The sequence below is a fragment of the Pseudoalteromonas sp. CR1 genome (genome assembly GCF_019392235.1).
Taxonomy (GTDB): domain Bacteria; phylum Pseudomonadota; class Gammaproteobacteria; order Enterobacterales; family Alteromonadaceae; genus Pseudoalteromonas.
The window spans coordinates 1-57,671 of sequence record NZ_JAHXRM010000020.1; the positions used below are offsets into that span (position 1 = coordinate 1).

Genomic DNA, 57,671 nt, shown 5'->3' on the forward strand with positions numbered 1-57,671 from the left:
GTTTTACCGTGGTCAACGTGGCCGATTGTACCAACGTTTACGTGCGGTTTTACGCGTTCAAACTTTTCTTTTGCCATGACGGAACCTATCAGTTTTGTGTATCTAGATTACATATGAAAATAATCCACCGAAGGTAGATTAAGTTAATTTTTTCAAATAGTATTTTCTGACAGATAAAGGAAGTAATCAAGAAGATTCTTAAGACTGGTGCTGATAGGCAGAGTCGAACTGCCGACCTCACCCTTACCAAGGGTGCGCTCTACCAACTGAGCTATATCAGCAACACAAGAACTGGAGCGGGCAGCGGGAATCGAACCCGCATCATCAGCTTGGAAGGCTGAGGTAATAGCCATTATACGATGCCCGCGTTAGGAATCTGTTCTTAATCTACCTCTAACCGTCAAGAATAAAGTGGTGGAGGGAGCTGGATTCGAACCAGCGAAGGCTGAGCCGTCAGATTTACAGTCTGATCCCTTTGGCCGCTCGGGAACCCCTCCACGATAATTCTCTACTAATTCACTTTCGGTAAAAGGAAAGTGGTGCCGACTAACCGAGTCGAACGGTTGACCTACTGATTACAAGTCAGTTGCTCTACCAGCTGAGCTAAGTCGGCACTGCTTTAGTACGGGGCGAGATATTAGAGTAAGGTTTATTGGGATGCAACTATAAAATTAAAAAAAATGCGATTTTATTGCTTAAATGTTCAATATTCATGCAAAAGTTACTTATTTTTCTATTTTTAGCTCGTTTTGCTTAAATTTCGCCAAAAATTTAAACCTTTCATTACCAACAAAGAATCATAAATACTGCCTTCAAATTGCTGCTGTAATAACGCGCCATAACCACCAGCAAAAACAATTTGCATTGTTTGGGTGCTATTTTTTGCACCTAAATGTAATTTAGCTTGTTCAACTGCGCCTATGGTGGCCACTAACGCACCATTTTTTAAGCCGTTAGGGGTGTTTTTTCCTAACTGACTTACAAACGGAGTATTTTCGTCGTCAAATACACGCTGAGTATTTTGCGTCAGCGATGACGTCATTAAATCAAGCCCAGGTAAAATCCACCCGCCTAAGTGCTGTCCTTCACTGGTTAATACATCAATCGTTGTGGCCGTACCCGCATCAACCACTATGCACGCTTTATTTGGATGCAATGTAAACCCAGCAATGAGCGCAAGCCATCTATCAATACCTAAGTTGTTTACTTGCTCGTACGCGCAGGTAAGCCCTTGAAGTGTTTTAGTTACCGTTGCTTCATAACATGCAGTGTGATGCGTAGCAGCTTGAGCTAATATTTTATTGAGTAATTCACTTCGCCCTACACACGCGTATACAACGTCTGTTATTTGCGGCCAGGGTAAATTATTTAAATCGGCTTGTTGTGCCTGCTCGTTGTGCCAAAGCACGGCTTTTAAAGAGGTGTTACCTACATCGATGAGTAATCTCATAGCGATGCCTTTCTCAGTGATATTTCCCCGCCATAGTAGCTTTTTACATCTCCATCTTGACGAATACGAATCCCCCCTTGAGGGTCAATTCCTTCGCATATCCCCCGCCAACTTCTATGGCCTGTATTTAGCTCTACGCACTCACCAGCAAAAGCATTCAGTGAGTTCCATTGCTGATGCATTGTTTGTAACCCACTTTTACGATACTGTTCTAACCGATGCTCTAAGTGATAAGTGAGTGATGCCACCAGCTCATTTTTATCTAGCTTTTGGGTATGCTGGCTTAAATCAGTCCATGCTTGATCTATATTTTGGCTGAAATTTTCTGGCATTTGTAAATTAATACCAATTCCTAATACCAGCTGACACGGTCCTTGCGGTTGCCCATCTAGTTCAACAAGTACACCTGCAAGCTTTTGTTTGTTTAGGTAGATATCGTTTGGCCACTTAAGCTCTAAATCTATGTCATAAAGCGCTTTAATTGTATCGTATACCGCTAACCCCACCGCAATCGACACCCCCATAGCTGCCTGCAGACCATCATCTAAACGCCAAAAGTAACTGTAATAAAGGTTTGCACCAAACGGTGACTGCCACACACGTCCTCGACGCCCTCGCCCAGCTTGCTGCATTTCGGCCACTATAATAGTCCCCGACTCAAGCGCTGTTTTAGCTTGTATACGCCGCATAAGCTCGGAGTTGGTTGAGTCGATTATAGGATGAACTTCTACGTTCGCTGACTGCGACTTCAACTGACTATTTAATTGATTATAATGCTGTTGTATCTGCGATTGGTTTAAAAGCCCAGCGTAGTTGTTTAGGCTATAACCTTTGCCCGTTACTTTAAAAATATCTAAACCCATCTCTTGTAGGCTATTAATATGCTTACTCACAGCCGCACGGCTAATACCTAGCTGCTCTCCCAGCGCTTGCCCTGATACAAAGCCCGGTTTATTTAATGCATTTAATATTGCGAGTTTATTGCCATCAGGTGCTTTCACTGTGTAACGCCTCCTTGTACATAGCATTCGGCAGTTGTATTTATTAAGCGCACTTCATGCTCAAGCAGTATGCTATAACGCGAATACACAATATGTTGAATGTGCTTGATTATACTAATTAGATCTTCGCCGTGGCTATCGCCATGATTTACTAATACCAATGCTTGTTGCCTATGAACTTCAATGCCCGCAACCCGATAACCTTTGAGGTTTGCGTTATCTATTAACCACCCTGCAGCGACCTTATGCTTGCTTTGTCCGAATGCGTAGTGCGGTAATTCAGGGAATTGCTTTAATAGCGTTGCTAATTGTTGATTGGTAATTATTGGGTTTTTAAAAAAGCTGCCCGCATTGGGTAACGTGTATGGATCTGGCAGTTTACTGTTACGTGTTTGGATAACGTGCTCAAATACAGTACGCGGAGTCACATTTTTCAGCTGCTGCAACGGACCATAACTCAGCACAGGCTGCCATTGCTTTGGCAATACTAGCAATACACGTGTAATAACCGCTTTATTTTTCAATGCATGTTTAAATATAGAATCACGATAGCCAAACTTACATTGCTCGTTAGTCAAACAAACAAGTTCTCTGCTGTGTATGTCAAAGTATTCGACTGACTCTATAAATTTTGAAAGTTCAACCCCGTAGGCCCCAATATTTTGCACCGGTGACGCTCCAACAGTGCCGGGTATAAGTGCTAAGTTTTCAAGCCCTGGTAAGTTTTTATCCAATAAAAATTTGACTAATTGATGCCAATTTTCACCGGCTGCAACGCTTATTAAGGTATCGGTTTTACGGGGGGTAATATTAATCCCTTTAGTTGCCATTTTAATTACCGTACCATGGTAATCGTTTAAAAAAATGGTATTACTCCCCTCCCCCAACAAACAGAAAGGTGACGAAAAGCTTTGCTTATATAGCTGCTCAATGTCAGTAATTTCAACTAAATTTTGGCATTTGGTATGTAATGCAAAGGTGTGTAAAGGGTGTAATGCGTGCGTCACAAGGCTCTCAAGATAAACCGCCAACTAATCGCAATAGTTTACCTCATCGTCGCAAAATACGCATCAGATTGTAAAAATTGCTCAACCCACCTTGTCAATCGTGTTATAAAACCTGCTCTTTTTATTTGTGTTCAAGGTAATTATGAAAATTAAACCTCTCTTTTTAAGCCTCGCTATGGCGGGCATGTGTTCGCAAGCAATGGCGAATGCTGTTGATCAAAACTCATACGCCAATCTTGACGATGTTGTTACAACTCACTTAAGCCTTGATTTAGATGTCGATTTTAAAGACAAGCAATTAGAAGGCTTTGTTGAGCATACACTTCAGTGGAATAACAGCAAAAGCAAAAAGCTAGTGCTTGATACTCGCGACCTAGACATCGATAAAGTAATGTATCAAACGCAAGCAGGCAGCTGGCACAAAGCAAAATTCACTTTAGCAAACCGTGATGATGTTAAAGGTTCAAAGCTAACTATTGAGTTTAAAAACCAAGCCAAAGTAGTGCGTATTTACTATAACAGCCGTCCAGAGGCATCAGACTTACAATGGTTAACACCTGAACAAACAGCAAGTAAGACGCACCCGTTTATGTATAGCCAATCGCAAGCAATTCACGCTCGTAGCTGGTTACCTGTACAAGATACACCGGCAATGCGAGTAACCTATTCTGCGCGTATTACTACGCCTAAAGATATTCGTGCGGTTATGAGTGCCGATAATAAAGACGCACTTTATAAAGATGGCGATTATCACTTTGACATGCCGCAAGCTATTTCACCATACCTAATTGCTATTGGTGCAGGTAACTTAGAGTTTAAAGCGATGTCTCATCAAACAGGTATTTTTGCTGAGCCAGAAATTTTAGAAGCCTCGGTTGCTGAGTTTAACGACACGCAAGCCATGATCGACAAAACCAATGCCATGTACGGCGACTATGCATGGGGTCGTTACGACTTACTCATGCTTCCGCCAAGCTTTCCGTTTGGTGGCATGGAAAACCCGCGTTTATCGTTTATTACGCCTACTGTAGTGGCTGGTGATAAAAGTTTAGTTAATCTAATTGCGCACGAGCTTGCCCACTCTTGGTCTGGTAACTTAGTGACTAATGCAACGTGGGAAGATTTATGGTTAAACGAAGGTTTTACCTCATACGTTGAAAACCGCATTATGGAAGAAGTATTTGGTCGCGACCGTGCAGTAATGGAGCAAGCTCTTGATGCCGCAGGGTTACGTGCACAGCTTAAAACTATTGATGCGCCTGATACTCGTCTTAACTTAAAGCTTAATGGCCGCGATCCAGACGATGCCTTTAGCTCAGTGCCTTACACTAAAGGTCAGTTATTCTTAATTTACTTGGAAAACAAATTTGGTCGTGACAAGTTTGACCCTTTCGTAAAAACTTACTTTGACGAGTTTGCTTTTAAATCGTTAACGACTGCACAATTTGTTACCTATATTGAAGCCCATTTAATTAACAAGTACCCAGGTATTGTTAGTATGGATAAAGTGAACGAGTGGATTTTTGAACCTGGTTTACCAAGCGATGCGCCAAACCCAACCTCTGATGCGTTCGATAAGGTCGATACTGCAACCACAGCTTGGTTACAAGGCGCAACAACTGCAGCGCAGCTCCCAACAGCAAACTGGACAGTACATGAGTGGTTACACTTTTTAAATAACCTACCACGTGATTTAAGCATTGAAAAAATGACTGAATTAGACGGTGAGTTTAACTTAACGCAATCAACCAACGCAGAACGCGCATTTGCATGGTATATGCTTGCGGTGGGCAACGGTTACCAACCGATTTACCCTGCTCTTGATAAGCATTTATCAGGTATTGGTCGTCGTAAGCTAATTGTCCCTCTGTACAAATCACTGATTACTAACGGTAAAAAAGAGTGGGCACAAAAGGTGTACTTAAAAGCACGTCCGGGTTACCACCCACTAGCACAAGGCACTATTGACGCTTTATTTGAATAATAAACAGCGTAAAATAGGAACTAAAAAGGGCCAAATTTGGCCCTTTTTTAATGCTTATCTCAAACAGCTTATTTTGTTACTTTTGCTAAAAAAGCCTGTCGCTCAGCAATTGTTGCTTGTTGCCACCAAAAGTCGAGCATTTGCGTCGCACTTGGCATGCCTTTTCCTGTAATGGGTGCAATTGGTTTAATCGGTCTACTCGGCTTTTCTGGACTCGCAGGTGATTCTCGCATAGTCCTCACTGGCGCTTCGCTAGCAAGTTGGTTATTAGAGACAACACTCAATGGTGCAGCTAACGCACTGCCTTTAGCTTTTAAACTTACCATGGGCGATTGAGCAAATACTTTAGCCGCTACTGCATTTTCAGCACGATTAAATACCAAGGTGTAATCTGTGCCCGCCTCAATCGTAATATCAACCCAAAAAGGCTCTGACTCGACCACCTCATGCATATCGTAATCTTCATCGTATAAGTCGGTATACTTGAGCTTTAGCCGATACGAACCCGGCGCTAGCTCTAAATCGTCTACACGACTAAACAAAGAGCTTTCTATTATTCGCTCACCGACTTGTAACGGCACAAACTCTTCAGGAAAGTGAATATTTTCTGCCATACCCGATACACTAAATAGCAATGCAGCTACACTGCTCATTAACACTGATTTACGCATATTAACTCCTTTGGTTGATTTGAGTTTGACACTGCTTTGCAAATTTGTCATTAGTGAATCTAAATTTCATACCACTTGATAAGGAACACACAATGAGCCAAGAGACACTATTTACAAAAATAATTAATCGCGAAATCCCAGCAAGCATAATTTACGAGGACGAAAATACTCTCGCGTTTGAAGATATAAACCCTCAAGCTCCTTTTCATGTGTTAATTATCCCAAAAATTGCAATTCCTACCATAAATCATATAAATGATGATAACGCACACTTAGTAGGCAACTTATATGTGGTGGCCGCGAAGCTTGCAAAAGAACATAACTTTAGCGATGACGGCTACCGTGTTGTTATGAACTGCAACGATCATGGCGGTCAAACCGTCTATCATATCCATCTTCACATGCTTGCCGGTAAGCAAATGGGGTGGCCTCCTTATCAAGATAACAAAAAAGAAATCGTTTAATTAAGCTCGGTTACTGCATGCTATGTAAAAGCGTGTGTTCCTATAAATTAAAAAACAATTACTTATTTGCAACATTTTATGTTTAAATAATCATAAAATTGTACTTGTTTTTAAGTACGATAGCGGTTTTCTAATACTAAAGGTGTGGGAATCGTGATAAACTTAATCAGTCAGCTTTATAAAAGAGTATAAAAACATGAGCAGTTCTGCCTTTTTGTTATTAGATAAAGATCCAATTAATACTATTGGTATTAACGTATTAGAGCCATTGCTAAAAACGCAAGGACTAGACGTAACAACCGGTACTAATATATTGGATACACCTGAAGGGACTCGCTTACTTTTTATTGAAACGTCTAGCAATGACGCGTGGGGAAAATTAAAAGAACAACTAGTAAACCTACGTGTTAAGTGCGATATCATATTATTTAACTTAGATGAAAACCCAGAGCTTGCCAATCGAGCATTACTCAGCGGGATTCGTGGTGTATTTTATACGACCGACAATGCAGATGTGCTAATGAAAGGTATTCGACTCTTATTAGAAGATCAGCTTTGGTATCGTCGCGACATCATGTGTAATGCGTTAAATCGCATGTTGCAGTTTAATAAAGATGCACTTCACAAGCTTACAGAGGGCGATATTGAACCTGTCAAACTTACTAAGCGCGAGAAAGCAATTATTTCATTAATGAGTAACGGTTCTAAAAATAAAGAAATTGCTGAAGAACTTAGCATTAGCCCACACACAGTAAAAACTCATCTATACAGCGCATTTAGAAAGACTAAGTGTCGTAACCGTATTGAGCTATTATCTTGGGCACAGCAAAATATACCAGACGAAATTCGCTAAACGCGTAGTTCAAATTAAAAAACAGACACTTAGGTGTCTTTTTTGTATTTAGTCTAAGCACTTGTTAACTTAAAATATTTTAATTACTCTAACTTAAAATTTCTTTGCTGGAAGCCTGATGCTCGATTCCTACACTCTTTATTTTGCCAGCATAGCCGTTATTGTTGTTATGATATTTTTGAATATTTTAACATGGCGAACAAATAAGCAAATTCCGGGGACACTACTTTATATTTTTTACCCGGTATTAATGCTATGTGCAGTTATTGCATTTGCTTTTATGAGTAACACCCATAATTTAATTGTTATAAATGCAGCATGTAGCTTAATGTTTGCAGCCTCTATTGTGCACTGTTTTTCTATTAGCCAATTTTTGAATTATCGCGGGCCTGGGTTTAAGCTTCTTTGTTCAGTCACCGCATTTAGTGCAGTGGTATTTGGTTATTATAGTTTTTTTGATCCCTCTTTAGCTGGCCGTGTAATCGCATCCGATTTACAACATATTTCAGAGGCCTTGTTTTTACTGTTTATATTTATAAAGTACGCTCGTAAACCTTATCCCAACGGCAGTATTGTATACATTACAATTTTAACACTCGTGGTGTTAGCCTTTATTGCACGTTCAATTTTTATGAATGAAATTGAGCAAAAAGATCTCGTTTCAAGCAGCTGGTTTAGTACCGTACTATTTTTAAACGGAACTATTGCACCGATGTTTTATGCTGCAGGCATGGCGCTACTATGTAATGAACGCCGGGAACATCACCTCAATACGTTAGCCGCTAAAGCCCAAAAAGATTTAGAAATACGCGGACTATTTTTATCTACCATTAGCCATGAAATACGCACGCCACTTAATGGTATTTTAGGTAGCGCGCAACTGGTTATGAACCAAACAAGCGATACACACAGTAAGGCTTATTGCGAAGCAATTATTAACTCAGCAGAATCATTAAATTTACTAGTCGATAAAGTGCTTGAATATGCAAGTTTAGACCAAAGTGATGAAGCCCTTTATGAAGAAGACATTGAATTTAAAACCTGGCTAAATAATTTATGCCTGTTACTCAGCCCGTTAGCTGAACAAAAACAGCTTAAGTTTGAGCTTGTGTGTAATGTTCCCGAGCAAGCCTGTTACTACTGCGACCAACAAAAGCTACGACAAATAATTATTAACTTAGTCGGCAATGCAATAAAGTTCACCGACCGTGGTGTGGTAAAAATTCAGGTTGATTTGATTTTAGAAAAGCAGCTAGAACACACCATTAAAGTCAGTGTTAAGGATTCAGGCCCAGGTATTGAAAACGATGAAATTGCATACTTAACTGAGCCCTATGTACAAAGTAGTGCAGGTAAAGAAAAAGGTGGCACGGGTCTCGGGCTTGCAATTACAAGCCGCTTATTAGAAAAACTCGGTAGTCGCCTTGAGATTTCTAGCGAACTGGGTATTGGTAGTGTGTTTAGCTTTATAACGACCTTTACCTTAGGTGAGTTAAGCCTTGTAGAGCAACGCCATCAAACAAAAGACTACTTAACAGGGCTTGATGTTCTTTTGGTTGAAGATTTAGACCTAAACCAAAAAATAGCCATTGAGTTTATGGCAGACGACGAGCACAAAATTAAGCTCGCTAAAGACGGTAAAAGCGCCATTGAGCTAATGCAAGCATATCACTTTGACGTAGTCTTACTTGATATGAACCTACCTGATTTAACAGGACAAGAAGTTATTAAGCGCCTAAAGCGTGTTGAGCACAAAAACCAGCGAACACCTATACTTGCTTTTACTGCCAGTTTAAGTCCTGATGAAGTTAAAGAATATTTAGCGCTGGGCATTAAAGACATTGTTGGTAAGCCAATTAAACACCAAAAACTACGCCAAGCATTAAGCGACTCTCAATCAAATCAAACCACAAATATTGCAGTAGAACTTATTGATACCCTTTATGATAAAACGGCTATAGAAACACTCGCCAGCTCGTTTAGTGAGGATGAGGTATCGTCTATTTATAATGAGTTTGTACTTTCTGCTCGAAATAAGTTAATTCGCTGCCAAGGGTTAATAGACCAGCACCCCGAGCAATGCATTAAACTTTTGCATCGCCAAGCGAGCACTGCATTACAATTAGGGTTTAACCGCTATGGCATGGAGCTTAAAAAAATAGAACGCCGATTACTTGATAATAAGCCACATAACGATCTACTTAATGAAGCGCTCGAACTGTGGCAACGCAGCCTTGAAAAATACTTAAAGTTTGTCCGTGGACAACTTTCATAAAGTAAATTAAAAAGGCGTTAAAGCCCTTCTCTGCCATATAAGTCATCAAACCGTTGTATGTCGGATTCATCAAGTATGGCACCCGTTTGTACTTCAATAACAATTAATGGCACTTGTTGGTTATTCGCCAAGCTATGAACTTGCTTCGCGGCAATGTAGCACGATTGGTCTTGGGTGAGCGTTAGCAACTGCTCATCAATGCGAACATTGGCAATTCCCGATACCACCACCCAATGCTCTGCACGATGCTGATGTTGCTGTGTTGAAAGCTTAGCACCGCTATTAACGGTTATTTTTTTAACTTTAAAACCACTATCTTCAACCAAAGTGCGGTAGTTACCCCACGGACGATACACAACCTGATGGTGATTGAGTTTATCACTTTGGCCCTGTGCTAATTGTTTAAGTAATAAAGGTAAACCGTCGAGCTTATTCTTATCGGCAACCAGTGTGGCATCGTGGGTGTGAATAATGGCTAAATCACTTACCCCAAGCGTTGCGATACTATGGTCGTGTTCGCTAATAACAAAATTATTCGTACTGTTTTGTGCTATATGGTTTTGGTTTTCGTTATTACCGTGCGCATCTTGCTTAGTAAGGCTTGCAAGCGCACTAAAGCTACCTACATCACTCCATTTAAGCGCAACAGGCATAACCGCTACATTGTTGCTGCGCTCTAAAATAGCGTAATCAATAGAGTCACTTGGGCAGCTTTTAAGTGGCTCTATGTTTGGCCTTGTAAAGCCTAAGTCGTGTGAAAACTGAGAGGCAGCATGAACACTGTGTGCTATTTTTGGCGCAAAACGTTCAAGCTCATTTAAATAAGCTCGTGGCGTAAATAAAAACATGCCGCTATTCCAACTATAACCACCTTCCGCTAGGTATTTTTGTGCTGTTGCTAGGGTTGGCTTTTCTTTAAATTCAGCGACTTCAAAACAGTTTGAGCCTGAAATTTTACTGCCTTGCTTTATATACCCAAACCCTGTGTGCGCGTGTGTAGGTGTAATTGAAAAGGTAACTAGCATTCCTTGCTCAGCTAACTTAACAGCATCATTTAACTGAAGTGTTAGCTCATCAAAATTTTCAATATAATGATCGGCTGGCATCACTAACATTGGTCCATCAATCCCCTGCTGTAGTGCGTAACATGCGGCTAACGCAATGGCAGGCGCCGTATTTTTACCCTGAGGCTCTAGTAAAAGCGCTTGCGGGTTAATAATTGTACTTTGCTCGGCAGCAATAAAACGGTGTTGTTCGTTACAAACCAGTATTGGCTTTTCAAACTGATTACCTGACACTCGCGCTAAAGTGCTTTGTAATAACGAATAGTGGTTATCGAGTAGCGGTAAAAATTGTTTGGGCATGGCTTGGCGCGACAAAGGCCACAGTCTAGAGCCAATACCCCCAGCTAAAATAACAGGAGTGATTAAAGTATTCATAATGCTAATTAGCCGCCAATCAATGTAATAGCGTCTATTTTAACACTAAATATTTTTAGTGCTAAGTGAAGATAACTTAAGTTAGCGTAAACGGATCGGCATCTAAATAAGCGGGAAAAGACGTTTTAAACGCATCTAGAGGCTCTTTTTCAAGTGTAATTGTCAATAATTGTTTAATATTATCGCCCGCCTTGGCTAATGTCTCTCCTTTAAAGTTATAAACAGCCGTACCACCATTGTGAGCAACGCCATTACCATCATCGCCTACACGGTTAACCCCTACCACATAACATAAATTTTCTATCGCACGAGCTGCCAATAATGTATCCCAAGCGGGACGTCGTACCGCTGGCCAATTTGCTACATTAACCATTATGTCGTAGTCATTTTTATTGCGCTGAAAAACCGGAAAACGCAGGTCATAGCAAACTTGAGGCAGTACTTTAAAGCCATTAATTTCAAAAACTTTTCGCTCATTTCCTGCTATTACATGATCTCCCTCATTGCCTAAGCGAAATAAATGACGCTTATCGTAATGGGTCACTTCACCACATGGTTTTACCCAATAAAAACGGTTGGCTTTTTTATCATTTTGCGCCACCAGCACCGACCCAGCAATCACTGCATTATGTTTTTTTGCTTGTTGTTTTAACCAAGTAAGCACTAGGCCATTCTCTGGCTCCGCGCAATCATGGTTTATAGCAAAACCAGTGGCAAACGTTTCAGGTAATAAAATAAGGTCAGGCTTCTCTGTTAGCCCACCTAGTTGCTTATCAAACATCGCTAAATTAGCGCTTTTATCGAGCCAGTGAAGAGAGCTTTGTACTAATGTGAGCGTTAAAGTTGACATAAAATATGGGCTGCCTCTTTTAGGGTTTCATCATTTTTTGCAAAACATAAGCGAATAACCTTGTCACCCGGGGGCGTTTGATAAAAAACACTTAAGGGTATTGCCGCAACACCTGCTTGCTCAACTAACCAATGGCAAAATTCAATATCTTTTAAATCAGATACATCACTGTAATCTAACAATAAAAAATAGGTTCCTTGGCTTGGTAAAATTGTAAATCGACTTCCATGTAAATGACGTATAAGTAAATTACGCTTTTGTTGATAAAAATCACTAAGTCTATCTACATGATCGCCTTGTTGTTCTAACATATCGGCCAATGCATGCTGAGCAGGTGTAAAGCTAGAAAAGGTGACATATTGATGAATCTTTCTAAACTCACCTGACAAGTCATCAGGGGCAATGCAGTAACCCATCTTCCACCCTGTGCAATGAAATGTTTTACCAAAGCTCGAAATAACAAAACTTTTAGCTAATAACTCGTGATCGCGTAGTACACTTAAATGTAGTTGCTCATCAAAGGTAATGTGCTCATATACCTCATCGCTAATAACATAAAGGTTGTAAGTACCAACTAATCTTTTAAGCTTTAGAATATCGTGATGTGTAAATATTTTAGCGCTTGGGTTGTGGGGCGTATTTATAATAATAGCGCGTGTTTTTTTTGTGATTTTTTGCTCTACCTTATGCCAATCAATCGTAAAGTCTGGCGCATTTAAAGCAATATGTACTGACCTCCCACCAGCAAGCTCAATAGCTGGCTTATAGGAGTCGTAAGCAGGATCAAATACAATGACCTCATCGTTTGGTCGTACAGCTGCTTGAATGGCAACAAAAAGGGCTTCGGTTGCACCTGATGTGATAGTTATTTGCTTATCAGCATTAAGCTCTGTAGCGTATTTATTTTGTACCAAATTTGCAATTTGCTGCTGTAATTTAGGCACACCACTTGAAGGGGAGTATTGGTTAAAACCGTTTTGAACATAATGAGTGATCTGACTTTTTAAAAAGTTTGGAGTGTCAAATTCCGGAAAGCCCTGCGAAAGATTAAGTGCAGAGAACTGATTCGCCAACTCGCTCATTTGACTAAATATACTTACGCCAACGTCGGGTAATTTACTATTGAACACGCACTTTCCTTACTTCATTTTTGAAACAGCTCATAATAAACATGCGCCTATTGCGTCTGTTTATTTTTGACTTACTTATAATTTTCGTAAATTTTGTCTAATGGCTCCGAAAGGCCACTTTCTTGCACTATGCGTACATGCTCACGTTTAAGCTCTCGTGCACTTGTTACGCCGCATGAGTGAGCAATAAGCCCCGCGCCATAGTGAATATACTTATTGTAGTTAGCCACTCGCTGCGCTTTATCAGCAACGTTTAAACCGCGCTGCAAGCGTTCGTTATGAGTAGTAATACCGGTAGGGCAAGAATCTTTGTTACATTGCATTGCTTGAATACACCCTAATGCAAACATATGTCCGCGAGCCGATACAACAAAATCGGCCCCAAGCGCTAACGCCCAAGCAACTTTAGAAGGCACAATAAGCTTACCCGAAACAATGACTTTAACGCGATCACGCAGTCCGTGTTTTTCAAGCATATTAACTACTAGCGGTAAACTTTCACGAAGTGGTAATCCCACAGAGTCCATTAAGGGTTGAGGAGCAGCACCTGTTCCACCGTCGGCACTGTCAATAGTAATAAAGTCAGGAGCTGACTCTATACCACGTTGATTTATTTCAGCAAATAAGGTTTCTAACCAGCCATACGCACCAATAACGGCCTTAAAGCCAGTTGGTTTACCTGTAGTATTTCGTACCGTCGCAATCATATCGAGAATATCGCTGGGGTTTTTAATTTCAGGGTGCCCATTTGGACTAATAGAATCTTCCCCCTCAGGGATACCGCGTATTTTTGCTATTTCAGCATTCACTTTACGCCCAGGAAGCATACCTCCCTTACCGGGTTTAGCACCTTGGCTCATTTTAAGCTCAAACATTTTAACCTGCTCGTGTGCTGCAACCTGTTTGAGCTTTTCGATACTGAGCTGCCCATTTTCATCGCGCACACCGTACTTAGCAGTACCAATTTGAAAAACTAAATCGGCGCCCCCTTCAAGGTGATAAGGGCTCAAGCCACCTTCACCCGTGTTCATCCAACAGCCTGCGAGCTTGGCTCCTTTAGAAAGAGCACGGACAGCGGGTTTAGACAGCGCACCAAAGCTCATTCCCGATACATTAAATAACGAATTGGTTGAATAAGGTGTTTGGCAATAGGGCCCAAGCGTTACTTCACTTGGCGCAAGCGCTTCTTCATCAAGCGTAGGGAAGGCGCAGTTCATAAACATGACCGTACCTGTGGCCTCCAAGCTTTGTGTAGATCCAAATGCCGCAGTACGGTCTACGTTTTTTGCAGCACGGTAAACCCAACTACGTTCGGCCCGATTAAAAGGCATTTCTTCTCTATCAAGGGCAAAAAAGTATTGTCTGAAAAACTCACCTTGGCGTTCAAAAAAGTACCTAAAGCGCCCAATTACCGGGTAATTTCGTCTAATTGCATGCTTTGTTTGTGTAACATCGCGGATATAAAAAATAACGACAATTAAAACCAGCAAACCTAAAAAAACAATAAATAGACTCGCAAATACATCAATACTAAACATTATAAAATTATTCATTGTAGGGTTCGCTGCTGTAAAAATAAAAAAGTGCTATGCCCAACATGACATAACACTTTTATGCATTCAAGAATTAACCATCTGTAGGTTAACTCTTCTGTTTGGCTAGCTCTTCATTAATATACAAACGTACTTGCGCCTCTAAAACTGATAAAGGAACAGAGCCATGGCGTAATACCTGATGGTGAAACTCCCTAATATCGAAATTTTGCCCAAGTGCTTGCTCAGCTTCTTTACGTAAATGTTTAATTGTGAGCTCACCAATTTTGTACGACAGCGCTTGGCCAGGCCAAGTTATATAGCGATCGGTTTCGGTTTTCACATTGTGTAACGACAACGCCGTATTTTCGCTCATAAACTGCATAGCACGCTCTCTACTCCAGCCATACATATGCATACCAGTATCAACCACTAAGCGAGCCGCTCGCCACATTTCGTAAGTTAAACGGCCAAATCGGCTATATGGGCTTTGGTAAAAACCGGCTTCAATGCCTAAATACTCAGAGTAAAGCCCCCAGCCTTCACCAAATGCCGATAAATACGCATCTCGACGATAGCTTGGCAGGGTTTCTAGCTCTGCATTCAATGATATTTGTAGATGATGGCCAGGTACTGCCTCGTGTAAAGTCAACGCTTCTAATACATACAGTGGGCGCTTATCAAGTGCGTACGTGTTTACCCAATAATACCCTGCCTCATCATCCCTATTTGACCCAGAGTATCGACCCGTTGTGTATTTAGGTGCGATGCTCGCAGGTACAGGCGCAACACCATATGGTTTACGGGGTAGCGTATGAAACAGCTTTGGTAGTTGCGCGTCCATTTTTTTAGCTATGTATGCTGCTTCTTTAAGTAGTTGATCTGGTGTAGTTGCATAAAATTGTGGATCGGTTCGTAAAAAGTGGATGAACTCTGCAAATGTTCCCTCAAATTCTACTTCTTTTATAATTGCTTCCATTTCGCCGCGAATGCGGGCTACTTCCTGCAAACCAAGAGCATGTATCTCTTTAGGGATCATTTCGGTAGTGGTGTAATATTTTGCTCTATTTTTATAAAACGACTCGCCGTTTGACGTATTTGAAATCCCTATGGTAGTTCGCGCACCGGGGCGGTATTCCTGTGTAAAAAAAGCTAAATAATTTTTATACGATTTAATTACTTTATCTTTAATTACCAACTGAGCCTGTTGTTGAAGCGATTTAAATTCACTCTCTGACAAAGCTGCTCTATTTTTTAAAAAAGGTTTGTAAAACTCAGATGTTGTAACATCATCAACTATATAAGCCAATATTGACTCTTCGTACCCTTCAAGCACCGCTTTAGGTTGCGTAAGGCCTGTTTGAAGACCTTTTTTCATCCAATAAATGTTTTGTTCAAAAAAGCGAGGAACCTGAGCCAAACGCGCTAAATAAGTTTGATAATCTTGCAGTGTTTTGTATTGGCTACTGTTTACAATATACGATAAGCCAGAATGAAAACCGTACTCAGAAGTTAACGGCATGTAATGAGTATTAAATACATATTCGTCAACACTGTTTTGTACCTGCGCCCGAATAATGTTGAAGTTTATTTGGTTTTCAGCATTTAATTTATTTGTATTAATTGCATCTAACTCACCCAAAAATTGAATTTTTTTATTGTATTGTTGAGCTAAAAACTCGGGCGATAAATTAGCCAACAAATAACCATTAACGCCCTCAGTGTTAGCATAAGGACTCGTAGTTTGTCGGTAATCTACAATACTGTTAGCTATCGCTGTAAATTGACTATCGACGTTATGGTTTGTGGTTTGACAGGCACTTAAAGTACATAAAAACGTCATGCTGATGAGCGTATTGCGTATTGGCTTGAGTAATAAATGATTCGTCATAATAAAGTTTAGTCAGATAATGAATTTCACAAAACTATCGCAGACTCAGTAAATAGCAAGTAAATGAGATAAGCATCGTTGCTGAGAGTGCCTTTTAGGTTTAAAACTTACTTGATAAAAGAGCTCTTTAAACTCTAAACACTGCTTATAGTACGTATCTTATTTTTATACTAAAAACACAACTGTAAGGTGAGTGTCTAAATAAAAATCAGCCCTAAAAGTACCGTTTAAAATATTTATTAAACGATAAATCATATTAAATGAGTTAAAAACAAGCCTAATTGATGAGAAAAGCAGCTATTAAGCGACTAAAGTAAAATTTAAGTTCCCTTGGCCCTATTTTTGCTTTTTAATAGCAGTTATAACGATTACTGTAGTAAAAAAATAATAAAAAAGCTCGGACGCACAATCGACTCATGGAATGAAATTATAAATTAAGCATTGATGCGTACTTAGTTGGTATTAAATAATGATGTTCCATGATTCCATGGCTATTGCTCAAGAGAAAATGACTCAAGTGTGTTTGTTCTTAGAACGTTATGCATTGCCGCCAACGCCCCTGAATTTTCAAGTTGTATACACCTATGTTAGCCAAGCAAATCTAAAATTAAATAAAACATTAGATCGCGCTATTTCTACCGATGAAAACATTGATGGTGTATTAATAGAGCAGCTTTACTTTGAGTTTTTAAACGTCGGACACAATACGCAAGTGTCGATGATTCAAAACGTAGACGGTGTTATTACCTCATTATCTAACAATGCACAAAATACAGAAAAGCAAATCAGTCGCTTTGCTGATCAAGTGAGTGAATGTGTTCATTCGCTTGACGAAAATAATATAGAACAAAGCCGCCAAGCACTTAATAAACTTGATAAGCAAACTGCTGAGTTACTCGCCCAGCATAAAAAGTTTAAGCAAGAGCTAGCTAGAGCTAAAAAACTACATGAAAGAACACAAAAACAACTTTCCCAACTTCGAAAACAACACATTATAGACAGTCAAACCGGTTTATTTAAACGTCATTATTTGACCCAGCAAACTGAACTTTGGACAAACCAATCCAAGTCAATTTGTGCCATTGCCATTCAAATAGATAACTTAGCCCATTTTGTGGATAACTTTGGCGATGTTATTGGTGAAGTCATTTTAAATAAAGTGGCTAAACAAGTTCAAAAGTATGTGATGCAAAGTGGTTTACCAGGGCGTACTGCTAAAGATCAGTTCACTGTTTTACTAGCGGACATTGACCCTGAGACAGCAATTCTCATTGCTGAAAAAGTCCGTAAGGGCGTTGAAAAGCTGCGTTTTGTAAGTTCAAAAAGTGGTGCAAAACTGCCTAGTATTAATTTATCATTAGGTATTGCCCAGCATCAGCAAAAAGAAGACTTTAACCAACTGGCTAAAAAAGCGTCTCATGCGGCATTTAAAGCCCGATCACTTGGTCAAAGCAGTTTTACCGCCGGCCAATAAAACACCTGATAAATCATATTCAAATTGCACCTTCGGTGCACAATAAAGTACACTAGTACTTATTGCCACGATAGAGATTAATCATGAACGAAACCCCTGAAAAGACCACGCACTTTGGCTACAAAACCGTTGCTGAAAATGAAAAAGCATCAATGGTTGCAGACGTATTCCACTCTGTTGCGGCTAAGTACGATGTAATGAATGATTTAATGTCTTTTGGTGTACACCGTTTATGGAAACGTCAAACTATAGCCAGTTCTGGCGTTCGTAAAGGCCATCATGTACTCGATTTAGCAGGTGGTACAGGCGATTTAACGGCAAAATTTAGTCAACTAGTCGGTGAAACTGGCCAAGTGGTTTTGGGCGATATAAATTCATCTATGCTCAAAGTAGGGCGTGAAAAGCTTCATAACTTGGGCCTTGTAGGCAATATTGACTACGTGCAAATGAATGCTGAAATGCTGCCATTTCCAGATAATAGCTTTGATGTGATCACCATTGCCTTCGGTTTACGTAATGTAACCGACAAAGACAAAGCACTGCGCTCAATGTATCGCATACTAAAGCCAGGTGGTCGTTTATTAGTATTAGAATTTTCTAAGCCAAAACATGAAGCACTTAGCAAGGCATATGACTTTTACTCGTTCAATTTACTGCCAACAATGGGCAAGCTAGTTGCTAACGACAGTGAGTCTTATCAATATTTAGCAGAGTCGATTCGTATGCACCCAGACCAAGATACGCTTAAAGCAATGATGAATGAAGCTGGATTTGAACAAACAACGTATCAAAACTTAACAGGCGGAATTGTTGCCCTTCACCGTGGTTTTAAATATTAAGGCACAGAGTCATGGCGCTTGATCAAGCAACTGAAAAAACCAGTGATGATACAAATATATCATCCTTTTTGATGCTACCCAACTTTGTACTTTCGCTTGTTGAGCGCATTTTAAACCAAGCACTTAAACTCGACCCTAACGTTGCCCACAAGCTAACTACAGTAAAACAAAAGCGTTTACTTGTTAAAGTTAGAGACTGGCAACAAACCATACAACTTGTTTTTGCTGACGAAAAATTACACCTTTATACCGCAGACAACAGCGATTATAGCGATTGCATGATCAGCGCTGATATCGACACGCTTGTTGCACTTAAAAACCCGGCCATACTTACACAGTTAATTCGCCAAGATAAACTTGATTTACAAGGTGATTTGAATATAGCTCAAGCATATAGCGGTGCATTTTCGGAAATAGACATAGATTGGCCTGAGCAACTATCAGCGTATATCGGCGATGCTCCAGCTCAACAACTTTACATGCATTTAATGTCGCTAAAGCATCAAGGAAGTAAAGTAACAGCAAAACTAAGCTCTACACTTACAAGCTTATTTCAAGACGAATTAGCAGTCACTATTCACCCTTTAGAACTTGCACAATTTAAACAACAAAATAGAGAACTAAAAGGCCAAGTTGCCGCTATAGAGCAGCGTATAAACACTTTATTAAACGCTATAACACGCTAAGGACTTTTTGTGTCTTCTTCACGATTGTATTACATCACTAAAACATTACTTAGCTATGGTTTAGACGAATTAGTACCTAAAAATAAAGCGCCTTGGTTTGCAAAAATTGCCAGAGGGTGCTTATTTTGGTTACGAAATCAGCATAAAGAAAAACCTGCCGGGCTGCGCTTACGTTTAGCATTACAAGAACTGGGCCCTGTATGGATTAAATTTGGTCAAATGTTGTCAACACGTCGCGATCTACTTCCTCACGATATCGCGCAAGAGCTTGCCTTTTTACAAGACCAAGTTCAGCCTTTTGAAGGCGAACTAGCACAAAAAATTATAGAAAATGCACTTGAGATTAATGATATTAGCGAGCTATTTAGTGAATTTTCACAAACGCCATTAGCATCCGCCTCAATCGCACAAGTGCATACTGCAACGCTTATTGACGACAATAATATTGAACAAGATGTAGTTATTAAAGTAATTCGCCCAAACATCCATGAACAAATAAATGCCGACTTAGCATTAATGGAAAAGCTCGCTCAAGTACTTGCCAATGTACATAACGAATCAAAACGTTTGCGCCCCGTAGAAGTAGTAAAAGAGTATAAAAAAACACTGCTTGATGAATTAGACCTAATGCGTGAAGGCGCCAATGGCATTCAATTAAAACGTAATTTTGATGATTCTGATGCGCTTTACATCCCCACTGTTTATAGCGATTACAGCCGAAGCAACGTGTTAGTCATGGAGCGCATTTACGGTATACCCGTGTCAGACACCGAGTCGTTAATAGCGCAAAATACAAACATGAAATTGCTTGCAGAACGCGGTGTAGAAGTTTTTTTTACGCAAGTATTCAGAGATAGTTTTTTTCATGCTGACATGCACCCAGGTAATATTTTCGTATCTCGCGAGCACCCCGAGAACCCTAAATATATTGGTATAGATTGCGGCATTGTTGGCACCCTAAGTAAAGAAGATAAACGCTATTTAGCAGAAAACTTTATCGCCTTTTTTAATCGCGATTATCGTCAAGTTGCACAACTGCATGTTGATTCTGGTTGGGTCCCTGAAGATACCAGTATAGAAGAATTTGAGTTTGCTATTAGAACGGTGTGTGAGCCTATTTTTAATAAGCCCCTTGCTGAAATATCATTTGGTCATGTGCTGGTAAATTTATTTAACACTGCGCGTCGCTTTAATATGCAGGTGCAACCACAGTTGGTATTACTACAAAAAACTTTACTGTATGTAGAAGGGCTGGGAAGGCAACTTTATCCTCAGCTTGATCTATGGAAAACTGCTAAACCCTTTTTAGAACAGTGGGTAAAGGAACAAGTAGGTCCACTGTCTGTGTTGAAACAAATGTATGCAAACTTACCGTTTTGGGCAGAAAAAATGCCTGAGCTTCCGGATTTGATTTATCAAAACCTAAAGCGCCCCGCACGAAAACAAGTGCCTACACAACCAATATCTCATAAACCTTTAGTGCTTAGTTTGTTGGGGAGTGCTACTTTGGTGGTGTCAGCATTGTGTTATTTACAGCATGATTTCATTGCTGTAGCTCTTACAATAACCTGTTCTATCGCATGTTTTATTGCTGCTTGGCGACACACATAAACAAAGTGCTATTTGCAGTTTAGAGCGTATAATTAGTATTTAAAATATACATTTAATCTTTTTATTAATTGGAGAAAACCATGGGATTGGGCGGCATTAGTATTTGGCAATTATTGATTGTTTTGGCAATCATTGTACTTCTTTTTGGTACTAAAAAATTACGCGGCATGGGTGGTGACTTAGGCGGAGCTGTAAAAGGGTTTAAAAAAGCAATGTCGGATGAAAAACCAACTGAAACAGAGACACCTGAACAAATTCAAAAATCGCAAAATACCGCAGCCACAGACACAGAAAAAACCAAAGATAGTGATAAGGTTTAATTAACATGGGCATGTGGGAGCTAGTTGTTGTTTTTATTGTAGGCTTAGTTGTACTAGGGCCTGAGCGTTTACCCGTAGCAATAAGAACAGTTAGTCGCTGGATCAAAACGGTAAAATCTCTGGCTAACTCTGTTAAAGCTGAGGTCAGTGAAGAGCTGCGCGTACACGAACTCCACGAAAATCTAAAAAAAGCTGAACAGCAGAACCTGCAAGATTTAAGCCCTGAGTTGCAGAGCTCTTTAAGTGAGCTAAAGCAAGCTGCAGAATCGGTAACCCACAGCTATAAAAAACAGCCAAAAGAATCAAAACCTGAACAAATTATTGATGAAAAAAAGTGAATTTAATTTACCTTTATGTGGTCCACTTATTAAATGGTATGAAGAATAATGGCTGAAGAAGTAAAATCGGGATTTGTAGCTCATTTAATAGAGCTACGAGACAGACTTATAAAGTCACTGTTGAGTATATTAGTTATTTTTATTGCAATTGTGTATTTTGCAAATGATATCTATACGTTTGTTGCGCAGCCGTTAGTGTCTCATTTACCAAGCACTGCAACCATGATTGCAACCGATGTAACTGCTCCCTTTTTCGCCCCATTTAAACTGACATTATTTGTCGCTTTATTTGCCTCTATACCCTGGATATTGCATCAAATTTGGGGGTTTATAGCTCCGGGGTTATACCAACACGAAAAGAAAATGCTGATGCCAATTCTTGCTTCAAGCATTTTACTATTTTATGGCGGTATCGCATTTTGCTATTTTGTAGTGCTACCCATTATTTTAGGCTTTTTTACCAATACAGGTCCTGAAATGTTGACTCTCGCGCCAGATATAAGTAGTTACTTAGGATTTGTATTAAAACTATTTTTTGCGTTTGGTGTGGCATTTGAAATCCCGGTTGCGATTATGCTGTTATGCTGGAGTGGGGCAACCACAACTACGAGTTTAAAAGAAAAGCGCCCCTACATTGTGGTGGGCGTTTTTGTAGTGGCGATGTTTTTAACACCGCCCGACGTTTTATCACAAACACTTTTAGCCTTCCCTATGCTACTTTTGTTTGAATTAGGTTTAATTTTAGCGAAATTTTACACCGCTAAACCACAAGAAGAAGTTGAGGAATAAAATGAAAAAACAAATACTCTCACTACTGGTTATATTAAGCGCACCTGCATTTTCTGCGCAGTCAGACATTAATACACAAGCACTGAAAGCATGTAGCTTTATCGAAAATGATTTTAACCGTCTATTATGTTACGACAATACAATGGCAGGAAAACCACTTACAAAACCAACAGTGACTCAAAAGCTTACTGCCCCAAGCACTTCAACAAGTACTCCTGCTGTAGCGGTGGTTGATGCGCCAAAAGATGACTTTGGCCTAGAACATAAACAAGATAAAAAAAATAAAGAAAGTGAAATTAAAGCAACGATAACATCAGTTGAAAAAGCCCTTTATGGTGAACTCATTATTACATTAAATAATAACCAAAAATGGCGTCAAATTGGTTCTGATAGCATACGCTTAAAAGCGTCTGATGCTGTAACCATTACCCGCGGGGTATTTAATTCATTTTTACTTAGTAAAGATGGTCAAAACCGTTCTATTCGCGTTAAACGAACCAAGTAATGTCTTACAGACTGGTTGATGCTGGCGTTAACTTAACAAACCACCAGTTTGATGATGAGCATCTGGATGTCATCACCCGCGCTAAAAGCGCGGGTGTTGAAAAAATGCTGCTTATTGGTTGCGACCTTTCATCGAGTGAACAATCTTCAGCGTTAGCTAAAACCTATCAACTTTTTTCGACCGCTGGTATTCATCCACACGATGCCAAAACAGCAACTCACTCACTAGAGAGCCAGTTAACATTGCTTGCCAATCAGCCTCAGGTCATTGCGATTGGTGAATGCGGGCTTGATTATAATCGTGATTTTTCCCCTCGAGATATTCAACGCAGCGTATTTAGGCGCCAACTTGCGCTAGCCGAACAGTTAAATTTACCGGTTTATTTGCATGAACGTGATGCGAGTCATGACATGATCAATATTCTTAGCGAGTTTAATGTACGTGGCATACTCCACTGCTTTACAGGGGATGAAAACGCATTAAAGCGCTATTTAGCATTAGGCTTATACATTGGTATCACTGGGTGGGTTTGTGATGAAAGGCGCGGACAAGCACTGCAATCTTTAATCCCAAGTATTCCCTTAAATCGCCTACTTATTGAAACTGACGCGCCTTTTTTAATTCCACGAACAGTTAAACCTAAACCGAAGTCTCGCAAAAACGAGCCTTCATTGCTGCCCTATATTTGCCAAACAATTGCTGAACTTTACCAACTTGAGCCTCATGTTATTGCTAAGCAAACAACAGATAACTTTTATACTGTTTTTGGTTTAGAAGCTCGTTAATGAACAGTTTAAAGGCTGCTATTTACCTGTTTATACTGTTTTATACTTTTTCAGGTGTTGCTTCTACGGTAACAATAAACTCTGATTTTTCGTCCTACTCTGTTAAAAATATCACGTATTCTTTTGAGCCTTCATCAGTAGAGGCGGCTTTAAAACTTGAGCCTAAAAAATGGCATTCGGTTAATCAAAAACTTTTAAACTTTGGCCTAGAAAGTCGCCCTGTTTGGATCTCATTTGAAATAAATAACACGTTAAATAGTCGCTTTAGTCCATTAGTTTTAATAGACAATCCATTTTTAAATGAAGTTCAGCTTTTTCACTTAAATAATGCACAGATATTGTCAGAAATTAGGCTGGGTGATTCATTCTCACTTAATGAACGTCCCATAAAAAGTGAGTTTTTGTTAGCTAAACTGACGCTTCCAGCAAGCTCCACAACTCGGGTTATTCTTAAGGTGAGCAATCCATCAGGTTTACGTATTCCGATTAGTTTATGGCAACAAGATATTTATTTAACTAAAAAAGAAGGCTTCAACTTAGTTTATGGATTAATGGTCGGCTTTTTGGCAGCACTAGCATTAAGCTGTTTATTTTTGTATGGATTTTCTCGTAAGCGTTATTTTGCACTAGCGGGAGCGATTACTTTTACGCTAGGCCTTTTTTTAGCGTATTTAGGCGGGTTTGGCTTTCGTTATTTACACCCGAGTATTCCTGCAATTCAACAAGTAATAATGCCAATATTACTTATTTTAATCGCGTTGTTGTTTTTCCCTTTACAGCTACAAATGTGCAAGCTAAACACTTGCAAAATAGCACGTGTGCAAAAGTTAATAACAAAATTGCTCGCGGTATCTCTATTATTTATTTGGCTACTTCCTGACTGGTTAATCACTGCATATTGCCTAATAATAACCCCTATTGTTTTGAGTTTGTATCTTTTAACAACCTACTTATCTACTCGCGCCCACCCTTCAAAATCTAAAAATGCCTTATTACTAGCTTTGGGCTTTTTTAATGCAGTAGCGGTTTATTTTGTTATAACCGTAATGGGGTGGTACACCTTCGAAACAATGGGTTTGATCATTATATCTGTATTCTTTTTTGGTTGTACCTTTTGCTTATGTTACGCGGTTATGAAGCAATTCATAACTGAACGAGATGAGCAGATAATCGAACAACAAACCTTGATAGCAGAGAATACGGCGCAAGATACACTCTTAAAAGAGCGGCTCGCATTGCAAGAAGAAGCGCAATACGAGCTTGAATCGCAAGTAGACGAACGCACATTTGAACTACAAGTAACACTTAGAGAGCTTGAAGAAAAAAACAGAGAACTTGAACAACTGAATACAGAAGATGCGTTAACAGGCGCTAAAAACCGTCGATTTTTTGATAAGAAGTTAGTAATGGAGCTTCGTCGTTCACGCAGAGAGCAAACACCGCTAAGTATTATTATGATTGATATTGATCACTTTAAAGCAATCAACGATACCTACGGACACTTAAGTGGCGATAACGTGATTAAAGCGACTGCTGGCATTATTAAACACTTTTTAAAACGCCCACTGGATGAAGTCGCTCGCTATGGCGGCGAGGAGTTTGTAATTTTACTACCAAACACCGCAAACCAAGGCGCCTTTGATATAGCAGAGCAAATACGATTAGATATTTATCAAAACCCAGTTATTGTTGCGGGTGCTGAAATTAAATTTACCATTAGTGCTGGTGTTTATACCTTTATTGCTGATGATATAAACACCCCTGAATTATTTACTGAACGCGCAGATAAAGCACTTTATAGCGCTAAACAACATGGCCGTAATAAAGTTGTCAATTTTGAAAACCTACAATAGGAGCATAGCAATATGGCCCAATCTGGACTAGATCTTTTCCCCTACACACGTATGCGCAGAATGCGTCGCGATGATTTTTCTCGTCGTCTAATGGCCGAAAATCAACTTACTGTTAACGACCTCATTTTTCCTGTTTTTGTGCTGGAAGGTAAAAACCGCCGTGAATCCATTGAATCAATGCCCGGTATTGAGCGCTTATCTATTGATCAGCTTTTATTAGAAGCGCAAGAACTTACCGATTTGGGCGTTCCGGCCATTGCTATTTTTCCGGTAACACCTGCAGATAAAAAATCACTCCATGCCGAAGAAGCCTATAATGACGATGGTTTAGTACAGCGGACTGTTCGCGCTTTAAAAGAAGCCTTCCCAGAGCTGGGGGTTATTACTGATGGTGCATTAGACCCTTTCACTACACATGGGCAAGACGGTATTATTGACGATACAGGCTATGTAATAAACGATGTAACTACTGAAATATTAGTTAAACAAGCCCTGTCACATGCAAACGCTGGGGCTGATGTTATTGCCCCCTCAGACATGATGGATGGCCGAATAGCGGCTATTCGTGAAGCACTCGAAGCAGACGGGTTTATACACACTCGCATTTTAGCGTACTCGGCTAAATATGCATCTAGCTATTACGGCCCTTTCAGAGACGCAATTGGCTCAGCAGGTAACTTAAAAGGTGCCGATAAGAAAAACTACCAAATGGATCCTGCTAACTCTGATGAGGCAATTAGAGAAGTCGCACTTGATTTGCAAGAAGGTGCCGACATGGTGATGGTTAAACCCGGCATGCCCTACCTGGATATAGTACGTCGCGTAAAAGATGAATTTGGTGTACCTACTTTCGCATATCAGGTCAGCGGAGAATATGCAATGCACAAAGCCGCCATTGATAACGGTTGGCTAAGTGAAGAGGCCACAATTATGGAGTCTTTACTTGCTTTTAAGCGCGCAGGAGCTGACGGAATATTAACCTACTTTGCCAAACAAGCCGCGCAATACCTCACTAAAAAGTAAGTAATTGATAAAAAGGCGGTTAAACCGCCTTTTTGTTTACATTCATTAACATAATTGTATTATTTTTGTCATTTAGATTCTCTAAACTGGTGTCCCATTTTGGGATTTAAATACACGGGAATAATAAAAAATGTTAAAAACAAAAATAACGCCACTGGCGCTTGTACTAGCAGGTCTTAGTGCACCAGCGTCCGCCAACTTAATCATATCTGAGTATGTTGAAGGCAGCGGCTATAATAAAGCGATAGAGCTATATAACACATCATCATCAGACATCTCTCTAGGTGATTATACATTACAGCGCTACTCTAATGGTTCTAGCACTGTTTCTACTGAATTAACGTTAAGTGGTACTCTCGCTGCTAATAGCACTTATGTTATTGTTAATGCTGACTCAAGAGCTGATGCAGGCCTTATTTCAAAAGCAGATTTATCTGACTCAGTTGTAAACTTTAATGGTGATGATGCTCTAGTTTTAATGCAAGGCACAACTGTTGTTGACAGCTTCGGCCAGCGAGGTGTAGATCCTGGCTCATCTTGGTCAGAGGGTGGTGTAGAAACCGCAAACAAAACGTTAAGACGTAAAGATGGAATAGTAACTGGTCGTGTCACTCCAGATGCAAGCTTTAACCCTAGCGAAGAATGGACCCAGTTCGATCAGAATGAATTTACTGGCCTAGGTTCTCACGCGGGTAATGGTGGCGGAACAGATCCTGAACCTGATCCAATTGAGCCAATCGTATGTGCTGCTGATAAAACGCTAATTAGCGCTATTCAAGGCGAAGGTAACGAAAGCCCGCTAGTAGATACATTAGTAGAATTAGAAGGTATCGTTACTGCCGACTTCCAAGGCGATGATGAACTTAAAGGCTTCTTTGTAACTTCACTTGCCGCTGATGAGGATACAAATCCACTAACTTCTGAGGGTGTATTTGTTTACTTTGCAGATACCGATGTAAACGTTGGCGATCACGTACGTGTTCAGGGTACAGTTGATGAGTACTTCGATTCAACGCAAATTTCTGATGTTGTTCAAGTTGCTGTATGTGCAACGGGTCAATCAGTAAGCGCTACTAAAATTTCTTTACCTTTAGCAAGCCAAGATGATTTAGAGGCCTTTGAAGGCATGCTAGTTACCTTAGACCAAGAGTTAGTTGTGACAAATAACTTTGGTTTAGGCCGTTACGGTGAAGTTGAGCTGGCAACTGAACGTTTATACCAAGGCACCCAAATTGCTATGCCTGGCGATGCAGCTAACGCTGTTGAAGTAGAAAACTTAACTAAAAAAATCTTAGTTGATGACGGTTCAACAACTCAAAACTCAGATCCTACTGCTTACCCGACTCCTGGTTTATCAGCAGAAAATACATTACGTACGGGCGATAGTGTAAACAGCGTAACAGGTGCATTAGCGTACAGCTTTAGCACATACCGTATTCACCCAACAGTTGCACCGCAGTTTATCGCAACTAACCCACGTGAGAACGCACCTGAATTACACCCTGATGCAGACCTGCGTGTTGCAAGCTTTAACGTTCTAAATTACTTCAATGGTGACGGCCAAGGCGCTGGCTTCCCAACTAGCCGTGGTGCTGACTCACTTGAAGAGTTGGTTCGCCAAGAAGCTAAGTTAGTAAGTGCAATTAGCGCAATGCAGGCTGACGTTGTTGGTTTAATGGAAATTGAAAACGATGGCTTTGGTGAGTTTAGTGCTATTGCAAGTTTAGTAAACGCATTGAATGATGCTGACAGTGCAAACGAATATGCTTTTGTAGACTTTAATGTTAACCAAGTAGGTACTGACGCAATTACAACTGCACTTATTTACCGCGCAAATAAAGTTGAAGAAGTAGGTACTGCTGCTATTACAACTGCAGCACCATTTGATTTCAGCAACCGCACACCTATCGCACAAAGCTTTAAATCGTTAGAGTCGCAAGAAGTATTTACTGTTGCAGTCGCCCATTTAAAATCAAAAGGCGGTTGTGGTAGTGCAAGTGGCGCTAATGAAGATCAAAACGATGGGCAAGCATGTTGGAATGAAATCCGTACAGAAGGTGCAAGCGCATTTGCTGATTGGTTAGATAGTAAACCAACAGGTGTAGACGACGAAGATATTATCTTAGTGGGTGATATGAACGCCTACGCGATGGAAGATCCAATTCGCAAATTTGACGAAAAAGGTTACAAAAATGTTGTGGCTGAGCTTGATGGTAACACACTAGCTTACTCTTACAGCTTCTCTGGCCGTGCTGGTAGTCTTGACCACGCTGTAGCTACAGAGTCTTTACTTAGCAAAGTCGTGGCAGCTAAAGATTGGCACATCAATGCCGACGAGCCTATCGTACTTGATTACAATGTAGAGTTTAAGAGCGAAGGTCACCAGTCAACGCTTTACTCAGAAAGTGCATACCGCGCGTCTGATCATGATCCAGTGATTGTTGATATCAAATCTGAAATTGTACTTACACCAGAAGAGCAAACCCCTGTTGTTGCTCCAGATCAAGTTTTCTCTATTGATGAAAACAGTGCTGTAGGTACCGTAATTGGTATGCTTGATTACGCAGATCCGAATCCTGAAGATTCACCTGTTGTTAAATTCATCATATCTGAGAACGATAGTGTCTCAATCAATGATCAAGGTCAGCTAATTGTTGCTGGTGAAATTGATTATGAATTTGAAAACCGAATCACGTTTACTGTACAAGTAGAAGATAGTGTTGGTAACGTATCAAAAGCTGAAAAAGCTGCTGTAAAAGTAAACAACTTACGTTCAGATGATGATAACGATGCAGGCTCTTTACTTTGGTTGTCTCTTCTTTTAGCACCACTTTCTATTGTGCGTCGCTTTAAAAAGAAATAAGTAACATAAAGTAATTAACAAAAAGCCGCTCTTGCGGCTTTTTTTATTCCTCTGTAAAAATAATTCAGACAAGCTTCAGCTATCCTCCCTTAATATCTTTTGTGTTAGGTAAACATATTTAATTTTTTATTGAATACAACTTTGCGACCCCCTCAAAGTCAGTACTTAACATCAAATTTAAATATTAATTTAGGCTTACCCATTAAGTAAAAAAATCACTTTTAAATGTGACCTAGCCGTTTTCATAAAGGAAGGAAAAATGAAGCAACTTACCCAACTAACAACACGATGGCAGTCTCATACTAAATCGATTTTGGGTTTATTTATTGCACTTTCAACATGTGCAGTTAGTAACCAAGTATTAGCAAGCACAACCAAAGCCTCTATTTCACAAAGTAGTTTATTTGATGTGATCAGTGCACGTGCAAAAAAATTAGCCAGTGAAGACTACAAGGCCCCTAACAATATTGAACTTGATTCACTAAATAACATTAATTATCAAGATTACCGCTCCATTCGTTTTAAGCAAAATCAAGCTGTTTGGAAAGATGATGGTTTGTATGAATTACAGTTATTTCATCCTGGTTTTTTGTACAAAACACCGGTGACAATCAATACTGTTGATAGCGACTCAACACACAGCAGGCTTCCTTTTAATACTGACTTTTATAATTACGATGGGACAAGCGCACCACTAAAGGATGAGTTAACTAAAAGCATGACCAACACACAACTTGGCCATGCAGGGTTTAGACTTCACTACCCTTTAAATACTGATAAATATAAAGATGAAATTATGGTGTTTCAAGGAGCGTCTTATTTTCGTGTTGTCGGCCCAAACCAAGTTTATGGCCTTTCAGCTCGCGGTTTAGCAATTGATACAGCGCTCGCGTCTGGCGAAGAGTTCCCAATGTTTAAAGAGTTTTGGCTAGTAAAACCTAAAGCAGAGCAAACTAATATTGTACTTTTTGCATTGCTTGATAGCCCATCAGTATCTGGTGCTTATAAATTTAATATTGACCCCACTACCAACACAACCGTTAAAATAGACATGCAAATATTTGCCCGTAAAGACGTGAAAAAGTTAGGCATAGCACCGCTAACCAGCATGTTCTACCACGGTGAAAACAGTACTAAGTTTTTTGATGATTACCGCCCTGAGGTACATGATTCTGATGGTTTGTTAACTCAATCACAGGATGATAAATGGGTATGGCGCCCACTAAATAACCCATCGCAACTAAGTGTTACGTCATTTGCATATGAAAACCCTAAAGGCTTTGGGCTTGCACAACGCGACCGTGACTTTAATAACTACTTTGACATAGAGGCGCATTACCATGATCGCCCAAGTTTGTGGATTGAACCTCTGGGTGAATGGGGTAATGGCCGTGTTGAGCTAGTCGAAATTCCAACTAATACTGAAACAAACGACAATATTGTTAGCTACTGGGTACCAGAAAAACCCTTTAAAGCAGGTGATTCATTACAGCTGAGCTACACAATGAGTACGTTTAATAGCAGTTTAAACAAACATGAAAAAGCACATGTAGTTCGTACTCGTATCGGCAGTGCAGCCTTGCCGGGTGAAGAAAACCCGCCACCACAAAGTCATCGTCAATTCACTGTTGATTTTTCAGGCCCTGCTCTAGATGCTCTCTCGGAGCAACTTAAGTTAGATGCCGATATTCAACTTACCACAGGTGAAGTAAGCGATGTATCCGTTCAAAAGTTACCTGAAGGGTACGGCTGGCGTGTTGCTTTTAAAATTGAACCACAAGATGACAGTCCGGTTGATATGCGCTTATCGTTAAAACTACGTAATAAAGAAATTAGTGAGGTATGGAGCTATGTTTGGTATCCAAATGACATCAAGTAAGCAAAACAAAGGAACACCTATGCCGTTTAAAACAGCTCGCATATGGCTTTTTGCAATTGCCGCTATATTCATATCAGGCTATGGCATATCAATCATGTTCGACATACTTAACTCTAACGGCATGACCCCACTTGAGTATGCACTACTTGTTTTATTCTCAATTACATTTGCATGGATAGTGACGGCCTTTTGTAGCGGTACAATAGGGTTTGTATTACAGCTATTTCGTATCGATCCACTTACCTTAAAGCGCATAAAACCAATCGCGATTCACGCCCAAGCTATTGCTAAGCAAAAAACAGCGGTTGTAATGCCTATTTACAATGAAGACACACACCGTGTAATTGCTGGTTTTGAAGTAAGCCTAGCGTCACTTCAAGAAACGGGACAACTTGAACACTTTGATTTTTATTTGCTAAGCGATACACAAGACCCACAAATAGCCAACAATGAACTCAGTGCATGGCATGCACTGTGTGAACGCTTAGGTGATACCGCTAAACATATTTTTTACCGTCGCCGTGAAGACAATAAACATCGAAAAGTAGGCAACTTAACAGATTTTTGTGAGCGTTGGGGCAGTAAATACGATCATATGATTGTACTTGATGCAGACAGTATAATGACTGGCAAGTGTATGCTTGAGCTCACAACTAGCATGCTCAATAACCCGCAAGCGGGCCTTATTCAAACTATCCCTATTCCTGTTCGTCAAGATACCTTTTTTGGCCGTTTTTTACAGTTTGCATCAGTGCTTTACAGCCCAATGCTTGCTACCGGCTCTGCTTTTTGGCAAACCGATCAAGCTAATTACTGGGGACATAACGCAATAATTAGAATCGATGCCTTTATAAAATGTTGTGGCTTACCTACGTTAAAAGGAAATGCACCTTTTGGTGGTGAAATTCTCAGCCACGACTTTGTTGAAGCTTCTTTACTTCACTCAGCAGAGTGGGATGTACTGCTGTTATCTGAAATTGAAGGTAGCTATGAAGAGGTTCCAAGCAATATATTAGACTACGCAATTCGTGATAGACGATGGGTACAAGGCAATATTCAACACCTTGGTTTATTGTCATCAAATAAATTAAAGCTTATGAGTAAGTTTCATTTTTTACTGGGTGCCACAGCATATATATCGTCGCTTATTTGGCTGTCAATGCTCGCATTAAGTACTATCGATGCCGTTACCCGCGCACTTAATAGTGATGTGTACTTTAACCGTGCTTATCAATTATTTCCTACTTGGCAGATTGCAAAAACAGATTTAATTGATTCATTACTTTACCTAACCATTGTTATTTTATTACTGCCTAAGTTAATGGGTTTAATTGTCACCTTAATACATAGAAACAAGCGTTTTGGTGGGTCAATTAAACTCATAGCTGGTTCAGTCATTGAAACTATATTTGCCGTTGTAGTGGCCCCACTAATGATGGTTTTTCATGCTTACTTTGTTATATGCGTATTTTTAGGTAAAAAAGTAACGTGGGATGCTCAACCGCGAGAAGGCCGCATGGTGTCGTGGAAAGAAGCGTTTGGTTATACACTGTTTTCAACTGTCGTTGCAGTTGTTTGGGGCGGGATTGCTTATTACTTTACCCCTGTATTTTTCTGGTGGTTATCCCCTATTTTATTAGGGTTGCTACTTGCAGCACCTATTGTTCGTTACTCTAGCAGTATTGAGTTTGGCATCGCACTCAGAAAACTAGGTATATTTATATGTCCGAGTGAAGTCGATAACGATAAAACGCTAGCTGCACTTAAGGGGCACCTGAAAAGCATATTAGTACCAAGTAAAGGACAATACCCTGAAACTTTACCAATACTACCCGCAGAGCAATTAACAACAATGCCAGAACAGCGCTTTCATCGTGTTCGTAAGCTTAAAATCAAAACCCTTAAAGCAAGGCTAATTAGAAAGTTTACTTAATCATTCTATAACACTAAAAAGGAGCACTCAGAGCTCCTTTTTTTCTGCTTAAAATAAACGCTAGCTATATATTAAAAAAGTCACTTGAAATAATTTTCAACCAATAAAAAACCCGCAACATGTGCGGGTTTTTTTAGAGTTTAAAAGACTAATTACTTAGCCGCTTTTTTCTCTTTTTCTGCAGCGATTACCGTTTCAGATACGTTAGCTGGACATGGTGCGTAGTGTGAGAACTCCATAGAGAACTGACCACGGCCTGATGTCATAGTACGTAGTGAACCGATGTAACCAAACATTTCTGATAATGGTACGTCAGCTTTAATACGAACACCTGTTAAACCAGCTTCTTGGTCACTTAGCATACCACGACGACGGTTAAGGTCACCGATTACGTCACCAACGTGATCCTCTGGCGTGAACACGTCAACTTTCATGATTGGCTCAAGAAGCTGTGCGCCCGCTTTAGGGATTGATTGACGGAAAGCGCCTTTAGCAGCGATTTCGAATGCAATTGCAGATGAATCCACGGCGTGGAAGCCACCGTCGAAAAGTTCTACTTCAACGTCAAGTACTGGGAAGCCAGCTAGCACACCCTCTTGCATCATTGATTTAAAGCCTTTCTCAACTGCAGGCCAGAATTCTTTAGGTACGTTACCACCAACAACTGATGATGTGAACGTGAAGCCTGAACCCACTTCGCCTGGCTTGATGCGGTAATCAATTTTACCGAACTGACCAGAACCACCAGATTGTTTCTTGTGCGTGTAGCTATCTTCGATTTCACGAGTGATAGTTTCACGGTAAGCAACCTGTGGTTGACCAACGATAAGATCTACACCGTAAGTACGCTTAAGGATATCTACTTTGATATCTAAGTGAAGCTCACCCATACCTTTAAGGATAGTTTCGCCTGAATCTTCATCAGTCTCAACTTGGAAAGATGGATCTTCTGCAACCATTTTACCGATAGCAACACCCATTTTCTCATTACCGCCTTTATCTTTAGGCTGTACAGCAATCGAGATTACTGGCGTTGGGAATACCATTGGCTCAAGTGTTACTGGGTGCTTAGGATCACAAAGAGTGTGACCAGTTTGCACGTTCTTCATACCAACGATAGCGATGATATCGCCCGCTTGTGCTGAAGTAAGCTCTTTACGCTCGTCCGCTTGCATCTCAACCATACGGCCAACACGCTCTGTTTTACCAGTAAACGCATTAAGGATAGTGTCACCCTTGTTAAGCTTACCAGAGTATATACGTACGAATGTTAATGCACCAAAACGGTCATCCATGATTTTGAATGCTAGCGCTTTGAAAGGTTCGTCTGCAGATACAATTGCGAACTCGCCGTTTTCGTTACCTTCTTCGTCCATAAGAGGTTGAGGATCAACTTCAGTTGGAGCCGGTAAGTAATCAACAACAGCGTCAAGTACTAATTGAACACCTTTGTTTTTGAACGCTGAACCACAGAACGTAGGGAAGAATGCAAGGTCACGAGTACCTTTACGGATACAACGTTTGATATCTTCAACAGAAGGTACTTCACCTTCCATGTACGCTTCCATTAGGTCATCGTCTTGCTCAACAGCAGTTTCGATAAGCATTTCATGGTATTCTTCAACTTTGTCAACCATGTCAGCTGGAACGTCTTCGATTGAGTAGTTTTCTGGAAGACCAGTGTCATCCCAAACGTATGCTTTTTTCTCTAATACGTCTACAACACCAACAAAGTCATCTTCAATACCGATTGGTAAAGTCATGATTAATGGTACTGCACCAAGTACTTTACGTACTTGCTCAGTTACACGGTAAAAATCAGCACCCATACGGTCTAATTTATTTACGAAAATAATACGTGCAACTTCTGATTCGTTCGCGTAGCGCCAGTTAGTTTCTGATTGTGGCTCAACACCACCAGAACCACAGAAAACACCAACACCGCCATCTAATACTTTAAGTGAACGGTAAACTTCAACTGTGAAGTCAACGTGTCCAGGAGTATCGATAACGTTGAAACGGTGATCTTTCCAGAAACAGCTTACTGCCGCAGACTGGATAGTAATACCGCGCTCAGCTTCTTGATCCATGAAATCGGTAGTAGATTCACCATCATGAACCTCACCTGTTTTGTGGATAGTACCTGTAAGCTTCAGGATACGCTCAGTAGTAGTGGTTTTACCCGCATCAACGTGCGCGAAAATACCAATGTTTCTGTACTTCGATAAATCTGCCATTATTTTACTCTTAATAAAGTCGATAAATTATTCGGCGGGAGTATAGCATTACTTAAAGCGAACATCACCATAGAAGTCGCTTAAAATGCAATCAATTCACTATATTTTTTTTGCAAAGAGAATATATTAACGGTACAACACGCTGTTTATTATATAAACCAATAAAAACGTTAGGCTTTATTTCATAAACACTGCATTTTAAATAATGCTTTTTAATTTTGTAATGGTAACTTAAAAGGCCTTATTTACATCGAGCATATTGTTATTTTTAATAATTTTTACTGTAGCTGCATCCTTTAAGGAATAAATAAACAGTCGTAAATTCCCCCACAAGCACATTGAAGAAAGGTTTATTTAATTAAAATCAAAGCAGAGCGAGCATTTAAAAATAATACAATACTAAAGCTCTTCACATTTCATTCAATATGGTAATATCGATTAAAAATAGGCCACTATATGAACCCAAAGTGGTATAGCTTTAATAAAAAATAATAAGAATTAACAATGAAACGGATATTTCTATACTTTACCTATTGGCTGCTAATATGTAGTTCTTTTCTGATTAATGTACCTGCTTATGCTACGCAATATAAAATAGATGTACCTGGTGATTGGGTCAACCTACATGACGTAAAACAACCTCAGATAAGTGATATGACAAAAGTGCGCGATGGTACACTCTACCTATTACTCGACAACCAAACCTATGTCCCCGAACGTCAAAAGCAACAACGTTACACACGCATAGTTATGCAAGCACTTAACCAAAGTGGCGTTGACTACATAAGTCAACTAAACCTGGATTTTGACCCAAGCTATGAAAAATTAACCCTGCATACACTTTCTATCCTCAGAGAGGGCAAACGCATCGATAAACTTTCAACTGCAAGGTTGTCGGTTATCCAAAGCGAATCTGACCTAGCTGATAAAATTTATAACGGTAGGCTGTCTTTAAATATTATTGTTGACGATATGCGAAGCGGGGATATGCTCGACTATAGCTACAGTGTTATCGGCAGCAACCCTATCTACGCCAATAAATTTAGTACTCGGCGCACTCTTAGATGGTCTGTACCTGTAGTGCAACAAAACATGCGTGTTTTATGGGGTAAGCAAACACCTCTTAATATAAGAACAATGAATGGCAATGCCGAAATAAATCAAACAAATAATCAATACGGTACTGACTACTCTATTTCTGAGTTTGAAGCACCGTTACTCACACAAGACTCTGAAACACCCACATGGTACAACCCTTATATGCAAGTTTACTTCTCTGAATATAGCCGTTGGGACGAGGTTGTTAATTGGGCATTACCACTATATAAATCGGCAATCGAAACACCTAATAGCATTAACGCCGTAGCACAATCTATACAGGCACAGCATACTAATGCAGCCGATAGAATTACCGCAGCATTACGCTTTAGCCAAGACGAAATACGCTATTTAGGCTTAGAAATGGGCACTAATTCTCATCAGCCAACACCCGCTTCAGAAACGCTATCTTTACGGTATGGTGACTGTAAAGACAAAACAGTTCTACTTATTTCGTTATTAAAAGCGATGAAAATAGAGGCGCATCCTGCCCTTGTAGACACAGAAGAAACAAAGCGCTTAATAGAACTCCCGGCCACCGCAAGTGTTTTTAACCACGTTATTGTTACGCTTACTCACGAGGGTAAACGCTATTGGTTGGATCCAACCATTAGTTATCAACGAGGTACACTTGCCTATTTAGCACAACCTGATTACGGTTATGCCCTTATTATAAAAAATGGCGAAAGTACCTTAACCTCCATGGCACAAACGCCTGTGCATAAAAAGGTAATAGTAAACGATCAATTTTATATCCCTAATACTGTAAAAGAGCCTGTCCATTTTACCACCGAATATTCTTATGCTGAGTTTCAAGCTATTAATCGCAGAAGTAATTTAGCGCGCAACGGGCTAGACAGCGTTGCAAAATCATACCTTGAATACTACCAAGATTTTTTTGACGAGCTCAAAATCGACAAGCCTATGGAGGTAAGTGAGGAAAAACAAACAGGCCAGCTTATTACTAGGGAGTCGTACCTTATTGGCCAATTTTGGGAAGAAACCAGTGACGGATATGAAGCTGACTTTTACGCTTCTGAAATACAAAACAGTGTTTACGAGCCAAAACAAACTGATCGCACAGACCCATTTTACTTTGAATACCCCAACATAATTGATACCCGCATAAAGCTTCATTTTACAGAAAAAAACTGGGCGTTTGATAATAGCCAAGACGAAATTGATAACGACTACTTCTACTTAAAAACATCCGTTAATTTTACTGATAATGTTTTAACGCTAAGCTACCACTTTTATTCAAAACAAGACCATATACCTGCTGATAAAATAAACGATTACCTAGCGCAACGAAACAAGCTTATTTCAGCCACACACTACTCAATTTTAAAGTACGCCGACAAATCTGAAATACCTCAAACAACGGCCGGCATACTCGATAACCTAGGAGGTAACTGGCTTAAATATGCACTCGCCAGTTACCTTTTATTGCTTATTTTCTTCTTTGCAGATTGGCGACTCGAATCCGCAAAGCGCCCTACTTTTGAAAATAGCCCATTTTACGCGGTATCGGTAAGTAAATTTATTATTTACAGCATTTTAAGCTTAGGTATTTATATTAATTATTGGAGCTACCGTAACTTCAAAGCTATAAAGCAACAAAACAATGCCAACATAATGCCTATTGCCCGCGGTATTTTCGCCATTTTATGGTATTACCCGCTTTATCAAGCACTGAAACAACACAGTGAATTGCAGTCAAATAAAAGTAAACTAATCCCTAGCTGGGGGGCTGCTATTTCATTTTTATTAATACTTGCAACCACATTGGTTTACCGCATGGAAGAGTACGCCACTATCGCATTGCTGGTTATGCCTTTTCTATGGCTTCCATTAGTGAGTTACATAGAGCATGCAAACACCAACCAAAAAGCGTTGCACTACAACTCTTACTGGCGAGTCAGGCAATACCTTATATCACTAGCGCTTGCGCCAATATTACTATTTGGTGTGCTTCAAGAAGCTAATATTTTACCTAATAGCGCTATAATAAAAGGAGATAATTTATGGGCCTATCAAACTCATTATTTAAAACGACATCGCTTAACACCCGAGAACGAAACGATCCTATATTTTTATAGTGATGCAATATTTGATTACCGCAATGACGGTAATGGCATCACCAAAAATTATATTTTTAGTTACTACAAAAACGATGATGGACAGCTTGAATCAGACCTGAGTCATTTTAATGACATTGATAAAATAGAAACCTCATACGGAAAAACTGAGCTTGATAACACCACTATTAAAGTAATGAAAACAGATGGAAGTGACTTTTTACTTATTGTTAGCAGGTTTAATAAGCTCGATGAAGTGCTCGTAGATAAAATAAATTTACGCTTAAGTGAAAATAAAAAAGAATTGTTATTTAACGCTAACATACCGATTTTTAAGAGAATAAAAAACGCACAGCAAGGTAATGATAATTATTTGCATTTGAGTGTTGACAGCCATGCAAATCTAACTGATAATCACTATCAACAAGACGAAATACTGCCTTGTAACGGAATGAATAATTTGTTTCTCGACCCTGAAACAACGTGTGGCTCACGTTAACTGCTATGGTTACTTGTTATTAACCGCAACGCCCCTTGATGTTGATGATAAGTAACCGCCCTACTATTTTACTTGCTACATTGCTCATATCGGTGACGGTAGATATGAAACTAAAAAAGCCCTTACGGGCTTTTTTTATGTCTGTAATTTAGTGCTCCCAGCCTTAAAATTAACGACGATTTTTACGTGCACGTGCTCGGCGTTGTTTTTTCTCTTCTTCTTTAGCTGCTTTTTTCGCTTCAGCGGCGGCGCGTAACCCAGCAACCATTATTTCTTCTTCTTCACGCATCGCTGGTGTTTCCATGGTAATACGACCAATAATGCCATCACGAAGTTCGTTAATAAGTATTTCAGACATTTTATACGTGTCTATTTGGTTACCACCACGAATACAGCCGCGCTTTTTACCCGCCATTTCCACAAATTCCCAATCGTTTTCTGGCAATTCATCTAATTTATAACGCGTTTTTAAAAGACCAGGATAAGCATGCAATAAATACTCAGCGGTGTAACTTGCCACCTCTTCGTATTCAAGTGCAGTGTCGCGTATTGCACCCGTTGCACCTAAACGATAGCCTGAGTTTTCATTCTCTACTTTTGGCCAAAGCATGCCTGGCGTATCGTACAGCATAATGCCGTCTTCAAGCTTAATGCGTTGCTGAGCCTTGGTAACCGCAGGTTCATTACCCGTTTTTGCCACTATACGACCTGCTAATACATTAATTAACGTAGATTTACCCACGTTTGGGATACCCATTATCATGGCTTTAATTTGTTTGTCGGCGCCCACCTTATGCGGCACTAACTTTTTACAAAGCTCATTAATACGGTGTACTTCAGCGGCCTTATCATGACCAAAAGCAATCGCTTTAACACCACTTTCTTGCTCAAAATAATCTTTCCACACTTGAGTCATTTTAGGATCGGCTAAATCAGCCTTATTTAATATTTTGATGACTGGTTTGCCTTCGCGTAAGGTTGTCACCATTGGGTTTTCGCTACTATAAGGAATGCGTGCATCAAGCACTTCAATGATCACATCCATTTGTGGCATTATTTCTTTAATTTCATTTCGGGCTTTATTCATGTGCCCAGGGAACCACTGGATAGCCATTTTTAACTCCTAACGTATATTTAAGCGCTATTTTAACTGGCAATTCATTTAATTGCGCTATACTGGCGAAAATATTTTTAGATTAGTTGTTATGGCTCTTAAATCAACCATTATGAAGGCACAATTATCGCTTAGCGATATGGATCGCCATGTTTATCAAGATACAAATTTAACTTTGGCTCAGCACCCATCGGAAACTGACCAGCGGTTGATGATCCGCCTTCTCGCGTTTGCACTTAACTATTGTGATGGTTTAGAGTTCACAAAAGGGTTGAGCGCTGATGACGAACCAGAGCTTTGGCACGTTAATTACAGCGAAGAAATAGAGCTGTGGATTGAACTGGGTTTACCAGACGAAAAGCGCTTAAAAAAAGCCTGTAATAAATCTAAAAAGGTTGTGCTTTATACCTATGGTGAGAACAACCAAGCAATATGGTGGCAAAAACACCAACCAAAATTGTACGATTTTAAAAATTTAAGTATTTTTAGTTTAGACTATGTAGCAACACAAGCACTTGCAGCCCTAGTTGATCGCAACATACAGCTTACAGTCACCATTCAAGATGGTGAGGTATGGGTGAACACTGATAATACGAATATTGAGATAAAACCACAGCAATTAATGTAATTGCAGTTGCTTTAGGGGTTATATGAAAGTTAAACACGTTATTGTTTTACATGGCTTGTATATGTCTGGCTTTGTTATGCGCCCCCTTTGCTCTAGATTAGAGAGCTCAGGCGTTAACGTGTTAAACCTTACATACAATACGCTTGACCCAAATCGTGATGCTATTTTTACACAAATAGATGAGTTTATTGGCAATGAACCAACAGCTTTAGTATGCCACTCTATGGGCGGATTAGTAGCTAGAGCTTACTTAGAAGCTAACTCAGGCGCCAGCCAATTCGTTACAAAAGTAGTAACGCTTGGTACCCCCCATCAAGGCAGTCACATCGCACAAAAAATGAAGCAAAAAGGATTTGAGGCTTTTTTAAAAAATAGCGTTGAGTTTTTACTCACGCAAAATGGAAACTGGCCATTTAAAGCTAAGCTTTATAGTATTGCCGGCGACCTCCCAATCGGCTTAATGCCTCTCATTGTAAAAGGCAGCAAGTCAGACGGTACCGTTCTTCTTGACGAAACTAAACTCAAAGGTATGGCTGAACACAAAGTGTTTCACTTGAGCCATACCAGTATGATTTACTCGCGTGAAGTGGTCGATTATATTTTAAAATGCTTAGGCGAAGGCAGTTAATCTTCTGCTGCCTCAGCTATTTTATAACTTAGTAAAACTATAACTCCAAGTACCAACGGAATTGGCGCAGCTATATAACCAAATACGTTTGAGTTAGCAATACTTGCACCCGCTAAATGAGCTACCAAACCGAGTACAAATGCCACCAGCGCAATGCATACTACTATTAACTCTGCTTTATTTTGTTTGCCTGTTTTTTCGTGCATGTTCACTCTCCTAATAAATCCAACATCATTATTATGCGCTTTAAAAAAGAGTGATTTTTGACCTAAATCAAAAAATAAAATAACAATTTTAATAACACCTTCTAAGCTTGTTTTAGATCATATTTTACGCAACAAACTGGTGAATTTTAATAATTACACCCCATATCTATATATATTGAACAGAAACGTTTTCATCCGTCGCTCAATAGGTTTTAACTATCAACTATATAGATATAAACAGTTTTACTAATCTAACTTAAAAAGTAATACTTTACTCAGGTTAACAAACAATCGGTTTTTTAAGGAGCAAGTTATGTCACAAGTAAATGCAATTGGTTTAAACAGCGAAAAAAGCGACGATATTGTAAAATCACTTAATACTCTGCTGAGCAGCTACCAAATACAGTATATGAATGCTCGTGGTTTTCATTGGAACATTAAAGGCCGTAACTTTTTTGAATTACACGTTAAGTTTGAAGAAATTTATAATCTGTTACTTTTAAAAGTAGACGAAATTGCAGAGCGTATTTTAACGCTCGATGGCGCGCCATTACATGCATTTTCAGATTACCTTGAAGTCAGTGAAATTAAAGAAGCAAAAGGCATAAGTGATGGAGTTACTGCCGTAGAAAACATATTAGCGGGCTACAGTACATTAATTAAAAAGCAACGTGAGATTTTAAACCAAGCGGGTGATGCAGGCGATGAAGGTACAGCATCATTAATGGGCGACTACATCTCTGAACAAGAGAAGTTAGTTTGGATGCTAAAAGCTTATTTGGATTAGGCTAAACGTTATTCTTATTTTGAAAGCCTCAGCTAACACTGAGGCTTTTTTGTTTATTTAACAAAATGTATCATTCAACCAACGCAATAAAAAATGCCATTTCAAGTGCTTTTTCTTCCAAGCTTTTAAAGCGTCCAGATGCGCCGCCGTGACCTGCATCCATATCAGTTTTAAATACTAAAATATTATTATCTGTTTTGTATTCTCGCATTTTAGCAACCCACTTCATGGGCTCCCAATATTGTACTTGCGAGTCATGCAGGCCTGTAGTGACTAATATATTAGGGTAATTTTGTGCGCTTATATTGTCATAAGGCGAATACGCCTCTATTACATCATAAAACTGCGGATCGTTAGGATTCCCCCACTCATCATACTCGTTAGTGGTAAGCGGAATGCTTTCATCAAGCATCGTAGTCAGCACATCTAAAAATGGCACATGACACCCTACACCACAATATAACTGTGGGGCTTGATTAAGCACGGCGCCCATAAGTAAGCCCCCCGCACTGCCGCCTGATGCAAAAACTTTGCTACTGTCACAGTAGTTTTGTGCAATCAGCGCCTTCGTTACATCAATAAAATCACTAAAACTATTTTGTTTATGTGTTTTTTTACCTTGCTCATACCAATTGCGGCCTAACATTTCGGAACCACGCACATGCGCTATCACATAAACAAAACCACGGTCTAGTAAACTGAGCGACGTGCTAGAGAAGCTCGGATCAATGGTGTAACCATAAGCCCCATAACCATATTGAAACAGTGGATTGGTGCCATCTTTATTAAAACTGTCTTTTCGGTATACAACAGAAACAGGAACTTTAACGCCATCACGCGCGGTAACCATCAACCGCTCAGATTGATAATCAGTCGCGTTAAAGTCACCTAGTACCTTTTGTTGTTTTAACAAGGTTTTTTTACCCGTTTTTAGGTCAACATCGTATAAAGAACCCGGAGTGGTTAAGCTTGAATAATAGATGCGCGCCGTTATAACATTTGGCTCTGGGTTCATTGCAACAGCAGCGTAGTAACAAGGGTCGTCAAACTCAAGCGCCATACGCTCACCTTCTTTATTTACTACAACAAACCGTGCTTGGCCTTGTTCACGCTCGCTGAGTACTAAAAAGTCATTAAATAACTCAACGCCTTCAAGTAATACATGTTCTCTGTGGGCTGTATGCTCTTGCCACTGAGTTTTATCGGCAATGGTCTGCTCGGTTGCTGTCATCAACCTAAAGTTTTTAGCTTGCCAGTTAGTGACGATGTAAAACGTATTGCCTAGCTTATCCACATCGAACTCATGGCACTCTTCTCGCGGCATAAGTGCACTAAAATCACCTTGCGGATTATTTGCATCAAGCACCCAGGTGTCGTTCGACTCAGTAGACGCCAAGTCTATGATAATAAGACTTTCATCGCGACTTTTACCCAGCCCCATAAAAAAGCTGCTGTCGTGTTCTTCATATACCAAAACATCTTGATCTTGCTCACTTCCCAGCTCATGTCTAAACACTTGGTAGCCTAATAAAGTTTGCAGATCTTTTTTGACATAAAAAACGGTTTTATTGTCGTTTGCCCAAACAACTTGGCCTTCTGTATTTTCAAGCTCATCTGCAAGCATTTCGCCTGTTGATAAATTTTTAAAGCGAACGTTATAAATACGGCGACCCTCAGTATCTTGTGAATACGCCATAAGCTGCTCATTAGGGCTTAATGCAACTTCCCCAAGGTCAAAAAATTCAAAATCTTCTGCAAGCTCGTTTACATCTAGCAAAAGGGCTTTATTTTCAGCTTTAATACTTGTGCTACGATAATGACGCGCATATTCATCGTCACCTCGTACTTCAGAGTGATACCAGTATTTGCCATCTTTAACTGGCACAGAATTGTCGTCTTTTACAATGCGCGCTTTTAACTCTTCGAACAAGTTATTTTGCAAGGGTTTAATGCTTGCTAATTGCTCATCGCAATAGTTATTTTCGGCTTGTAAGTGCGCAAGTACTTTTTCATTTTTGCGCTCATCATCACGCATCCAATAGTAATCGTCGATCCGCTTTTTATCATGAGTAATGAGTGTTTTAGGCTGCTTTTTAGCAACAGGGGAATGAGGCAATACGCTTAAAGAATAGTCTGAACTAGGCACAAAAAACCAATTTTAAAAAATAATAATGTTCGCAGTTTATCATAAAAATAAAAAAGCCCACTCAATAGTTGAGTGGGCTTAAAGGTAACCGATTTATTCCTAAACCTGTAATACCTATGGGAAGAAACATGTTTTTACCTAGTTGATAATTGCAGCCAAGCCATAGCCCAGCTTTTACCTATACCTGGTTCAAATATTGATTGTGTATCCTTTGCCTTTCGACAAAACTCATTAAAAGGCCAAGGCCTACATTGATATATGCAACCATCTTTTGGCTGTAATACTTTAGTACCCGCGTTATAGCATTCGCTATGTTCAGGGTAAACATACTCATAAGGTTGCGTACTTACTTCACGCTCGTCGCATTTCGCAATACAATGAAAATCAATATGAGCTTTGTATATACCGCTACTTTGCAATGCAAATATTTTGTTATTCCGATAAGCGACGATTAAACCTTGTTCCGTCATTTTTCCTGCACTAACCAAAGGAATATGCACATTAATGTGTTCCGCTATCAAACGCGGCCAAGCGTGAGGCTCCCCTTGTTCAAACGAAGTAATTTTAAAGTCAAACGATAAGCTAATTAGCTCTCCTTGCATGTCGTAAAAGGTTACTTTCACCACATCACCAATAAACAATTGAGTGTGATGATTTAAGCAACCAATTGTTGACCACTCCCCGCAGGCCAACGACGTATGCATAAACACGGCAACACCTTAAGAGTGACATAGTTTATTCATTATGAATAAACAAAAAGCACCAATAACAACAAGTAATACTGCCATACTACGAACAGTTCACTTGTCAGCAAAGTACTAATTATATGCGTCCACTACTTAACAATCAAACAAAAGAATGTAACCGAGATTTACAACCAGTAATTAAGTATTGTTTTAAAAACCAATTCATCCAAATAAGTACTGTAAAGGCTCTTGCCCCCAAGTAAATGCAAGCAATAACAGTAAGCCTACAAATATAGCCCACGCGAGCCAAGGCGACTTAGTTACGGGTCTTTCTACATCGGTTGATTTTAATGCCTTTTCTCCGGTGATCATTGCTTTGACTAAAGGCTTACCTTTTATTCGGTATACAACAATTGCCGCTATGTGCAAACCTATTGCATACAGCAATATGTCAAAATTGAGGTGATGCAACCAATTAGCAAAATCTACGGCATCACTCGATACATATTCAACAAGCGGGCCGTCAGTTAAAATGCCATCACTGCTCATCAGCCCGGTAATTAATTGCGTTGAAATGAGCGCAAAAAAAGCAAGGACCATATAGCTTCCAGGGGCAGAGTGCCCTATGGTGTCTACCGGCTTTTTGAGACCCTGAAACAGAGCCTTAGGTGAGTGAATCAAGCCACTTAATTTCGCTGTTCTACTGCCAACGATCCCCCATACTATCCGCGTTACAATGAGCGCTAAAGTAAAGAATCCAGCAACAAAATGTAGCTCAATCATCCCCTCTTCTACACTAAAATATAAAACGGCAATACTTATGACTAACAGCCAATGAAAACACCGAATAAACCCATCCCATACTTTTATTGTTGTCATTATATTTACCCTCTAAAAAACATTATCATTCAATAATAATTAATCTGAACCCTAGCTAGAGATTTTCAGTGAAAACATAAAAGTTTATGCGTTACTAACTGGCCTAATGCAAGTAAATTCAACCAAGTTAGCACTGCAACTAACTGCTTGAGAAAGATTTATTATCCAGAGCTCATGTTAATCACTTTCACCTTATAATAAGGTATCATTATCTTCCATTCTACAAGCCAGCAAGGTAAATGCTATGCAACCAGTTAAAAAAGCGATTATAAAAGGCTTTTTAGATATGCTTCCGCTTTGCTTAGCCGTCATTCCATGGGGAATATTATGTGGCTCTTTAGCTATTCAAAATGGGTTTACTGCACTTGAAACGCAAGCTATGTCGTTACTGGTTTTTGCAGGATCGGCTCAACTTGTCGCGATTGAACTTATGGCGGGCAACACGCCCTTGCTGACCATATTATTCACTACGTTTATCATTAGCTCTCGTCATTTTTTATATGGGCTTGCTGTCAGGCATAAAGTGATTGATCAGCCAATGCGCTGGCGCTTACCTGTTAGCTTTGTATTAACCGATGAATTATTTGCTTTTTCTCACCACCGCAAAGCTTATCGCACACAAGTGCGTTTAGTTTATGCGCTAAGTGCAGGCTTTAGTTTTTACATTGCATGGAATATTTGGACATTAATAGGCATTGTTGCAGGCTCTATGCTTCCCGATTTAACTAACTTAGGGCTCGACTTTGCAATTGCAGCTACTTTTATTGCCTTAGTTATCCCAGGTATTAAAAATGCCGCATCTTTAGTCACTGTTATTGTTGCAGGTGTTACTGCTACATGGTTAAAAAGCACAGGGTTTGAGTTATGGCTAGTGTGCTCCGCATTATTAGCAATGAGTGCTGGTTATACAACGGCAAGACTTTCAGCTAAAAGGGAAACTAAACCATGATGACCACTATTTTACTTATGGCCTGTATTACATTCTTTACCCGTTACTTGTTTTTACACCGCTCACTACCTTTTAAAGTAGGGCCCAAAATGCAGCAGTTTTTGAGCTTTAGCGCACCGGCCGTTCTTACTGCTATTTGGGTACCTATCGTATTTTTGAACGACGAAGGCATAAATTTGCATTGGCAAAACCCTTATTTAAGTGCCGCTATTGTAGCCATTCTTGTTGCTTATAAAACGCATAATATTTACTACACAACACTTGCTGGTATGGGCTTGTTTCTAATATTAAATTAAGGTTTATTGACCTCTTAACATTGAATGTTTAGTAGCCTAGGCTGTTAACTTTTTTTTGCCTACATAGATGTAATCCAAGGGTGTGAGAAGGGCGCGGAAACATTACTCACTTTTTACTTAGAACACGGGTTTTTATACCTCACGGCACGATTAAATTTTATACTTTATGTAACCCTCTTACCGCGTTAAAATATGCTCCAACAAAAAAAACAAGAAGCCACTATGCAAAAGTTTCATCAATTAAGCGCAACAAGCCTACAAGGACAACCTATAAACTTTGATGACTTTGAGGGAAAAGTTGTCCTCATTGTTAATACAGCAAGTAAATGCGGGTTTACCTACCAATACGCATCTTTACAAGCGCTTCATGAGAAATACGCCAGTCAAGGGTTAGTGATTATAGGTTTTCCGTGCAATCAATTTGGCCAACAAGAGCCTGGTGATGCCTCGCAAATAGAGCAAGGGTGCTTAGTAAATTACGGGGTCAGCTTTTTAATAGCAGACAAAGTTGATGTGAATGGTAAAAATGCACACCCTGTATTTCGATTTTTGAAATCAGCATTACCGGGGTTTTTAACTCGAAAAATAAAATGGAATTTCACCAAATTTTTAATTGCAGCCGATGGCACGCCAATTAAACGCTATGCCCCTTTTACCAAGCCAGAAAAGTTAGAGCTAACGATACAAAAAGCATTAACTAAGGCTAAAAGCGCGCAGTAAAAAGTAATAAAGAGGCAAATAGCCTCTTTATTGCCAATGTAACAACCTATTAAGCGCACATGCCTGTGCACTTAACCGGTGGTTATTTATTGGTAGTGTATTTATACTAGTGCAATTTAATCGATGTAATCGCTTAAGTCATCTTCGCCTAGATTTTTACGCAAACGTTTTTGCTCAAGGTAGTCTTCCAACTTTTTCTTAACCTTTTGCTTGTTTTTATCGTGTTGATTTCGACCGACCATTTCGTATTCGTCTTCAACAAAATCATCATCTAGCGCATCGTAACTAAATGTCTTACCCACAACCCACTCCATAAAGTGTTTGAGACCAATTACGCTTTAATTAATGTAATTGGTAAATTAAAAAATTTAACACCAATATGCTGTGCAAATTAGCATCAAAGTAAAGCCACAAAGTTATAGTAAATAGCCTTCATGTCATTAATGTGAATAAATAGCGCTAAATTGCAATTGTGGAAAGTGAGAGTTTTTTATCGTATCGATAAATTTTTTTTATAAATTTATATTCGTTGGTTAAATTCGCCAAAATATAGCCTAATAATAAAAACAAAACAGACCATCAACCCCAACAAAAAATATAAACTATTGCTTTTGTTAATAAAAAAATAGTGGCACCAAACTTGTTATTAGTTATTTGTTATCAACAAAAAATAGAGTCATCAAATGAAAAAATTACTATTAGTTAGCGCATTAATCTGTACACCTGTTGCTATGGCACACAACGACAGCGATTCAACAATTTCATTTAGCAACGATCAATGCGATGTGGAGTTTAAAAATGATGTTCGCATTAAGCCAAACGAACTAGAAATTTTTACAGCACAAAATCAAGCTATGCAATTTAACAATAACGGCGATTTAATGGTAAATGGTGAGTTTGTTGCACTTAATAACTCACAGCGCCAAGCACTTACTCAATACTCTGATAGCTTACGCACACAGTTACCGGAAGTCGCTAATATTGCATTAGACGGTGTAAAAATTGCCGGTGTCGCTTTAGAAGAAGTAGGCAATGCGTTTAACATTAACGGCTTAGACGATATGTCGTCGTTAATGGACGATATACGCTTGGAAGTAGAAAACACGTTTTATCAAGAAGGCACCTTTGTTATGGGCCAGCAAAGTTTTAACCAATTTGGTGAAAACTTTGAACACCAGTTTGAAAAACAAATAGAAACTGCCGTTGAATCAGCAGTAATGCAATCTATGGGCAGTATATTGGTCGCGCTTGGATCTGAATTATTAGGTTCGGGTGGTGATATGGATGCATTTGAAGAGCGCATGGAAAACATGGGCGCACAAATTGAAGAAAAAGTAGAGTTACACGCAAACAATTTAGAGCAACGCGCTAATTCACTGTGCGGTAATTTTGCTGAAATTGCAAAACAAGAAGAGCAGCTAGTAACGTTAGTTCCTGAGCTAGAAGGTTATCAATTATTTACCTTTAAACACGTTAAATAACCCGCACTTTATTCACCCTATTTAACATCCCTTCAGCAGCATTTTATTTTATTGAATGCTGCTTTTTTGTATCTGCTTTCTCTCTTTTCCCTCGTTTATGTTGTTCGGCTCAGATTACGGGGCATTGGTCTGGTTAGCACTTGCCTTAGTAAACAGCTTTGTGGCTTTATACAGATACAGACTTCGTTCACCCTTTTACCTATTTAAATAATAAGTATAAAAACAGCGTCATTACGTTAGCTTTCTCACTTTTAACGTTTTTATAGACTTAAATTTAGCTCATACGCCTTACTCTGTTTTTGATAACACTAGCGCTTTAACCACCCAATTTAGAGTCGCTGCGCAAGGCTAAAGTATTCAGTAAACGATTAGCTCTTAAATTAATGCCCTTAGCAAAAAGCTGAGCGGCTCCATCCCCAGTTAGACACGTTTAAACGTAACTAACACTAAAGCGCCTACCTTAAAGTAGGCGCTTTTTATTTACTAAAAGCCCCAACATTGAAAAATCATATTATTAGGTCAATTAATATTTTAAATATTAAATTAATAACGATTTTTTATTGCACTGAACACTCCTATCAAGCGCCATGAAAAATGCTATAAACATTACAAGTAAAAACCAAAATAAAATAATCTGAATAATTACCCAATAAAAATAATGGAATATGCATAAATAAAAAGCGAAATAAAAAATAACCTTTATTTAGCAATAACTTAAATAAAATATAAACAATATAAAAATCAAAAAATAGAAAAAGCACAATTAAACATTTAGTTAACAAACGTCAATTCAGATAAATATAACTAATGTCTCACATGTAATTTTTATCGTTTTATTTCTGTACGTTTCGCATGCAAAATGCGCATGTTTTCAACAAACCTAAACCCGGAGCCAAGTGATGAACCCTATAAATACATTAAACCAAACAGCAAACACACAAATTGCAGTTAAACCAACTAACCGAAAAGCAAAAATGCTAGCCAGACTTAATACACTTGGTAAAAAACTAGCACTTGGCGGCGCAGCTCAGTACAAATAATCATCCAACCATGATTATTTTTTGGTGCAGCCAACACCCAACCACTAAAAACCTTTTTTAGCTCCCTTTGTTTGCTGCAACCTCTTTATTTTATTAAAAATAGTATTAATTCCCCTCTATTTACAAAAAAACACGCATTTACGTCTATTTTTTAGGCAAACAAACATTTTGCTATTTACACACCCCCTCCACCTAAGTATTATTCTGCGTCACGGAGAGATGGCAGAGTGGTCGAATGCACCGGTCTTGAAAACCGGCATAGGTTTGTAGCCTATCTAGGGTTCAAATCCCTATCTCTCCACCATATTTTAGTTGGTGGTTTTTTAATATCATTAACACAACCGGTTATGCGTTGGAGAGGTGTCCGAGTGGCCGAAGGAGCTCCCCTGCTAAGGGAGTATAGAGTTTGTAGCTCTATCGAGGGTTCGAATCCCTCCCTCTCCACCATATACTAGATATAAACCACTTAATTGTGGTTTTTTTGTGCCTGAATTTTAACTCCGTTAACAACGGGGAGGGTGAGAACCCTCGACAGGGTTCGATAAAATGTCTGGAACAGTTTAGGCCGCTGCAAGCGTCGCGTAGCGGCTGATTACATGGATTTAAGCAAGTCTATCCCTCCCTCTCTACCGTATACTAGATTTAAACCACTTAATTGTGGTTTTTTATGACTAAAATTTATTAAAATTAAACAAATTGTAACCCGTTATAACTTAGTGCATTATTAATAAAACTATAGCCACTTCAGGTTTCGCTATGAACCGATTCATATTGTTAATTACATGCACAGCGCTACCTTTTTTTTCCTCTGCCCAAAATACAACAGTATACAAGTGTGTAATTAAAGGCGTGCCGACCTTTAGTCAAACACCGTGCGCAAAAAATGCGGAAGTTATCACTGTAAAAGAAACAAACATTATTGAAGCCTACAAAAGCAGTACGCCAAGTAACAATATTACAGACTCTTCAGTAGATAACTTTTTAGAAGTTCAGCAAATAGAGCGTGAAATAAGCAAACTACAATTAACGCTTAAACAAACAGAAAAAGCCTATCAAGAGCAAGTACAGCAAGCCAGCTATGTAACACAAGATCAAGCTAACCGTTTAGGCGCTTCTTCTATTGCTGACGCCATTGCAAAAAAAACCGCACCAATTACTAGTGCCTATGAGTCAAAAGTCACGCGTACACAACAACAAATAGACGCTTTGCGTCAACGCAAGCAGTTACTTAGTCAAATTCCTTAAGGGCTTGCTTTATGATTTTGATCAGCGCGTTAATATCTTCTTTAGTTGTATAAATATGCGGTGAAACTCGCACTCCGTATTTGCGCTCATCAACGCTAATGTTTGCTTTGCTTAGCGCGGTTAATACCTGCAGCTGTTTTTTATCAAAAAACAAAATAACTGTTCCACTGCATTGGCTGCTATGTAATGGCGATACAACAAATTCACTTAAATGCTGATGAATATCCGAAATCATCGCTAGATTGTGCCTTCTTACCTTGTTCGCTGTTAGCTCTGCAAAATAAGAAATACTATGGGCAGCAATTACATAAGGCGCAACAGAGGGTGTTCCCCCCCAGAATCGAAGTGCGCTATGGTGATAAGTAAAATTATTAATATTAAACTCAAAGGGGTTTTCGTGAGAAAACCACCCTACATCTTTAGGTTTACACTGCGCTAGTTGGTCTTTATTAATCCATAAATAAGCAGCACCGGGTCCACCACACAACCACTTAACACTCGATCCAATCATGAAATCGGCATCAAGTGTCGTTAAATCCACAGGCAACACTCCAGCAGATTGCGCCATATCAATTATTGAAAGACTATTAGTAATCTTACTGCGCAATACAATATCGTTTATCGGTGCTTGCACCCCCGTATTTGAATAAACATGGCTTACAAAAACCATATCTATATCGCAAGTTAAATAACGCTCCCATACAGATAGTTCGCTTAGGTTTTCCTCTTCGGGAATAAACACAATTTGCGCACAAGACGGTAGCGCCTTTTGCATGGCAAACCCCATACTCGGAAAGTCACTTTGCGCCATAAGAACTTTGCAGTGCTCTCGTTGTAATTGAGGATGCGACATCACTAACTTAGTTAATCCGCTTGATAAATTAACCTGTGGGCAAAACTGTGAGCTTGGTGAATTAAATAACTTACCTAACGCAGAAGTAAACGCGTCTATTTGAGGTAGCCATTGCTGCCATGGTTCTTTATTTGAATCTTGCCATGGTGATAGGTAATGTTCTGCAAAATGCCGTTCCATACTTTTTAGCGGCCTACCGACAGAGTGGCTTAATAAATAACTCCCTTCAGCTATGCAAAAATCATCTTTAAACATATTACTTTACCCACTCTTTTAATAAGTTAAGATCGTCAAATCGCGTTTTTATATCGTCTCTTTTTGCTGCTGCGCGCCTGTCTCTTAATTTTTCAAGCGAATCTAACAATACATTCAATGGTGGCCCACTTGCCGTAACTTTACTTAAATGCTGTTCTTGCATTCGCTTAGATGGTTGCGCAATAAACTTTTCTACCAGTTGGTTATGATGACCGATAGCGGTGTCACCATGAAGCTTACATACCTGTATAAAAAGCTGCGCATGATGCTTAAACCAGTGAGCGCTTTTGCTTTTATGAGCATGCAAAAAATCATCCATAAAACTTTGAATACGCATAGATTCTCTTAATATTTGCTGATCTTCTGGCATCATATATAAAAACTTGTCCACCAGCATTTGTGAGTAACTGGGCTCATTTGCACTGCATAGGCCAAGTAACATATCAATGACGTTAATTCCGGCAAAATCGCCTGCGTTTGCACCTCGATAAACCTCTTTGCCCACTCTATATGGTTTGTAATAAGGGCGAACACAATTAAAAAAGCGATCGGTATCAAGCTGTTTGTATAACGCACTATTTGATTCAATCACATTCATGAGCGCATCTTTTGCAACATTAAGTAATTCACCACATAAAGGGTGTGATATGCCAAGCGGAACTATTTTTAACAAAGCATCACTAGCTCGCTTGTACGCCAAAATACCTTGGGTGTTATAGTCTAAAAAGAGTTTTTCATCAGGTAATTGAGTAAAGCGTTTATAGTTGCCGTTAACAGCTTTATTGTGGGTAGTTAAATGCGCTGTAGCAAACCGAGGGGTTACACCAATCGACGCACCAACATGCATTGCCAATGCCGATGCCTCTACCAGGGGTGATGTAGTTTCTCTGCTAGGTTCTGTTATCTCATGGCGACGACATGCAGCCATAAATAAGCCAACATTGCCCAATAAATCAAATGCACGATCGAACCCTTGATCGGTATTTCCCTCTGCTAGTAAATGTGAAATTAGCGCATTACCTTGATTTTTTAGCTGCAACTTTAACGCTTCGCCAACACCTTCAACATGTGCTTTATCGGTTTGCTGCCAATAAAGATGCTCTAGCTCAGTGTTTATTTCTACAAACTCAGTTCTTATCCAATCATCAAATATAGCCGTATGTGTATTCATTATTATGCTCTTTTATTTTTATGACTAAATGCTAACAGAGTCGTGTGAGCGTAAATCGTCAAAAAAATGTATAAAAAAGCCTATACTTAGGGGAAATCACTAAAAAAATAAAAGTAGTTACCAAAATATGTTAGATAAAAAAGATCAGCAAATACTTACTACCTTGCAAGCAAATGCCAGAATATCGGTGTCTGACCTCGCAAATACAATTAGCCTATCTGATACTCCCTGTTTAAGACGGATTAAAAAACTAGAAAAAGAACATATTATTACGGGCTATCACGCTGCAATTAATCCTAAAGCGCTTGATCTCAATGTATTGGTATATGCTTTTATTAGGTTAAATCAAAATTCAGTTAGCGCGGCAGATCAATTTGAACAATCCGTAGAAAAACTTTCTCATGTATTAGAGTGCAGTGTAATATCAGGTAGTTATGATTATTTATTGAAAATTATTGCCAACGATCTTGAAAGCTATGAACAATTTGTAAAGCATCAATTAGGTGGCTTAAGTTGTATCGCTAACATAGAGTCAACGGTGGTACTTAAGCAATCATTTACTAAAAAGCAGCTTCCGTTGTAATAGTGCTGCAAATAAAGTGTTGTTAGCTATACTAATATTTTAAAAACCTAAACATAAATATATGGATATTATGTGAAAATATTCACCTCAACTTTTCAATCAATTATTTTCTACATACTATTTGCCCTAGCATACTATTTACTGGGTATTGGCCTTACTGCGTTTGCATTTAATTCGCAAATAGTACCTATTTGGTTACCCGCGGGGGTTGCTTTAATTGGCTGTTATATTTGGTGGTGGCGCTTTATTCCCCCTTTATTCGCTGCAGCAATTGCATTTAACTTAAATATATTCGATAACTCAGCTCATGAAGTAATGCTGGTCGGCAATACGTTTACTCAGGCCATTTACATTGCCTTTGGCGTTATTATCCAGGCTATGGTAGGTGCTGCATTACTTAGGTATTGGTTGGGAAATCCGCTTTATTTTCGTAAACGAAAAAACATTGCTTATTTTATTGCTGTAGTTGCTGTTTTAGTAAGCTTACTATCATCGAATATTGGTGTATTTGCGTTAAGTAACTTTAACCCACTTTATAGTATTGAGGACCATTGGCTTCATGTTATTTATTGGTGGTTAGGAGATATATTAGGGGTACTTATTGCCTCACCTTTTTTGTTGTCGTTACTGCCCAAAGCACCAGGACAACGTAGAGTTTTAGCCTTTGAAACCATTGCAGTTTGCTCCATTTTATTTATATCTGTGGCGCTTACAGCACAAATTTACGAACGCGAAAACAGCAAAAATACCATTAAAATTGCAGAGCGAGAAGTTGAAGTTATTGAAAACAGTTTATACCGATATATAAATCAAAGTATTATCGCCGTGCAAAGCTTAGCAAGCCAAGTACAATCATCATCTGAGTTTAATGAGCAAGACTTTTACGCTTCAGCAAATAAACTACTTGAAAAACATTCATTTATTAAAGCATTGTCTTGGAATGTACAAATAACACAAGCGCAGCGTCAAGCACTCAGCGATACAATGTCAAAAATTTATCGGAAAAATATAAACATTGTTGGTGATCCGCTCGAAGATGATGACCCTCTAGTGGTCGTTAAATACATAGCACCTTTAAAAAGTAACCAAAAGGCGGTTGGCTTTAATGTATATTCAAACCCAGATCGAAAAGCATCTTTGCAAAATCCAGCTATTAAGTATTTGCCTATCAGCACTAAAATCATTCAATTAGTCCAAACAAAAACGCCAACACCCGCCTACCTATTATTTGCGCCTGTCTATGGTCAAAATGAAAATATAACGGGTTATGCCACCGGTGTATTTTTGGCGCATAAAATTATTGAACAAGCTATTACACAACAGCAATCTGAAATGTTTTCTATTGATGTGTTTGAATATGACAACAAACCCGCCTTTTACAGTAACGACTCTCAAAACTTTGAGCAAGCAACCCAGAGCCAGTTAATGTCATTCAATATTAATTTTGGTGGGCAACAATGGGTCATAAAATTAGCACTTAAAGAAAACTACGTTTCTCAGCAAAACATTGAAATGTCTTTATTTTTACTTATGCTACAAACCGCTGTGTGTTTACTTATTATTGTAGTATTAATGCTATTTAACCAGCAGCAACTAGAGCTTAGTCGTCAAGTAGCCGAACGAACAAACTCACTGGTAAAAGCTAAAAAGCAGTCTGATTTAGCCAATAGCGCTAAAAGCCAATTTTTGGCTAATATGAGTCACGAAATTCGCACTCCATTGAATGCCATTATTGGCCTATCGTCACTTGCCAAAAAAGATGATGATGCTGAAAAGCTACACAACTATCTCGAAAAAATTTACTCATCTTCAAATAGCTTGTTAAATTTAATAAACGACGTGCTTGATATCTCTAAAATCGAGTCACAACATTTAATACTTGAGTCGATTGCGTTTGACCCAAAAGCCCTTATAAAACGCATAGACACTATGTTTGAGCAGAGCGCGGAAAATAAGAATATTAAATGGATGATCAAGTGTAACTTACCAGTAGATACTTGGTTTGTAGGTGATGCAATGCGCATTGAGCAAATACTACTGAACTTGTGTAGTAACGCGATTAAATTTACTAATGACGGAAGCGTCACCCTCGATATAGACACTGAGTTTGTATCTATTAACAAAGTGAAGTTAAGCATAAAAGTAACCGATACTGGCATAGGCATTGAAAAAAGCCAACATAACACCTTATTTAACGCATTTACCCAAGCCGATAGTTCAACTTCTCGTAAATTTGGAGGGACTGGCCTTGGTTTAACAATAGCTAAGGAGTTATGCCAACTAATGGGAGGAACGCTCAATTTACAAAGTGATTTGGGTAAAGGCTCAACCTTTAGCTTTACCGTAAACTTAAACACCACAGAGCCCGAGTTAAAACCCAACGTTATATCAAAAGATATTAATATTGCCTCTTTAAATATATTGGTAGCAGAAGATAACCCCGTCAATCAAATGGTGATAAAAGCGATGTTAGGGTCATTAGGCATTGTTCCACACTTGGTTGAAAATGGGGAAGAAGCAATTGAAATGATAAAAAAACAAGCATTTGATCTTGTGTTAATGGACTGTCAGATGCCGGTGATGGATGGCTACAAAGCAACTGAGTTAGTGCGCGAGTTTAAATCACAACAAGAGCTTCCTATTATTG

48 protein-coding genes, 6 tRNA genes and 1 pseudogene (1 of these 55 running past the window's edge) are annotated in these 57,671 nt (G+C 39.3%); 32 read left to right on the forward strand and 23 right to left on the reverse strand.

The window, feature by feature from the left end; translation table 11 throughout:
* The 8 genes and pseudogenes from KZZ04_RS15735 to murB all read right to left on the reverse strand — a co-directional run.
* A pseudogene (locus KZZ04_RS15735) lies at positions 1-77 on the reverse strand (elongation factor Tu); the annotation flags it as partial.
* A 128-nt stretch (positions 78-205) separates the two neighbouring features.
* A tRNA-Thr gene (locus tag KZZ04_RS15740) sits at positions 206-281 on the reverse strand.
* Positions 282-292: 11 nt separating this feature from the next.
* Positions 293-367: transfer RNA gene (locus KZZ04_RS15745), tRNA-Gly, on the reverse strand.
* A gap of 45 nt (positions 368-412) precedes the next feature.
* Positions 413-497: transfer RNA gene (locus KZZ04_RS15750), tRNA-Tyr, on the reverse strand.
* A gap of 40 nt (positions 498-537) precedes the next feature.
* Positions 538-613: transfer RNA gene (locus tag KZZ04_RS15755), tRNA-Thr, on the reverse strand.
* A gap of 126 nt (positions 614-739) precedes the next feature.
* Entirely contained in the window at positions 740-1,450 is a 711-nt protein-coding gene (locus KZZ04_RS15760; RefSeq protein WP_058404683.1) for a type III pantothenate kinase, read from the reverse strand.
* On the reverse strand, positions 1,447-2,451 hold the full coding sequence (gene birA, locus KZZ04_RS15765) for a bifunctional biotin--[acetyl-CoA-carboxylase] ligase/biotin operon repressor BirA (protein WP_058404684.1): 1,005 nt from the start codon (positions 2,449-2,451) through the stop codon (positions 1,447-1,449). Before birA ends, KZZ04_RS15760 begins: the two co-directional genes overlap by 4 nt.
* Positions 2,448-3,458, reverse strand: coding sequence for a UDP-N-acetylmuramate dehydrogenase (gene murB / locus KZZ04_RS15770; protein WP_058404718.1), 1,011 nt, complete (start codon positions 3,456-3,458; stop codon positions 2,448-2,450). Before murB ends, birA begins: the two co-directional genes overlap by 4 nt.
* A 142-nt stretch (positions 3,459-3,600) precedes the next feature.
* On the opposite strand from murB, the gene KZZ04_RS15775 reads away from it, so the two are divergent.
* Positions 3,601-5,442 (forward strand): M1 family metallopeptidase, encoded by a 1,842-nt coding sequence (locus KZZ04_RS15775; protein ID WP_219423142.1) that lies wholly within the window; start codon positions 3,601-3,603, stop codon positions 5,440-5,442.
* Between the two features lie 68 nt (positions 5,443-5,510).
* Here the strand turns inward: KZZ04_RS15775 and KZZ04_RS15780 are convergent, their stop codons facing one another.
* Entirely contained in the window at positions 5,511-6,113 is a 603-nt protein-coding gene (locus tag KZZ04_RS15780; protein ID WP_058404686.1) for a DUF2057 domain-containing protein, read from the reverse strand.
* A gap of 92 nt (positions 6,114-6,205) precedes the next feature.
* On the opposite strand from KZZ04_RS15780, the gene KZZ04_RS15785 reads away from it, so the two are divergent.
* From KZZ04_RS15785 to KZZ04_RS15795, 3 genes are all read left to right on the forward strand, one after another.
* Complete coding sequence (locus KZZ04_RS15785) at positions 6,206-6,577, forward strand: histidine triad nucleotide-binding protein (RefSeq protein ID WP_058404687.1); 372 nt, start codon at positions 6,206-6,208, stop codon at positions 6,575-6,577.
* A 196-nt stretch (positions 6,578-6,773) separates the two neighbouring features.
* On the forward strand, positions 6,774-7,430 hold the full coding sequence (locus KZZ04_RS15790; RefSeq protein WP_008132268.1) for a response regulator transcription factor: 657 nt from the start codon (positions 6,774-6,776) through the stop codon (positions 7,428-7,430).
* A gap of 118 nt (positions 7,431-7,548) precedes the next feature.
* Complete coding sequence (locus tag KZZ04_RS15795) at positions 7,549-9,705, forward strand: ATP-binding protein (RefSeq protein ID WP_058404688.1); 2,157 nt, start codon at positions 7,549-7,551, stop codon at positions 9,703-9,705.
* A gap of 17 nt (positions 9,706-9,722) precedes the next feature.
* Here KZZ04_RS15795 and KZZ04_RS15800 read toward each other — a convergent pair whose 3' ends face one another.
* The 5 genes from KZZ04_RS15800 to KZZ04_RS15820 form a co-directional block, all read right to left on the reverse strand.
* Complete coding sequence (locus KZZ04_RS15800; RefSeq protein WP_138531013.1) at positions 9,723-11,144, reverse strand: mannose-1-phosphate guanylyltransferase/mannose-6-phosphate isomerase; 1,422 nt, start codon at positions 11,142-11,144, stop codon at positions 9,723-9,725.
* Between the two features lie 76 nt (positions 11,145-11,220).
* Entirely contained in the window at positions 11,221-11,994 is a 774-nt protein-coding gene (locus KZZ04_RS15805) for an amidohydrolase (RefSeq protein ID WP_058404690.1), read from the reverse strand.
* Positions 11,982-13,124, reverse strand: coding sequence for a methionine aminotransferase (locus KZZ04_RS15810; RefSeq protein WP_219423143.1), 1,143 nt, complete (start codon positions 13,122-13,124; stop codon positions 11,982-11,984). The genes KZZ04_RS15805 and KZZ04_RS15810 overlap by 13 nt, the downstream gene beginning before the upstream one ends.
* Before the next feature lie 71 nt (positions 13,125-13,195).
* Positions 13,196-14,677: an FMN-binding glutamate synthase family protein gene (locus KZZ04_RS15815; RefSeq protein ID WP_219423144.1), complete on the reverse strand. Its 1,482-nt coding sequence runs from the start codon at positions 14,675-14,677 to the stop codon at positions 13,196-13,198.
* A gap of 88 nt (positions 14,678-14,765) precedes the next feature.
* Positions 14,766-16,547, reverse strand: a complete 1,782-nt coding sequence (locus tag KZZ04_RS15820) for a DUF885 family protein (protein WP_219423145.1) — start codon at positions 16,545-16,547, stop codon at positions 14,766-14,768.
* Positions 16,548-17,034: 487 nt separating this feature from the next.
* On the opposite strand from KZZ04_RS15820, the gene KZZ04_RS15825 reads away from it, so the two are divergent.
* The 14 genes from KZZ04_RS15825 to mdoH all read left to right on the forward strand — a co-directional run bounded on the left by KZZ04_RS15825 (position 17,035) and on the right by mdoH (position 33,445).
* A complete protein-coding gene (locus KZZ04_RS15825; protein WP_058404719.1) occupies positions 17,035-18,021 on the forward strand; it encodes a GGDEF domain-containing protein in 987 nt (328 codons plus the stop codon).
* An 83-nt stretch (positions 18,022-18,104) separates the two neighbouring features.
* Positions 18,105-18,860 (forward strand): bifunctional demethylmenaquinone methyltransferase/2-methoxy-6-polyprenyl-1,4-benzoquinol methylase UbiE, encoded by a 756-nt coding sequence (ubiE, locus tag KZZ04_RS15830; protein WP_058404694.1) that lies wholly within the window; start codon positions 18,105-18,107, stop codon positions 18,858-18,860.
* Between the two features lie 11 nt (positions 18,861-18,871).
* Positions 18,872-19,546 (forward strand): SCP2 domain-containing protein, encoded by a 675-nt coding sequence (locus KZZ04_RS15835; protein WP_219423146.1) that lies wholly within the window; start codon positions 18,872-18,874, stop codon positions 19,544-19,546.
* A gap of 9 nt (positions 19,547-19,555) precedes the next feature.
* On the forward strand, positions 19,556-21,157 hold the full coding sequence (gene ubiB / locus KZZ04_RS15840) for a ubiquinone biosynthesis regulatory protein kinase UbiB (RefSeq protein WP_219423147.1): 1,602 nt from the start codon (positions 19,556-19,558) through the stop codon (positions 21,155-21,157).
* Positions 21,158-21,237: 80 nt separating this feature from the next.
* Positions 21,238-21,477, forward strand: coding sequence for a Sec-independent protein translocase subunit TatA (tatA, locus tag KZZ04_RS15845; protein ID WP_058552747.1), 240 nt, complete (start codon positions 21,238-21,240; stop codon positions 21,475-21,477).
* Between the two features lie 5 nt (positions 21,478-21,482).
* The gene (gene tatB, locus KZZ04_RS15850; RefSeq protein ID WP_058404698.1) at positions 21,483-21,815 is read left to right on the forward strand and encodes a Sec-independent protein translocase protein TatB; all 333 of its coding nucleotides are present in this window, start codon (positions 21,483-21,485) and stop codon (positions 21,813-21,815) included.
* A gap of 48 nt (positions 21,816-21,863) precedes the next feature.
* Positions 21,864-22,604: a twin-arginine translocase subunit TatC gene (tatC, locus tag KZZ04_RS15855; protein WP_219423148.1), complete on the forward strand. Its 741-nt coding sequence runs from the start codon at positions 21,864-21,866 to the stop codon at positions 22,602-22,604.
* 1 nt (position 22,605) lies between these two features.
* Complete coding sequence (locus KZZ04_RS15860) at positions 22,606-23,109, forward strand: hypothetical protein (protein ID WP_058404699.1); 504 nt, start codon at positions 22,606-22,608, stop codon at positions 23,107-23,109.
* A complete protein-coding gene (locus KZZ04_RS15865) occupies positions 23,109-23,894 on the forward strand; it encodes a TatD family hydrolase (RefSeq protein ID WP_219423149.1) in 786 nt (261 codons plus the stop codon). The genes KZZ04_RS15860 and KZZ04_RS15865 overlap by 1 nt, the downstream gene beginning before the upstream one ends.
* A complete protein-coding gene (locus tag KZZ04_RS15870) occupies positions 23,894-25,747 on the forward strand; it encodes a diguanylate cyclase (protein ID WP_219423150.1) in 1,854 nt (617 codons plus the stop codon). The genes KZZ04_RS15865 and KZZ04_RS15870 overlap by 1 nt, the downstream gene beginning before the upstream one ends.
* A gap of 12 nt (positions 25,748-25,759) precedes the next feature.
* The gene (hemB, locus tag KZZ04_RS15875) at positions 25,760-26,770 is read left to right on the forward strand and encodes a porphobilinogen synthase (RefSeq protein ID WP_219423151.1); all 1,011 of its coding nucleotides are present in this window, start codon (positions 25,760-25,762) and stop codon (positions 26,768-26,770) included.
* 130 nt (positions 26,771-26,900) lie between these two features.
* Positions 26,901-29,633, forward strand: coding sequence for an ExeM/NucH family extracellular endonuclease (locus tag KZZ04_RS15880; RefSeq protein WP_219423152.1), 2,733 nt, complete (start codon positions 26,901-26,903; stop codon positions 29,631-29,633).
* Positions 29,634-29,892: 259 nt separating this feature from the next.
* Positions 29,893-31,512, forward strand: a complete 1,620-nt coding sequence (locus KZZ04_RS15885) for a glucan biosynthesis protein (RefSeq protein ID WP_138530996.1) — start codon at positions 29,893-29,895, stop codon at positions 31,510-31,512.
* Positions 31,484-33,445 carry a glucans biosynthesis glucosyltransferase MdoH gene (gene mdoH / locus KZZ04_RS15890; RefSeq protein WP_219423153.1) on the forward strand — a complete coding sequence of 654 codons (1,962 nt, stop codon included), beginning with the start codon at positions 31,484-31,486 and terminating at the stop codon, positions 33,443-33,445. Before KZZ04_RS15885 ends, mdoH begins: the two co-directional genes overlap by 29 nt.
* 152 nt (positions 33,446-33,597) lie before the next feature.
* Here the strand turns inward: mdoH and fusA are convergent, their stop codons facing one another.
* Positions 33,598-35,682 (reverse strand): elongation factor G, encoded by a 2,085-nt coding sequence (fusA, locus tag KZZ04_RS15895; protein WP_058404706.1) that lies wholly within the window; start codon positions 35,680-35,682, stop codon positions 33,598-33,600.
* Between the two features lie 504 nt (positions 35,683-36,186).
* On the opposite strand from fusA, the gene KZZ04_RS15900 reads away from it, so the two are divergent.
* Complete coding sequence (locus KZZ04_RS15900) at positions 36,187-39,357, forward strand: DUF3857 domain-containing transglutaminase family protein (RefSeq protein ID WP_257903644.1); 3,171 nt, start codon at positions 36,187-36,189, stop codon at positions 39,355-39,357.
* Between the two features lie 169 nt (positions 39,358-39,526).
* On the opposite strand, the gene ylqF is transcribed toward KZZ04_RS15900, so the two are convergent.
* Complete coding sequence (gene ylqF, locus KZZ04_RS15905; RefSeq protein WP_219423154.1) at positions 39,527-40,471, reverse strand: ribosome biogenesis GTPase YlqF; 945 nt, start codon at positions 40,469-40,471, stop codon at positions 39,527-39,529.
* A 91-nt stretch (positions 40,472-40,562) separates the two neighbouring features.
* Here ylqF and KZZ04_RS15910 point away from each other — a divergent pair, with 91 nt between their 5' ends.
* Together KZZ04_RS15910 and KZZ04_RS15915 are read left to right on the forward strand one after the other, a co-directional pair.
* On the forward strand, positions 40,563-41,099 hold the full coding sequence (locus tag KZZ04_RS15910; protein ID WP_219423155.1) for a YaeQ family protein: 537 nt from the start codon (positions 40,563-40,565) through the stop codon (positions 41,097-41,099).
* 22 nt (positions 41,100-41,121) lie between these two features.
* Positions 41,122-41,727, forward strand: a complete 606-nt coding sequence (locus KZZ04_RS15915) for an alpha/beta hydrolase (RefSeq protein ID WP_058404709.1) — start codon at positions 41,122-41,124, stop codon at positions 41,725-41,727.
* Here KZZ04_RS15915 and KZZ04_RS15920 read toward each other — a convergent pair.
* Positions 41,724-41,933: a hypothetical protein gene (locus KZZ04_RS15920; protein ID WP_058404710.1), complete on the reverse strand. Its 210-nt coding sequence runs from the start codon at positions 41,931-41,933 to the stop codon at positions 41,724-41,726. The genes KZZ04_RS15915 and KZZ04_RS15920 overlap by 4 nt on opposite strands.
* A gap of 313 nt (positions 41,934-42,246) precedes the next feature.
* Between KZZ04_RS15920 and KZZ04_RS15925 the strand changes: the two genes are divergently transcribed.
* The gene (locus KZZ04_RS15925; protein ID WP_058552762.1) at positions 42,247-42,720 is read left to right on the forward strand and encodes a Dps family protein; all 474 of its coding nucleotides are present in this window, start codon (positions 42,247-42,249) and stop codon (positions 42,718-42,720) included.
* Positions 42,721-42,790: 70 nt separating this feature from the next.
* Here the strand turns inward: KZZ04_RS15925 and KZZ04_RS15930 are convergent, their stop codons facing one another.
* The 3 genes from KZZ04_RS15930 to KZZ04_RS15940 all read right to left on the reverse strand — a co-directional run bounded on the left by KZZ04_RS15930 (position 42,791) and on the right by KZZ04_RS15940 (position 46,431).
* Complete coding sequence (locus KZZ04_RS15930) at positions 42,791-44,866, reverse strand: S9 family peptidase (protein WP_219423156.1); 2,076 nt, start codon at positions 44,864-44,866, stop codon at positions 42,791-42,793.
* A 134-nt stretch (positions 44,867-45,000) separates the two neighbouring features.
* Positions 45,001-45,570, reverse strand: coding sequence for a chitin-binding protein (locus KZZ04_RS15935; RefSeq protein WP_219423157.1), 570 nt, complete (start codon positions 45,568-45,570; stop codon positions 45,001-45,003).
* Positions 45,571-45,774: 204 nt separating this feature from the next.
* A complete protein-coding gene (locus KZZ04_RS15940) occupies positions 45,775-46,431 on the reverse strand; it encodes a cytochrome b/b6 domain-containing protein (RefSeq protein ID WP_219423158.1) in 657 nt (218 codons plus the stop codon).
* Between the two features lie 244 nt (positions 46,432-46,675).
* Between KZZ04_RS15940 and KZZ04_RS15945 the strand changes: the two genes are divergently transcribed.
* From KZZ04_RS15945 to KZZ04_RS15955, 3 genes are all read left to right on the forward strand, one after another.
* Positions 46,676-47,380 carry an AzlC family ABC transporter permease gene (locus KZZ04_RS15945; RefSeq protein WP_058404714.1) on the forward strand — a complete coding sequence of 235 codons (705 nt, stop codon included), beginning with the start codon at positions 46,676-46,678 and terminating at the stop codon, positions 47,378-47,380.
* The gene (locus KZZ04_RS15950) at positions 47,377-47,676 is read left to right on the forward strand and encodes an AzlD domain-containing protein (protein WP_058404715.1); all 300 of its coding nucleotides are present in this window, start codon (positions 47,377-47,379) and stop codon (positions 47,674-47,676) included. Before KZZ04_RS15945 ends, KZZ04_RS15950 begins: the two co-directional genes overlap by 4 nt.
* 222 nt (positions 47,677-47,898) lie before the next feature.
* Positions 47,899-48,396, forward strand: a complete 498-nt coding sequence (locus KZZ04_RS15955; RefSeq protein ID WP_219423175.1) for a glutathione peroxidase — start codon at positions 47,899-47,901, stop codon at positions 48,394-48,396.
* Positions 48,397-48,512: 116 nt separating this feature from the next.
* Here the strand turns inward: KZZ04_RS15955 and KZZ04_RS15960 are convergent, their stop codons facing one another.
* On the reverse strand, positions 48,513-48,698 hold the full coding sequence (locus KZZ04_RS15960; RefSeq protein WP_010558095.1) for a PA3496 family putative envelope integrity protein: 186 nt from the start codon (positions 48,696-48,698) through the stop codon (positions 48,513-48,515).
* Between the two features lie 381 nt (positions 48,699-49,079).
* On the opposite strand from KZZ04_RS15960, the gene KZZ04_RS15965 reads away from it, so the two are divergent.
* The 5 genes from KZZ04_RS15965 (at position 49,080) to KZZ04_RS15985 (ending at position 52,162) form a co-directional block, all read left to right on the forward strand.
* Positions 49,080-49,877, forward strand: coding sequence for a YggN family protein (locus KZZ04_RS15965; protein WP_058404716.1), 798 nt, complete (start codon positions 49,080-49,082; stop codon positions 49,875-49,877).
* 899 nt (positions 49,878-50,776) lie between these two features.
* Complete coding sequence (locus KZZ04_RS15970) at positions 50,777-50,917, forward strand: hypothetical protein (protein WP_008128321.1); 141 nt, start codon at positions 50,777-50,779, stop codon at positions 50,915-50,917.
* 213 nt (positions 50,918-51,130) lie between these two features.
* Positions 51,131-51,221, forward strand: a tRNA-Ser gene (locus tag KZZ04_RS15975).
* A gap of 50 nt (positions 51,222-51,271) precedes the next feature.
* Positions 51,272-51,364, forward strand: a tRNA-Ser gene (locus tag KZZ04_RS15980).
* A 309-nt stretch (positions 51,365-51,673) separates the two neighbouring features.
* Complete coding sequence (locus tag KZZ04_RS15985; RefSeq protein WP_058405875.1) at positions 51,674-52,162, forward strand: DUF4124 domain-containing protein; 489 nt, start codon at positions 51,674-51,676, stop codon at positions 52,160-52,162.
* Here the strand turns inward: KZZ04_RS15985 and KZZ04_RS15990 are convergent.
* Together KZZ04_RS15990 and KZZ04_RS15995 are read right to left on the reverse strand one after the other, a co-directional pair.
* Positions 52,146-53,270 (reverse strand): aminotransferase class V-fold PLP-dependent enzyme, encoded by a 1,125-nt coding sequence (locus KZZ04_RS15990; protein ID WP_219423159.1) that lies wholly within the window; start codon positions 53,268-53,270, stop codon positions 52,146-52,148. The genes KZZ04_RS15985 and KZZ04_RS15990 overlap by 17 nt on opposite strands.
* Before the next feature lies 1 nt (position 53,271).
* Positions 53,272-54,441, reverse strand: a complete 1,170-nt coding sequence (locus tag KZZ04_RS15995) for a monodechloroaminopyrrolnitrin synthase PrnB family protein (protein ID WP_219423160.1) — start codon at positions 54,439-54,441, stop codon at positions 53,272-53,274.
* A gap of 127 nt (positions 54,442-54,568) precedes the next feature.
* On the opposite strand from KZZ04_RS15995, the gene KZZ04_RS16000 reads away from it, so the two are divergent.
* Positions 54,569-55,024: an Lrp/AsnC family transcriptional regulator gene (locus tag KZZ04_RS16000; RefSeq protein ID WP_058552770.1), complete on the forward strand. Its 456-nt coding sequence runs from the start codon at positions 54,569-54,571 to the stop codon at positions 55,022-55,024.
* A 72-nt stretch (positions 55,025-55,096) separates the two neighbouring features.
* On the forward strand, positions 55,097-57,671 hold the 5' portion of the coding sequence (locus KZZ04_RS16005; RefSeq protein ID WP_219423161.1) for an ATP-binding protein. The gene runs 137 nt beyond the window's last position; only the first 2,575 of its 2,712 coding nucleotides appear in the window; its start codon is at positions 55,097-55,099; its stop codon lies off the right edge, out of view.

Excerpts from the sequence above, each read along its gene's own strand:
- KZZ04_RS15760 (WP_058404683.1), bottom strand. The coding sequence starts at position 1,450 with ATGAGATTACTCATCGATGTAGGTAACACCTCTTTAAAAGCCGTGCTT.
- KZZ04_RS15775 (WP_219423142.1), top strand. The coding sequence starts at position 3,601 with ATGAAAATTAAACCTCTCTTTTTAAGCCTCGCTATGGCGGGCATGTGT.
- KZZ04_RS15780 (WP_058404686.1), bottom strand. The coding sequence starts at position 6,113 with ATGCGTAAATCAGTGTTAATGAGCAGTGTAGCTGCATTGCTATTTAGT.
- KZZ04_RS15785 (WP_058404687.1), top strand. The coding sequence starts at position 6,206 with ATGAGCCAAGAGACACTATTTACAAAAATAATTAATCGCGAAATCCCA.
- KZZ04_RS15790 (WP_008132268.1), top strand. The coding sequence starts at position 6,774 with ATGAGCAGTTCTGCCTTTTTGTTATTAGATAAAGATCCAATTAATACT.
- KZZ04_RS15795 (WP_058404688.1), top strand. The coding sequence starts at position 7,549 with ATGCTCGATTCCTACACTCTTTATTTTGCCAGCATAGCCGTTATTGTT.
- KZZ04_RS15800 (WP_138531013.1), bottom strand. The coding sequence starts at position 11,144 with ATGAATACTTTAATCACTCCTGTTATTTTAGCTGGGGGTATTGGCTCT.
- KZZ04_RS15805 (WP_058404690.1), bottom strand. The coding sequence starts at position 11,994 with ATGTCAACTTTAACGCTCACATTAGTACAAAGCTCTCTTCACTGGCTC.
- KZZ04_RS15815 (WP_219423144.1), bottom strand. The coding sequence starts at position 14,677 with ATGAATAATTTTATAATGTTTAGTATTGATGTATTTGCGAGTCTATTT.
- KZZ04_RS15820 (WP_219423145.1), bottom strand. The coding sequence starts at position 16,547 with ATGACGAATCATTTATTACTCAAGCCAATACGCAATACGCTCATCAGC.
- KZZ04_RS15825 (WP_058404719.1), top strand. The coding sequence starts at position 17,035 with ATGGCTATTGCTCAAGAGAAAATGACTCAAGTGTGTTTGTTCTTAGAA.
- ubiE (WP_058404694.1), top strand. The coding sequence starts at position 18,105 with ATGAACGAAACCCCTGAAAAGACCACGCACTTTGGCTACAAAACCGTT.
- KZZ04_RS15835 (WP_219423146.1), top strand. The coding sequence starts at position 18,872 with ATGGCGCTTGATCAAGCAACTGAAAAAACCAGTGATGATACAAATATA.
- tatA (WP_058552747.1), top strand. The coding sequence starts at position 21,238 with ATGGGATTGGGCGGCATTAGTATTTGGCAATTATTGATTGTTTTGGCA.
- tatB (WP_058404698.1), top strand. The coding sequence starts at position 21,483 with ATGGGCATGTGGGAGCTAGTTGTTGTTTTTATTGTAGGCTTAGTTGTA.
- tatC (WP_219423148.1), top strand. The coding sequence starts at position 21,864 with ATGGCTGAAGAAGTAAAATCGGGATTTGTAGCTCATTTAATAGAGCTA.
- KZZ04_RS15860 (WP_058404699.1), top strand. The coding sequence starts at position 22,606 with ATGAAAAAACAAATACTCTCACTACTGGTTATATTAAGCGCACCTGCA.
- KZZ04_RS15865 (WP_219423149.1), top strand. The coding sequence starts at position 23,109 with ATGTCTTACAGACTGGTTGATGCTGGCGTTAACTTAACAAACCACCAG.
- KZZ04_RS15870 (WP_219423150.1), top strand. The coding sequence starts at position 23,894 with ATGAACAGTTTAAAGGCTGCTATTTACCTGTTTATACTGTTTTATACT.
- hemB (WP_219423151.1), top strand. The coding sequence starts at position 25,760 with ATGGCCCAATCTGGACTAGATCTTTTCCCCTACACACGTATGCGCAGA.
- KZZ04_RS15880 (WP_219423152.1), top strand. The coding sequence starts at position 26,901 with ATGTTAAAAACAAAAATAACGCCACTGGCGCTTGTACTAGCAGGTCTT.
- KZZ04_RS15885 (WP_138530996.1), top strand. The coding sequence starts at position 29,893 with ATGAAGCAACTTACCCAACTAACAACACGATGGCAGTCTCATACTAAA.
- mdoH (WP_219423153.1), top strand. The coding sequence starts at position 31,484 with ATGTTTGGTATCCAAATGACATCAAGTAAGCAAAACAAAGGAACACCT.
- fusA (WP_058404706.1), bottom strand. The coding sequence starts at position 35,682 with ATGGCAGATTTATCGAAGTACAGAAACATTGGTATTTTCGCGCACGTT.
- KZZ04_RS15900 (WP_257903644.1), top strand. The coding sequence starts at position 36,187 with ATGAAACGGATATTTCTATACTTTACCTATTGGCTGCTAATATGTAGT.
- ylqF (WP_219423154.1), bottom strand. The coding sequence starts at position 40,471 with ATGGCTATCCAGTGGTTCCCTGGGCACATGAATAAAGCCCGAAATGAA.
- KZZ04_RS15910 (WP_219423155.1), top strand. The coding sequence starts at position 40,563 with ATGGCTCTTAAATCAACCATTATGAAGGCACAATTATCGCTTAGCGAT.
- KZZ04_RS15915 (WP_058404709.1), top strand. The coding sequence starts at position 41,122 with ATGAAAGTTAAACACGTTATTGTTTTACATGGCTTGTATATGTCTGGC.
- KZZ04_RS15920 (WP_058404710.1), bottom strand. The coding sequence starts at position 41,933 with ATGCACGAAAAAACAGGCAAACAAAATAAAGCAGAGTTAATAGTAGTA.
- KZZ04_RS15925 (WP_058552762.1), top strand. The coding sequence starts at position 42,247 with ATGTCACAAGTAAATGCAATTGGTTTAAACAGCGAAAAAAGCGACGAT.
- KZZ04_RS15935 (WP_219423157.1), bottom strand. The coding sequence starts at position 45,570 with ATGCATACGTCGTTGGCCTGCGGGGAGTGGTCAACAATTGGTTGCTTA.
- KZZ04_RS15940 (WP_219423158.1), bottom strand. The coding sequence starts at position 46,431 with ATGACAACAATAAAAGTATGGGATGGGTTTATTCGGTGTTTTCATTGG.
- KZZ04_RS15945 (WP_058404714.1), top strand. The coding sequence starts at position 46,676 with ATGCAACCAGTTAAAAAAGCGATTATAAAAGGCTTTTTAGATATGCTT.
- KZZ04_RS15950 (WP_058404715.1), top strand. The coding sequence starts at position 47,377 with ATGATGACCACTATTTTACTTATGGCCTGTATTACATTCTTTACCCGT.
- KZZ04_RS15955 (WP_219423175.1), top strand. The coding sequence starts at position 47,899 with ATGCAAAAGTTTCATCAATTAAGCGCAACAAGCCTACAAGGACAACCT.
- KZZ04_RS15965 (WP_058404716.1), top strand. The coding sequence starts at position 49,080 with ATGAAAAAATTACTATTAGTTAGCGCATTAATCTGTACACCTGTTGCT.
- KZZ04_RS15970 (WP_008128321.1), top strand. The coding sequence starts at position 50,777 with ATGAACCCTATAAATACATTAAACCAAACAGCAAACACACAAATTGCA.
- KZZ04_RS15985 (WP_058405875.1), top strand. The coding sequence starts at position 51,674 with ATGAACCGATTCATATTGTTAATTACATGCACAGCGCTACCTTTTTTT.
- KZZ04_RS15990 (WP_219423159.1), bottom strand. The coding sequence starts at position 53,270 with ATGTTTAAAGATGATTTTTGCATAGCTGAAGGGAGTTATTTATTAAGC.
- KZZ04_RS15995 (WP_219423160.1), bottom strand. The coding sequence starts at position 54,441 with ATGAATACACATACGGCTATATTTGATGATTGGATAAGAACTGAGTTT.
- KZZ04_RS16000 (WP_058552770.1), top strand. The coding sequence starts at position 54,569 with ATGTTAGATAAAAAAGATCAGCAAATACTTACTACCTTGCAAGCAAAT.